The sequence below is a fragment of the Loigolactobacillus backii genome, assembly GCF_003946275.1.
GTDB classification, from domain to species: domain Bacteria; phylum Bacillota; class Bacilli; order Lactobacillales; family Lactobacillaceae; genus Loigolactobacillus; species Loigolactobacillus backii.
Map to the genome: position 1 here is coordinate 1 of NZ_RHNQ01000013.1, position 45,183 is coordinate 45,183.

At 39.7% G+C, this 45,183-nt stretch carries 41 protein-coding genes and 2 pseudogenes; 19 read left to right on the forward strand and 24 right to left on the reverse strand.

The annotated features are described in order from the left end of the window. Positions 1 to 146 precede the first annotated feature (146 nt). Together EKM61_RS03740 and EKM61_RS03745 are read left to right on the forward strand one after the other, a co-directional pair. Positions 147 to 980 carry an alpha/beta hydrolase gene (locus tag EKM61_RS03740; protein WP_068225498.1) on the forward strand — a complete coding sequence of 278 codons (834 nt, stop codon included), beginning with the start codon at positions 147 to 149 and terminating at the stop codon, positions 978 to 980. 260 nt (positions 981 to 1,240) lie between these two features. Further along, positions 1,241 to 1,519: a hypothetical protein gene (locus tag EKM61_RS03745; protein ID WP_068225499.1), complete on the forward strand. Its 279-nt coding sequence runs from the start codon at positions 1,241 to 1,243 to the stop codon at positions 1,517 to 1,519. A gap of 200 nt (positions 1,520 to 1,719) precedes the next feature. Here EKM61_RS03745 and recQ read toward each other — a convergent pair whose 3' ends face one another. Both recQ and EKM61_RS03755 read right to left on the reverse strand, forming a co-directional pair. Then, positions 1,720 to 3,522 (reverse strand): DNA helicase RecQ, encoded by a 1,803-nt coding sequence (gene recQ, locus EKM61_RS03750; protein WP_068225500.1) that lies wholly within the window; start codon positions 3,520 to 3,522, stop codon positions 1,720 to 1,722. Positions 3,523 to 3,758: 236 nt separating this feature from the next. After that, positions 3,759 to 4,079: a MazG nucleotide pyrophosphohydrolase domain-containing protein gene (locus tag EKM61_RS03755; protein ID WP_068225501.1), complete on the reverse strand. Its 321-nt coding sequence runs from the start codon at positions 4,077 to 4,079 to the stop codon at positions 3,759 to 3,761. Positions 4,080 to 5,050: 971 nt separating this feature from the next. Here EKM61_RS03755 and EKM61_RS03760 point away from each other — a divergent pair. From EKM61_RS03760 to EKM61_RS03775, 4 genes are all read left to right on the forward strand, one after another. Then, a complete protein-coding gene (locus tag EKM61_RS03760) occupies positions 5,051 to 5,620 on the forward strand; it encodes an LOG family protein (protein WP_068225502.1) in 570 nt (189 codons plus the stop codon). A gap of 144 nt (positions 5,621 to 5,764) precedes the next feature. Further along, positions 5,765 to 6,142 carry a GntR family transcriptional regulator gene (locus EKM61_RS03765; protein ID WP_068225503.1) on the forward strand — a complete coding sequence of 126 codons (378 nt, stop codon included), beginning with the start codon at positions 5,765 to 5,767 and terminating at the stop codon, positions 6,140 to 6,142. Then, on the forward strand, positions 6,135 to 6,848 hold the full coding sequence (locus tag EKM61_RS03770) for an ABC transporter ATP-binding protein (RefSeq protein WP_068225504.1): 714 nt from the start codon (positions 6,135 to 6,137) through the stop codon (positions 6,846 to 6,848). The genes EKM61_RS03765 and EKM61_RS03770 overlap by 8 nt, the downstream gene beginning before the upstream one ends. Further along, positions 6,838 to 7,593: an ABC transporter permease gene (locus EKM61_RS03775; protein ID WP_225359737.1), complete on the forward strand. Its 756-nt coding sequence runs from the start codon at positions 6,838 to 6,840 to the stop codon at positions 7,591 to 7,593. The genes EKM61_RS03770 and EKM61_RS03775 overlap by 11 nt, the downstream gene beginning before the upstream one ends. Before the next feature lie 258 nt (positions 7,594 to 7,851). Here EKM61_RS03775 and EKM61_RS03780 read toward each other — a convergent pair whose 3' ends face one another. Next, positions 7,852 to 9,435 carry a cation:proton antiporter gene (locus EKM61_RS03780; RefSeq protein ID WP_068225506.1) on the reverse strand — a complete coding sequence of 528 codons (1,584 nt, stop codon included), beginning with the start codon at positions 9,433 to 9,435 and terminating at the stop codon, positions 7,852 to 7,854. A 336-nt stretch (positions 9,436 to 9,771) separates the two neighbouring features. Between EKM61_RS03780 and EKM61_RS03785 the strand changes: the two genes are divergently transcribed. Further along, positions 9,772 to 11,010 (forward strand): MFS transporter, encoded by a 1,239-nt coding sequence (locus tag EKM61_RS03785; protein ID WP_068225507.1) that lies wholly within the window; start codon positions 9,772 to 9,774, stop codon positions 11,008 to 11,010. Between the two features lie 205 nt (positions 11,011 to 11,215). Here the strand turns inward: EKM61_RS03785 and EKM61_RS03790 are convergent. Then, positions 11,216 to 11,628, reverse strand: a pseudogene (locus tag EKM61_RS03790) (MerR family transcriptional regulator). 116 nt (positions 11,629 to 11,744) lie between these two features. Between EKM61_RS03790 and EKM61_RS03795 the strand changes: the two are divergent. Next, positions 11,745 to 12,764, forward strand: coding sequence for an NAD-dependent epimerase/dehydratase family protein (locus EKM61_RS03795; protein ID WP_068225508.1), 1,020 nt, complete (start codon positions 11,745 to 11,747; stop codon positions 12,762 to 12,764). A gap of 171 nt (positions 12,765 to 12,935) precedes the next feature. Here EKM61_RS03795 and EKM61_RS03800 read toward each other — a convergent pair whose 3' ends face one another. The 9 genes from EKM61_RS03800 to EKM61_RS03840 all read right to left on the reverse strand — a co-directional run bounded on the left by EKM61_RS03800 (position 12,936) and on the right by EKM61_RS03840 (position 22,909). Next, positions 12,936 to 13,445: an NUDIX domain-containing protein gene (locus EKM61_RS03800; protein WP_068225509.1), complete on the reverse strand. Its 510-nt coding sequence runs from the start codon at positions 13,443 to 13,445 to the stop codon at positions 12,936 to 12,938. Positions 13,446 to 13,476: 31 nt separating this feature from the next. Further along, on the reverse strand, positions 13,477 to 16,011 hold the full coding sequence (locus EKM61_RS03805) for a M1 family metallopeptidase (RefSeq protein ID WP_068225510.1): 2,535 nt from the start codon (positions 16,009 to 16,011) through the stop codon (positions 13,477 to 13,479). A 109-nt stretch (positions 16,012 to 16,120) separates the two neighbouring features. Next, a complete protein-coding gene (locus EKM61_RS03810; protein ID WP_206602492.1) occupies positions 16,121 to 17,125 on the reverse strand; it encodes an NADP-dependent oxidoreductase in 1,005 nt (334 codons plus the stop codon). A gap of 1 nt (position 17,126) precedes the next feature. Further along, the gene (locus EKM61_RS03815; protein ID WP_068225511.1) at positions 17,127 to 17,465 is read right to left on the reverse strand and encodes an ArsR/SmtB family transcription factor; all 339 of its coding nucleotides are present in this window, start codon (positions 17,463 to 17,465) and stop codon (positions 17,127 to 17,129) included. Between the two features lie 612 nt (positions 17,466 to 18,077). Further along, positions 18,078 to 19,118, reverse strand: a complete 1,041-nt coding sequence (locus EKM61_RS03820; RefSeq protein WP_068225512.1) for a zinc-dependent alcohol dehydrogenase family protein — start codon at positions 19,116 to 19,118, stop codon at positions 18,078 to 18,080. 125 nt (positions 19,119 to 19,243) lie between these two features. Next, positions 19,244 to 20,686 carry an MFS transporter gene (locus tag EKM61_RS03825; protein WP_068226253.1) on the reverse strand — a complete coding sequence of 481 codons (1,443 nt, stop codon included), beginning with the start codon at positions 20,684 to 20,686 and terminating at the stop codon, positions 19,244 to 19,246. A gap of 91 nt (positions 20,687 to 20,777) precedes the next feature. After that, positions 20,778 to 21,062, reverse strand: a complete 285-nt coding sequence (locus EKM61_RS03830; protein WP_068226254.1) for an ArsR/SmtB family transcription factor — start codon at positions 21,060 to 21,062, stop codon at positions 20,778 to 20,780. 373 nt (positions 21,063 to 21,435) lie between these two features. Beyond that, entirely contained in the window at positions 21,436 to 22,410 is a 975-nt protein-coding gene (locus tag EKM61_RS03835; RefSeq protein WP_068225513.1) for an amidohydrolase family protein, read from the reverse strand. Positions 22,411 to 22,456: 46 nt separating this feature from the next. Continuing rightward, positions 22,457 to 22,909 (reverse strand): MarR family winged helix-turn-helix transcriptional regulator, encoded by a 453-nt coding sequence (locus tag EKM61_RS03840; RefSeq protein WP_068478781.1) that lies wholly within the window; start codon positions 22,907 to 22,909, stop codon positions 22,457 to 22,459. A gap of 226 nt (positions 22,910 to 23,135) precedes the next feature. Between EKM61_RS03840 and EKM61_RS03845 the strand changes: the two genes are divergently transcribed. After that, positions 23,136 to 24,119, forward strand: a complete 984-nt coding sequence (locus EKM61_RS03845; protein ID WP_068225515.1) for a choloylglycine hydrolase family protein — start codon at positions 23,136 to 23,138, stop codon at positions 24,117 to 24,119. A gap of 358 nt (positions 24,120 to 24,477) precedes the next feature. Here the strand turns inward: EKM61_RS03845 and EKM61_RS03850 are convergent, their stop codons facing one another. From EKM61_RS03850 to EKM61_RS03865, 4 genes are all read right to left on the reverse strand, one after another. Further along, on the reverse strand, positions 24,478 to 26,058 hold the full coding sequence (locus EKM61_RS03850) for an MFS transporter (protein ID WP_068225516.1): 1,581 nt from the start codon (positions 26,056 to 26,058) through the stop codon (positions 24,478 to 24,480). Continuing rightward, positions 26,045 to 26,611: a PadR family transcriptional regulator gene (locus EKM61_RS03855; RefSeq protein WP_068225517.1), complete on the reverse strand. Its 567-nt coding sequence runs from the start codon at positions 26,609 to 26,611 to the stop codon at positions 26,045 to 26,047. The genes EKM61_RS03850 and EKM61_RS03855 overlap by 14 nt, the downstream gene beginning before the upstream one ends. A gap of 315 nt (positions 26,612 to 26,926) precedes the next feature. Beyond that, entirely contained in the window at positions 26,927 to 27,835 is a 909-nt protein-coding gene (locus EKM61_RS03860; protein ID WP_068225518.1) for a LysR family transcriptional regulator, read from the reverse strand. 131 nt (positions 27,836 to 27,966) lie between these two features. Next, positions 27,967 to 29,736, reverse strand: a complete 1,770-nt coding sequence (locus EKM61_RS03865) for a CocE/NonD family hydrolase (RefSeq protein WP_068377051.1) — start codon at positions 29,734 to 29,736, stop codon at positions 27,967 to 27,969. A gap of 425 nt (positions 29,737 to 30,161) precedes the next feature. On the opposite strand from EKM61_RS03865, the gene EKM61_RS03870 reads away from it, so the two are divergent. Both EKM61_RS03870 and EKM61_RS03875 read left to right on the forward strand, forming a co-directional pair. Then, positions 30,162 to 31,088 (forward strand): ABC transporter ATP-binding protein, encoded by a 927-nt coding sequence (locus EKM61_RS03870; RefSeq protein ID WP_068225520.1) that lies wholly within the window; start codon positions 30,162 to 30,164, stop codon positions 31,086 to 31,088. Then, positions 31,081 to 31,851, forward strand: coding sequence for an ABC transporter permease (locus tag EKM61_RS03875; RefSeq protein ID WP_068225521.1), 771 nt, complete (start codon positions 31,081 to 31,083; stop codon positions 31,849 to 31,851). Before EKM61_RS03870 ends, EKM61_RS03875 begins: the two co-directional genes overlap by 8 nt. Before the next feature lie 5 nt (positions 31,852 to 31,856). Here EKM61_RS03875 and EKM61_RS03880 read toward each other — a convergent pair whose 3' ends face one another. Next, complete coding sequence (locus EKM61_RS03880; RefSeq protein ID WP_068225522.1) at positions 31,857 to 32,753, reverse strand: sensor histidine kinase; 897 nt, start codon at positions 32,751 to 32,753, stop codon at positions 31,857 to 31,859. Continuing rightward, positions 32,750 to 33,418, reverse strand: coding sequence for a response regulator transcription factor (locus EKM61_RS03885; protein ID WP_068225523.1), 669 nt, complete (start codon positions 33,416 to 33,418; stop codon positions 32,750 to 32,752). The genes EKM61_RS03880 and EKM61_RS03885 overlap by 4 nt, the downstream gene beginning before the upstream one ends. 182 nt (positions 33,419 to 33,600) lie before the next feature. Here EKM61_RS03885 and EKM61_RS03890 point away from each other — a divergent pair, with 182 nt between their 5' ends. The 6 genes from EKM61_RS03890 to EKM61_RS03915 all read left to right on the forward strand — a co-directional run bounded on the left by EKM61_RS03890 (position 33,601) and on the right by EKM61_RS03915 (position 37,903). Continuing rightward, positions 33,601 to 34,233: a TetR/AcrR family transcriptional regulator gene (locus EKM61_RS03890; protein ID WP_068225524.1), complete on the forward strand. Its 633-nt coding sequence runs from the start codon at positions 33,601 to 33,603 to the stop codon at positions 34,231 to 34,233. Between the two features lie 99 nt (positions 34,234 to 34,332). Beyond that, positions 34,333 to 35,046 carry an ABC transporter ATP-binding protein gene (locus EKM61_RS03895; protein WP_068225525.1) on the forward strand — a complete coding sequence of 238 codons (714 nt, stop codon included), beginning with the start codon at positions 34,333 to 34,335 and terminating at the stop codon, positions 35,044 to 35,046. Then, the gene (locus EKM61_RS03900) at positions 35,043 to 35,744 is read left to right on the forward strand and encodes a hypothetical protein (protein WP_068225526.1); all 702 of its coding nucleotides are present in this window, start codon (positions 35,043 to 35,045) and stop codon (positions 35,742 to 35,744) included. Before EKM61_RS03895 ends, EKM61_RS03900 begins: the two co-directional genes overlap by 4 nt. A gap of 3 nt (positions 35,745 to 35,747) precedes the next feature. Next, positions 35,748 to 36,995: an MFS transporter gene (locus EKM61_RS03905; protein WP_068225527.1), complete on the forward strand. Its 1,248-nt coding sequence runs from the start codon at positions 35,748 to 35,750 to the stop codon at positions 36,993 to 36,995. 212 nt (positions 36,996 to 37,207) lie between these two features. Next, on the forward strand, positions 37,208 to 37,687 hold the full coding sequence (locus tag EKM61_RS03910) for a DUF2975 domain-containing protein (RefSeq protein WP_068225528.1): 480 nt from the start codon (positions 37,208 to 37,210) through the stop codon (positions 37,685 to 37,687). A 9-nt stretch (positions 37,688 to 37,696) separates the two neighbouring features. After that, a complete protein-coding gene (locus EKM61_RS03915) occupies positions 37,697 to 37,903 on the forward strand; it encodes a helix-turn-helix domain-containing protein (RefSeq protein ID WP_068225529.1) in 207 nt (68 codons plus the stop codon). Positions 37,904 to 38,252: 349 nt separating this feature from the next. Here the strand turns inward: EKM61_RS03915 and EKM61_RS03920 are convergent, their stop codons facing one another. The 3 genes from EKM61_RS03920 to EKM61_RS03930 all read right to left on the reverse strand — a co-directional run bounded on the left by EKM61_RS03920 (position 38,253) and on the right by EKM61_RS03930 (position 41,274). After that, positions 38,253 to 38,906, reverse strand: a complete 654-nt coding sequence (locus tag EKM61_RS03920) for an SDR family oxidoreductase (RefSeq protein ID WP_068225530.1) — start codon at positions 38,904 to 38,906, stop codon at positions 38,253 to 38,255. Between the two features lie 324 nt (positions 38,907 to 39,230). After that, positions 39,231 to 40,166: an alpha/beta fold hydrolase gene (locus EKM61_RS03925; RefSeq protein WP_068225531.1), complete on the reverse strand. Its 936-nt coding sequence runs from the start codon at positions 40,164 to 40,166 to the stop codon at positions 39,231 to 39,233. A gap of 544 nt (positions 40,167 to 40,710) precedes the next feature. Next, on the reverse strand, positions 40,711 to 41,274 hold the full coding sequence (locus EKM61_RS03930; RefSeq protein WP_068281161.1) for a TetR/AcrR family transcriptional regulator: 564 nt from the start codon (positions 41,272 to 41,274) through the stop codon (positions 40,711 to 40,713). A 109-nt stretch (positions 41,275 to 41,383) separates the two neighbouring features. Between EKM61_RS03930 and EKM61_RS03935 the strand changes: the two genes are divergently transcribed. Continuing rightward, positions 41,384 to 42,064, forward strand: coding sequence for an alpha/beta hydrolase (locus tag EKM61_RS03935; protein WP_068225533.1), 681 nt, complete (start codon positions 41,384 to 41,386; stop codon positions 42,062 to 42,064). A 184-nt stretch (positions 42,065 to 42,248) separates the two neighbouring features. Here EKM61_RS03935 and EKM61_RS03940 read toward each other — a convergent pair whose 3' ends face one another. Together EKM61_RS03940 and EKM61_RS03945 are read right to left on the reverse strand one after the other, a co-directional pair. Then, a complete protein-coding gene (locus EKM61_RS03940) occupies positions 42,249 to 42,638 on the reverse strand; it encodes a hypothetical protein (protein WP_068225534.1) in 390 nt (129 codons plus the stop codon). Positions 42,639 to 43,178: 540 nt separating this feature from the next. Further along, a pseudogene (locus tag EKM61_RS03945) lies at positions 43,179 to 43,982 on the reverse strand (fumarylacetoacetate hydrolase family protein). 202 nt (positions 43,983 to 44,184) lie between these two features. Between EKM61_RS03945 and EKM61_RS03950 the strand changes: the two are divergent. Beyond that, positions 44,185 to 44,898: a DUF554 domain-containing protein gene (locus tag EKM61_RS03950; protein ID WP_225359738.1), complete on the forward strand. Its 714-nt coding sequence runs from the start codon at positions 44,185 to 44,187 to the stop codon at positions 44,896 to 44,898. Positions 44,899 to 45,183 lie beyond the last annotated feature (285 nt).

The following is a 45,183-nucleotide window of genomic DNA, read 5'->3' on the forward strand; positions in this document are numbered from 1 at the left end:
AGCTAAATGGTTAAATTAATTAAAATATGCCCTGTGATACCAAGGGATCAGTCTGTCTTCATACTTTCAAGTTTCAGTTTAAATTCATTATTTTGTGCTGTAAAATCAATTTAATCATTATAAACTTATTTGTGGGAGATGATCTTATGAAAACTCTAACTTTACCCTTACCCCAGATAGGTGAACGAGTGGCCAGCGCGTACTTACAAGGGTATGTGCGTGAGCTAGATCCAAAAATAACCCAAACGGCGTACCCAGCTTTGATAATCGTTCCTGGTGGTTCATATACTCATATTCCTGAGGCACAAGCAGAAACCATGGCGCTGGCATTTGCTGCCCATGGCCTACAAGTCTTTTATTTACGATATCACTTTATAAAAGATACCGCACCAAAACCACTATTACCTCAACCAATTATTGATTTAGGAGCTGCAGTTTTGACTTTACGCCAGCACGCTAGCGAGTTTCGGATCAATCCTACACAGATTATTGCGGCTGGTTTCTCAGTAGGTGGCCATATTGTCAGCCTTTACGCTGATTATTGGCAATCAAAGTGGTTAACGCACGCACTCAATGTCCACCCAGAACAACTCAAATTAGCGGCGGCCATTCTTAGTTATCCGGTTATTCGTTTAGATGCTGGTTTCCCGGCCAGTCAGGAACAATTAACCAAAATAACCAATCAACCGGCAAAGTTTGCGGCAGATGAAGCAGTCACTAACGCTAATCCACCGACCTTTATCTGGCATACGATGGATGACCCAATGGTACCCGTTAGCAATAGTCTGCGTTATTTGACTGCACTTTATCAGCAAAAGATTCCTGTAGAGGCCCACTTTTTCCATCACGGTCCCCACGGCCTAGCACTTGCTAATCAACAAACAGCCTGGAAGGCCGACGCTAATCAACCACACGTCGCACACTGGGTTGATTTGGCGATTGAATGGTTAAATGAAACCTTAGCTTTAAATCTTTTCTAAAAAGGCCCACTTAATTGCTTAAAGCTACATTGACTTTAGCCACTAACTGGTCTAGTTAATCATCACCAACCAATCATTATAAATTCTTTATAAAATATACCACTAACTACGGTATAAGCCGTCTTTAAGTGAAGTGGTATAGCCTAATTACGTTATCTAGGATGCTAATTACTTGTTAAATTCTCATTTTACGGTATACTTAATATAGTGTTTAAGGTTACTTTCGTATTTCCGCCACGATTAGAAAGAGGGAAACGACCATGGCAGTACGCAACTATTTTCAACTCAGGCCAGCATTCAATGATGATGCTTCTGACTTTGTTCTCCATTTTATTGATATCCCACGACCAGATCTTAAAGCCTTTCCACGTGTCACTAAATTAGGTGACTGGATGGCTTACGGTGACACTGATTACCGTTTCTGGAGTCACATTAGTAAGGCTGATTTTACAGCAGTTATTGCTAAGGAGACCGGAATTGATCCCAGTCATTTCGAAGTTGTCGATGGTCAAGACTACGAAGATTACGCTTATTTTTAATTAAAATCATTAATTACTTGGGAGTGGGACAAAAGTCCGTTTCGGGTTTACTACATAACGTAAGCTAATCCAGTAACTATAGTACGGTTACTAGACTAGGCAGGAAAACCCAGACTTTTTGGCACACAATTCTAGAGTAATGCTCGGAAATAGCAGGAGGTTGACGCAAAAGCGTCAACCTCTTTTTGTAACTTCCAAGATTACGGTCGCAAAAATTGCCCCCTAATCTTTTTTTGTGTCGTTGCAGTATTAATCGCATCAAGAAACTGTTGCCCGTACTTGTCTAGCTTGCTTTGACCAATCCCCTTGACTTCTAACATTTCGGTTAAATTAGTTGGTAGCTCACCTGCTAGAGCATGAAGTGTCTTATCTGAAAAAATAACGAACGGGGGAACTTGTTGCTTTTCGGCTAACTCGCGCCGTAACTGACGTAATTTCTGAAATAGCTCATCATCCTCGGGTAAGGATTGCTGTGCTTTTACTGCTGTCTTACGTAACACTTGCTGCTTTCCACGTAACACTTGCTCGCCCGCTGCTGTCACCTGAACTAGTGGAAATTTTCCACCACTAACCCTCAGAAAACCCGCCGCCGTTAAAAAATCAATTAACCCAATCACTTTTTTCTGTGACTGCCGTTTTAATAATCCATAAGTAGAGAGTTCTTGAAAATGCTGCTGTCGAACACGCAACGTATTAGCACCAGTTAAAACTTGCGCAATTACTGCTTTACCGAAACGCTCGTGCATTCGAATCACACAGGATAATACCTTTTGTGTATCAACAGTGATATCTTGCTCTTCTCGTTTATCCAGGCAATTGCTGCAACGCCCGCACGGCTCGCCAGGCTCATCCCCAAAATAACGTAAAATAAACTGTTGTAAGCAGGTCTGCGTATTGGCGTACTGCGCCATTTCCTGTAGCTTGCGGTACTCCTTTTGTTTATGTTCATCGTCCATTTCTGACTGATCAATGAAAAAATGCTGGATTTGTGTGTCCTGCGCTCTAAAGATTAGAATTGCCTCACTGGGTAGGCCATCACGCCCGGCCCGGCCAGCCTCTTGATAATAAGCCTCTAAACTTCCTGGTACCTGGGCGTGAATCACAAAGCGGACGTTACTTTTATCTATCCCCATGCCAAAAGCGTTAGTTGCCACCATTACCTGAACGCGATCATACAAAAAGTCCTCTTGGTTCTGGCGCCGTTCTTGCTCTGATAAGCCTCCATGATACTGCGTTGCTTTAATTTTATGCTGTTGTAGTAAGTGGACCAAGCGTTGCACCTCTTTACGGGTACTCGCATAAATAATTCCGGACTGATCATGATTCAACTTCAAATAGTCTAACAAAAAACGATCACGGTCTTGATTCTTAATCACCTGGAAGGCCAGATTATCCCGAGCAAAACCAGTTCGAATAACATTTTCGGTCGGAATTTCTAAACGCCGACAAATATCGTCTGCGACTTGGATGGTGGCGGTGGCCGTCAAGGCTATAATCGGTGGCTGACTTGGTAGTTGCGCCAAACTAGTCGTTAAGTTTAAGTAACTAGGGCGAAAATCGTGGCCCCACTGCGAAATACAGTGGGCCTCATCAACTGCAATTAATGAAATATTAAGTTGACCAAGTTCGGCCAAAAAAGAGCTTGAATCTAACCGTTCTGGTGCTAAGTAGAGCAGCTTGACCTCACCACTAGCAGCCAACCGCAAATGCTCATTAATTTCGGCATAATCCAAAGTACTATTAATAAAAGTCGCTGGAATATCATTTTCGTGTAAGGCATCCACTTGGTCCTTCATTAGCGAAATCAGTGGCGAGATTACTAAAGTGATACCCGGCAGCAATAAGGCCGGTATTTGGTAGCACAGTGATTTACCACCACCAGTCGGCATTAACGCTAAGCTATTTTCACCAGCAAGTACCTTATCAATTGCTGTCTTTTGCCCGCGGCGAAAATGATCATAACCAAATTTTGTTTTCAAAAGGGTCGCTGCTGTTAGTTGCATATTTCGCTCACTTTCCGTTTTTACTGATCCCTCTATTTTAAGCGGCAATCATTTAAGTTTCAACTACCAATGCCACTACTTAGAAACTCCGCCAAATTTCATTTAACATCCGCCGAATTAGTTATAAATGGTAGCTTGTACTAATTAGCCAGGTCGTGTTTGGAAATACCTTTACTAGTTAATGCATTCCTAACTTTAACACCAATTTAAATAACCCCACCAAAAATACCCCACCATTAACTATTTTCGAATCGTTGGCCTAATTTGGTTTCACTAGCAGTTAACAGATTTTCTGGAACAATATCGTATTTCGCACTAATGATCAACACTTGATCTAAAATATCTGCTAATTCTTCTTGGAGATTTGCGCGTTTTTGGGCATCCGATCCCGGTTTTTCCCCAGGATGATCGCGACCAATTTCTAACGCCCGAATCGCCCGGGAAAGTTCCCCCACTTCTTCAGTTAGAAAATTCAACCGAATAAACGGTGAATACTGGTACCAATTGCGCTGCTTATAAAAAGTAACCAACCATTGTTGATGTTCTTGTAAAGTCATATTAAGCCCCTTAGTTTCTATTAGTTTTGTAGGACAAGTATAAACTATCGCTAAAATAATTCGGACGATATTCAAAAAATAGTTCTTAATTTAAATTCTATTCTTCTTTCTGAAATTTATTGCTGTAAAATTAAAGCGTTAGTTTAGATATAACCTAAAAATCAGCCAGATATAACCTGTTATTTCACTATAGGTAGACAATCCTAGTGCATCATAGCTATTAAAAATAATGTTTATGCTGCTTGGCCACTGAATTGCACTTGCTCAGATTTAGTTAGGTTTCATTCCGGAGCTGGCGTATGGAACGCGTGGCGCGTTGACAAGCTAATTTTCTTTCCGATTAAACCCATTCGGAAAAGAAAATGGATCTTGTCAATCACGCAAGGTACTAAATGACCACAATTCAGTCATCAAGTACCTTCGACACGGCTGATACACCAGCGCCTCCATTTCACCTTGGCAGTGGTTGCCATTAGACACAAATAGCGTTTGAACGTTCTATTGCTGCTGATGGAGTGGAGGGGCGCAAGGGCCAGCTGTGTCGATGATTATTAATGGCGGTCTTGGCGAGATCCACTTTTACTCCAGCTTTGCTTTTATCTAGTAAAAGTTAGCTCGCCAACCCGCCACTGTCGCTCATTCTTAACAACTAATTTTAGCAAATATTAATTACTAGAACATATTCACTAAACAGAACTTGTTTCCCGTTGTCGATTGGATTAAGCCGAAGCCCGGCAAGTCCAAGTCGCACGCGTTCCGTCCTCGCGCACCGGAATGGAATCTAATCTGTTCTGGCTTGTTCAAGTTAGGTTTTGGCGTTCTGAAAACTAGCTAATAGTTTTAAATATGGTCGCTACACGCCACTAGGAGAGTGTTTAAAAAATTACTCAACTTCCCATGTTTATTCACAAGCTTAAACCTCTTTTTTTCAACACACCTTAATCAAATTAGAAATGAAAGTTGGTTTTAAAATGAAAAAAATTGCCGTTTACTGTGGCGCCTCCTCTGGTAATAATAAAATTTATCAGGATGCCGCTCGCAAATTAGGTCGCTGGCTAGTACGTGAAAACCTTGAATTAGTTTATGGCGGTGGCGGCGTCGGTTTAATGGGTACACTGGCAAGCGAAGTCCTACATAATGGTGGTAAAGTACACGGCGTTATGCCTCAGGAATTAGTCGATCGGGGTGCCGCCTTCAGTGAACTCTCTGATCTAGAAGTTGTGGCCAATATGTCCATTCGAAAACAGGAAATGTTAACGATGGCGGATGGCTGTATTGCTTTACCAGGTGGCCCTGGAACTTTAGAAGAAATTGTAGAAGCATTCTCGTGGGCAAGAATTGGCAATAACGATAATCCCTGCGTTTTTTACAATATTAATGGCTACTATAATCCGTTGAAGGCTATGTTCGATGAAATGGTGCAGGATGATTTTCTTACCCAAATTGACCGGGAAAAGCTGCTATTCTCTGATTCATTAAAAGAGATTTTGGCCTTCATGACCGCTTATATTCCGCCTAAGGTTCGTCATTATCAAAATTGATTTTCCGGTGCCACTACCAACTCGGTAAACCTGGGATTCATGTACTTATTACTTCGTACAATGGCTATCAAAAAATTTCTTGCCAAATTTTCTAAAGTATCCTATAGTGTAATAGAAAGCTAATACACTATTAAGGAGGGCCACATGAAATTCAACGATAAGGTACCGATTTATTACCAAATCAAACAGTACGTTTATCAAGAAATTATTCTAGGACATCTCAAGGCCGGGCAGAAGCTGCCAGCAATTCGGCAATTGGCGGTAACGTTAACGGTTAACGTCAACACAATCCAACGAGCACTGAGTGAGTTAACGACGGAAGGGATCATTATCACCCAACGTGGTAAGGGTAATTTTGTGACTAGCGATACCCAACTACTGCAAGCGCTAAAAAAACGCATAGTTACGGAACAATTTAGTGAATTATATGATAAAATGCTTGCCCTCAAAATCACTCCTGCAGAAATGGTGCAATATTTAAAAAACTACATTGACCAACGAAAGGAAGTACAACATGACTGAAGTTCTACAAATTAAAAATCTAACTTATAAATTAAATCTAGTTAGCATTCTTGACGATCTCACCTGTACTATACCGGCAGGCAGCATTGTTGGTTTATTGGGCGCAAATGGTGCCGGCAAAACAACGTTAATGCGTTTGATTAGTGGTGTTGCCAAAGGTTTCCATGGCGAAATCAACGTTAATCAACAAACCAGTGTCGTTAATCGGAAGCAACAGATCAGCTTTAGTCATCAATTAGACGGTAGCGATCGGCGAGCTCGTTTGGCACAAATTGTTCATGATTACACGCTACTTTACCCTGATTTCTCGGCGACGCAATTTCAACAATTGGCAGATTTTCTTGAGCTTGATTTGCACCAGCGCCTCAGTAAATTATCTAAGGGTAACCGCAACAAATTTATCGTTGCATTAACTTTGGCACGTCAAGTCCCCCTTTATTTGTTGGATGAACCATTTGATGGGATTGACGTCATGAGCCGCAAAAAGATTATTGCCAGTATTCTAAAATGGAAATCAGAAACGGCCACAATTCTCATCAGCGATCATCACGTTAACGATATCGCTAATTTATTGGACGCAGTGGTTATTGTCAAGGATAAGCACGTCGTTGCTCAAGAACAGGCTGACACAATTCGTGAAAAATACGGCGAAAGTATCGAGGACTATTACGAAAATCTTTATACTGGAGGCGAGAATGATGACTAAAATATTGGCATTAACGACAAACTTATTTCGCAAAAAGAGTAATAGTGTACACGCCATTGTTGGCTTGCAGCTACTGGCATTAGTGATCACCTTGATCAACATGCTATGGAAGCACACTTTTGATCGGATAGACCCAATTGGATTAACGCTTTCTTATGGTTTTCTTGCCGGTCTAATTTTATTTATATTATTGGCACGCCGAACCGAACACGTTTGGACCAGCAGTTCAGCGCGGTTATTACCCATCACCGACACCAAATTATACTTAGCTAATCTGGGTTCAACGTTACTCAGCTTCATTTACTTTCTAGTGCTGGAACTGATAATCGGCGGGATCTGCAGTATCGGTGCTTTATCAGATATCCACGCTTCTTTCCAGCAAATTTTGCCTTATACCGCTACTAGTCTAACGACCATTCTGGCACTGACTTTATACGGTTGGGCGTTCATTAGTTTAGTTCATTTGTTGGGGGTAACCATTAGCACTTGGTTACCAGAAATGCGCTCCAAATTTATTTATTTCGTGTTATACGTTGTAGTTGGGATTCTTCTTTTGAAGATTTTATCTACGATGGGCAATTTGCTAGGGAAATTTGTTACCCCGCTCTTCACGGGCCAATATAATGCAACCATTAATCCTGGCCTACTGAGTTTTAGTGGGATACTTTTCTTAATAACAATCGTCTTCTCACTCCTTAACATCTACCTGTTAAAGAATTGGGTAGAAACCAAACAAAACGCCTAATTATAAAAATAGTCACGATTATAATTGAAAGGTCCACTGCATATCAGACTTAATTGCCTGATACGCAGTGGACCTTTCTTACGTTTAAATCTAGCATATTTGAAAAAGCGTCCAGATTTTACTCCGCAATTGGGGATTATTACTCTAGAACGTGCGCCAAAAGCCTGGGTTCCCGTGCCTAACTACAGCCAATTCAAAATAGACTTTTGTCCCACTCCCAGCTTGCTACCTTTTAAACTCAACTATGCTTGAAAAGAATCAAATCATTTGATTTTTAGGATCAAGTACTAGTGATTCAGACAGCAATATTTCACTGTAAATTTCATAAACGTAATCTGAACTAACCATGTGCCTTTTTGCCAAAGTGTACAAATATTGCCGTTCAGCATCAAAAGCATGCATCAAGGCACGGCGTTCCTCAACGCTTTGTAATCCAGTTAACATTGCCTTATTCGAGGTTACCGCACGCCATTGTCGATAAAAGGATTTAAGCGTGTTTTTCTGCGTTTGATCACGCAAATCGTAAATGACACTGGCACTGACCTCTGCCGTCAACGTCATTGATTTCACTTGATTGATACCAACAATAACCATTTCGTGACGTAACCTTTGCAATTGATCAGCACGATTCTGCTCGTCCGCATCAATTGGTAAAATAAATTTAAAGACAATTGTTGGCACTAACATGCTTAAAATAATAACAACAGTTTCCACAATAATAATGAAATGAAAAGTTGAACGTGCAATGTCGCCACCAATCGAAAAAGTCATCGCCAAGATAACGGTCCCATGAACACCACCAAGCGCAAACAGACTCGCAGTTAGACGCCGTTTATCACCAATAAAGAAACGCGCGTAAACATAACGACAGCCCAGTAACAAAACGTAGACGACAATCCCTACTGCAAGCCACTTTAACGAACTGATCATTATATTATAGCGACTGAAAAAGATTCGCTCCAAACTGATTCCCAGGACCACAAAAACAAAGCTATTTAGTACTTCATTCGCAAAATTAATCATTTGAAGTCCTAAATGCATTTGCCGCGGCGAGGAAAAACGACTACGATTGGCCTCGCTATTATGGACCAATCCGGCCGAAACAACGGCAATGATGCCCGAAACACCTAATTTTTCGGCCAAAAAATAAATACAAAACGGCGTTAAAATATAAATTAAGGTTTGTGACGAAATAACATTATTGGTTGAACGAACAAAATATTGGCGAAAGGCCATAAACGCAAAGGCCAAAATTGAACCAACAACAATTCCCCCAATTGCCGAAACCAAAAAGGCAGTCACGTTACCCCACAAGGATAAATGACCGGTACTTAACCATAAAGTTGCTGCTTGAAGTAGAATAATACCAGTAGCGTCATTAAATAAAGATTCCATTTTCAAATTATTCTTTAATGGTTGCGATATTTTACGACCCTCAACTACCGAATCAAAGGCCGTCGCATCAGTTGGTGTACTAATGGCCACAATAATTAACGCCACCGGAATAATTAGATTAAACGTTTTATGAATGACTATTGCCACTAAAACTGCCGACAGGACAGCCAAAATAACCGCCGTTCCCACAATACTTTTAACTTTTTTACGCACTGTTAACAATGGTGTCGTTTGTCCTTCAAAAAATAATAGCGGTGCTAAAATTAAAATCATGAAGACATTATCATTAAACCCTAAAACCAAGTGATTAGTCATTGGCATTAAGCCCACTAGTACGCCAACAGCAAGGTTAATGTAGGTTCGCGAAATACCAGGAATATATTTAGCAATAATATTACTGGCGGCTACTGCCACCAAAATGACAAACGACGAGATTAAAAGCCCCATAGATCAAGCCTCCCTTAAAAAATGTTTGGAAAAGCGCCCAGGTTCCTGTGCTTGCCACGTTCACACTGAATTAGTCAGATACACACTATTAAAAGTGATTTTTAAACACGAATTTGTTAATAAATCTTCCATAGTTATTATACTAACTATTATTAGCATGTGACGCAATGGACATCTGGGCCGCCAATTAGAAGTATTTTAGAATTGTTTTTTGAAATTTCCAGTTTAAAATAGTAGCAATAATTTCACTGTTTACCTCAATTGACAACCGATAAATAAAGTCTAAAGTAGGTAAAGTTATATTTTTTCGAAAAATTTTTTGAAGGACGTCTGGCTATGAATTTTTTACGCAGTACCTTTTCATCATTAAGTGAGAAAAATTTTCGTTACTTCTGGATTGGTCAGTGTATCTCCGTTATGGGAACTTGGGTACAACGGACCGCGCAGACCTGGCTAGTCTACCAAATGACCAAATCTGCCTTCAAGGTTGGTCTTCTATCAGCCTTTCAGTTCATCCCCATTCTGGCGCTAACGCTAGTAGCGGGAACTTTAATCGACCGTTTCCCCAAACGTACAATTTTGCTCGTCACTCAATTTGGTTTTCTAATTTTAGGTGCCATCATGACTACCTTGGTTTACCTTAAAATTGTTCAATACTGGGAAATTTTATTGATCGCGTTAGGCTACGGAATTCTACAAAGTTTTGATACCCCAACCCGACAGTCATTTGTGGTTGAATTAGTGGGCCAGAAAAACCTAATGAACGGTATTTCGCTAAACTCAACCATCTTTAACCTGGCAAAAATTGCCGGACCATCGTTGGCGGGTCTGCTCATGGTTCAATTCAGTGTTAGTTTTTGCTTCTTAGTTGACACGATCAGTTACGTTGCCGTTTTATTTGGTTTATTTTTAATTCAACAAAAGAATGTCGTTGCTTCACACTCCCACGAACGCATTTGGAGTGATGTCAAAGACGGATTATCTTATGTTTGGCGTCATAGTGCGGTCCGACTAAGTGCGGAGTTGATGTTGGTTGTTTGTACACTGAACTATAATAATAACGTCATCATTCCCATTTTTGCGAAGACGGTACTCCATTCCGGTGCACAAACTTACGCCAATCTACTATCGGCAACCGGAATTGGTTCGTTAATTGCCGCATTTTTAATGAGTTACCTTTCCCGCTTTGGCCTGCAACGTAACATCTACTTGTACGTCGGCGTTGGTACGGCCGCTTTGCAGGCCGCAATGATCTTCGTACACACGTATTGGATGGCAATGCTGATGATGGTATTAATCGGCTTTTGTAATATGATTTTCTTAAATCAATCTAATGCTTCGTTCCAATTCTCAATTCCAAATGAATTACGCGGCCGGATTATGAGCGTTTACGTTCTACTTAATCAAGGGACAACCCCGGTGGGCAGTCTATTTGTTGGTGGCATTATGGATGTTAGCTCAGGTTTCTGGGGCTTTCCTGCCTGTGGCTTTCTAGCGTTGCTGCTACTGGCACCAGTCCTAATCAAAAATAGACCACTTGTGACTAAGTGGTTGCACCCTAAAACTGAAAATTAAGGGGAAATAATCCAAGGGACTATGTTTGGAAAATACCTTAACTAGTTTCTCCTCTGGCCACTTTTGTGTAAACGTGTTTGAAAGGCAGCTTTCTACAGTGACTGAGACGAATTGAAGCGCCAAGGAGCACAGTTATAAAGTCCATAACTGTGCTCCTCGGCGCTTTTCTAAACACTCTCTAGAACGTGCGCCCTTTACTCTACAACTAAAAATGATCACTAAGTTGTTTTTCATTTTTGACGTATGCTCTTGCCTGTTTAATGATTTGTTCGGCCTCCGGAGAATTATAAATATTAAGTTTATAGTCAATTTCCCCCAGGCTTTCAGTTAATTGCTTTTGTTTGACCAAAACTTTATTGCGTTGTTCTGAAAGCAACTTGGCCCTTTTATCAATTGTGGCCGGTCCCGCCATCAATACTGCCGAATATCACTAATCTTCATATCTGTATTTTTTAGGCAGCAAATCGTATGGATAATGCTAAGATCCGAGTCCGTAAAGGTGCGGTAACCAGCCGTATTTCGCATAACAAACGGTAACAAACCTTGCTTATCATAAAACCTCAACGTATAAATCGATAAACCTACCTTCTGTGCGACCTCTTTAATTGTATAAGTCATATGCCAACTCTTTCCTAAACTTTTAATGATTTATTCTTGCCCTAGAGTATTGTCGATAGTTTACTGTGATCATTATGAACAAATAACAACAATTAAGCAATCATGTGGAGGCAATTATGAATAATAACGTCTTAGTAACTGGTGGTAATGGTTTTTTAAGCATGCAACTTATTCTGCAACTTTTAAAACAGGGCTACAATGTACGGGCGACTTTACGTACTTTAGAAAAGAAGGCAACGATTGTCACTACACTCAAAGCCAATAACGGTATTAATCTTGATAAGTTAAGTTTTGTGAAGGCCGACTTAACAAATGATGTTGGTTGGGAAGAGGCAATGCACAACGTGACCTACGTTTTAAGTGTCGCTTCACCCATGTTTTCGGCTAGTTCAAAGAATAAAAATGGTGCGACGGAAGGTATTTTACGAATTCTTAAACAGGCCCAAACTTCTCACGTCAAACGTGTTGTTATGACTGCCAATTTTGGCGCTATTGGTTTCAGCAATAAAAATAAACAGTCATTAACCACCGAGGAAGATTGGACAAATCCAAATGAAAAAGGCCTGTCCGCCTACGAAAAATCAAAATTACTTGCTGAAAAGGCGGCCTGGCAATACCTCAAAGCTGCAAACAGTAAGCTTGAATTTACAACCGTTAATCCCGTGGCTATTTTAGGCTCAGCACTCAACGAGCACGTTTCTGACAGCTTTGGTTTGATCAAAGGCCTAATCGATGGTTCGCTTAAAAGAATCCCTAACATTCCCTTAGATGTTGTTGATGTCCGGGATGTTGTTGATCTGCACATTCGGGCAATGATCACTCCTCAGGCTAACGGACAACGATTCATTGCTAGTGAAGATGGTCAAATTTCACTACCCGAAATTGGTGCCCTAATCAGACAAAAACGGCCGCAACTTGCCAATCAAATTTCCACAAAAGTGCTGCCCAATTGGATAATTCGAACTGGTGCATTAGTCAGTAAGCAAGCACAAGAAGGCAAGTTGCTCCTGGATATCAACCGCAACGTTAGTAATCAAAAAGCTAAACAAATATTGGGCTGGCAACCACTAAGTAATAATAAAACTGCTGTTTTGGCCACAGTTGATACCTTATTAAAATACGACCTTTTGCATTGATTTGAGGATCGTCAACTCTGGATCTAAAAAAATAATCAAACATAAAATTTACACAAAAAGGAGCCAAATGAGTTAGTTTTTGTCTAACTCATTTGGCTCCTTTTTCACGCTTAATTAGATATACTTTTACAACAAAATTTTAAACCATTCCCCATAAGCCTAACGATTAGTCTATTGACCAGCAATTTCGTGAACAAATTTACGGTAAACCGCCGCGGCTGCATTGCCGGGACTATCGGGAAACATATATTTAGGTGCTTCTCGGGCTGAAACCCATTTTGCAGAAGCTAACTCCCTAGATAACTTCAAATCCTGATTAGTCGTCCGACTAATAAAACCATGCATCAAGGCTTCACTTTTTCCAAACCAATAAGTCCCCGCATATTCAATGTTGCTCAAAGTGATGCCCAGTTCCTCATCAACTTCCCGTTTTGCACTTGTTTCGGCGGACTCGCCTGGCTGCATGTAGCCAGAAATCAACGAAGCATATTGATGTGATAAATAAGGCATCTTTGCCAAAACAATCTCGTTAAGTTCATTTGCAACTAGAACAATCACGCAATCCGAAAAGGTCGGAAACCAGTAACGCTCACAGTTTGGACAAAATGGCGTTAACCCATCATCGCCGGCCGTTTTCTTAGTTAATTTTGTACCGCAAGTGGGACAATATTTATATACCATAATCTATGGGCTTCCTTATTAAATGAGTAAATTACCGAATAATTTTAGTAATGGCCGCATTGACGGCATCTTTCTCTGCTTCAATTAAGTCAACGCGACTTTCAATCATTTTGGTATCCATCGTGATTTCTCGGGTCAACCCAGGCGTGTTCAGCTTAGGTTCAAAGAAGGCCTTGAATTCGGCCAAGCGTTCTGGTGTCCGGAAGATACTAGCAATAACGGTGATGTACGTGGTGAATTCCATATCACCGCCGACAGTCTCTTCTAACCACTGCCAGTCACGGCGAATCCAATTCCAAGCGGCCTGTTCACCCTCATTAGTAGCCAAAACACCACGGAACCAAGCGCGCAAATCCTGGGGCTTAATCGTGTCTGCATCTTCAAACTTCTCAATTAACCGTCCAATTAACGTCGCATCTGGTGTACTTGTTAAGGCCGCACACAAATCAGACTTATAGCTCCCATCGGCGGTTTGTCGGTACGCCGCCAACAATTGATCAAACAATTCGGCGCTACCGAAATTCTTAACTTCATTTTTCAAAATGAAAACCCGCGTCGCAGCCGGTAAAGTTGCAAGGTGATCCTTATTAACTGTGAATAAATCATGTGCCGTTTTAACTGCATTTTTATTTTGTGCATATAACGCCGCGTTTAAAACAACTGGCCGCGTTAGCTGATCATCATTTACTTCACTAGCCTTAGGTGTCCACCCCAAACGGGTAACTTGCGCACTACTTAATTGGTTAAAGAAAGCTTGCAGATCCTTTTCTTCAGCAGAATTAGGCGTTACGAATTTCTTCAAATTACTTGCAACTTGGTATAAGGCAGCACTGACGACGTTTGAATGACTGTCTGCAAACCGGGCCAACAGCGGCACGATATCAGCGTATGCTATTTGGCGCCCTTCCGCTAATAAACGAAGGTCCTGCAGTACTTGCAACTGGGAAATAGCGTCCAACGTCGTAATGTTGTTCAAAATATCCGCCAATAATGTACGATCGTATTTAACGATGAAGTGTGAATTATTACCCAAATTTAAGCGGAACGGCTTGCCATTAGCCGCCCGTAATTGTGCGTAGTCCCCAAGCGTTAAAGCCTTTTCAGCCATTATTGCCGGTGCAGCAGCATAATTACTGTTCAACGGGATTTGCCACTTTCGACCAACTTCCTGACCTTTGCCACTGAAAAATTGTTGTTGAGTTAAAGTCAATTTATCAGCAACAATCGCCGCGGTCACCACGGGATAGCCTGGTTGTTCCAACCATGACTTCATAATAGTGCCTAAATCCATCTTAGATGCTGCTCCTAAAGCAGACCATAGATCGGCGCCAGTTGCGTTGTTATACTTATGAGTTCCAAGGTAATCTTTTAATCCGGCACGTAGCGCATCATCACCAATTAAGGCCCGTACCATGACCAACATTCGTGCTCCTTTTGCGTAAACAATTGCACTATCAAATAACGCATCAATTTCTGCTGGATTCTCAACTTGAACGTGCACTGACTGCACACCATCAATAGCATCTCGTTGCAAAGCGGCCGAGGCCTCTGATGTCTGGAACATCTCCCAAATATGCCAATCTGGTTCAAGCGCATCAATGGCAACGTATTCCATCATATTAGCAAAACTTTCGTTTAACCATAGATCATCCCACCATTTCATCGTGACCAAATCACCAAACCATTGGTGAGCCAACTCGTGGGCAATTACCGTTGCAATAAGTTGTTTCATATCTAGTGCCGTGTTTTCAGGATCAAGTAATAGATACGCCTCGCGGTAAGTTACTAAGCCCCAATTTTCCATCGCTCCGGCCGAAAAGTCTGGTAAAGCCAATTGCCAAGAGTGTGGTAACGGATATGGCGTTTGATAGAAATCTTCATAAAATTCAATCGAACGTTTAGCAATATCCAACGCAAAATCTAATTCATTGGCTTGATGTGCCTTGGTCGCAAAAACACCAACTTGCACACCACTTTTAGTAGTTGTTTGTTTACTTTGCAACTCACCAAAGGCAAAAGCAATCAGGTACGTTGACATTCGCACCGTTGTATCAAAATAGTGAATCCCATTTTCATTCCGAACTTCTGGCATATTGCTAATGATTGTTTCACCAGGGTGTTCATCGAATTTGATGGCTAAAGCAAAGGTTGCCTTAGCTTCCGGTTCATCAATACACGGAAAAGCTTGCCGGGCAAAATTAGTTTCAAACTGGGTCCCGATAATTTGTTTCTTTACCCCGTTTAATTCGTAATAGGACGGATAAATGCCCATCATAGAATCCGTTAACGCCGCCTTATAAGTGATTGTTAACGTCACATCACCTGTATTTGCCAGCTCAATTCGAACGGCATCAACCTTGGCATCAATCGTAAAAGGTCTGTTTTGCCCGTCTACTTGCACGGACTCGATCGTTAAATTTTTTTGGTGTACAGCAATTGTTTGCGCTTTGGCGTCACCGGTGATCGTTGTCTTACCAGTATATTGTTTGCTTTCACGGTTAATATCCAAAAAAATATCATAGTGGCTCGGTTGAAACGTATTGTAAAAACGAGTTAATTCTGTCATAAATTTACCTCTCATCATCTTATTAATATGGTCATTATACGACTTTGAAGCATAAAAATGTTTTTCTACTGAAATTTTGGACGTATTTTAAATTGAAGTAATTCAACGCCTAATCAGCCACTTTCACAATAATTTTGCCGTGGGCCCGACCTTTTTCTGAATAATCTAGTGCTGACTGCGTTTTCGCCAGTGGAAATACTTGGTCGACCAGCGGTTTAATCTTACCCTGTTCAATTAAATTTGTCAGTTTGGCCAACTCTGCCCCATTGGCTTTCATAAACAAAAAATCATAGCGAACGTGATATTTTTGCTCCCACCAAGTTAAGTTTAACGTCGCCAGGCCGAAAAGTACTGCTTTCCGCCAACTGCGGTGTGTTTGGCGGGCAAAGCGGGCATTGGGTAATCCACTAACTGAAACAATCCGACCACCTGATTTTAAAATACGAAAGGCCTTCTTTAAATTGGTGTGACCTAAAGTATCGAAAACCAGATCATAGCCATGTAATACTTGGCTGAAATCTTGCTGATGATAATTAATCACCTTATCCGCGCCAAATCGTTTCACTAACACTGTGCTGGTGGGACTGGCCGTGGTAGCAACGTAAGCGCCTAAACTTTTGGCCAATTGGATGGCAATTGAGCCTACACCCCCAGCACCGGCCTGAATCAGAACCTTTTGGCCTGCCTGGATGTGGGCAATATCTACCAATGCCTGATAGCTGGTCAAACCAACCAACGGTAAACCTGCCGCCTCAATGAATGATAAATTCTGTGGTTTTAGCGCAATGTCACCAGTATCCACTGCTAAATATTCGGCAAATGTTCCAATTCGCGAATCCCGTGGCCGACCATAAACCTCATCCCCAACTTTAAACTGTTTGACCTGGCCACCCACTTTAACAATTACACCAGCAAATTCATGGCCTAACGTCAAAGGCATTTGGTGTTTAGCCAGCAACTTAACTTCTCCGTTTCGCGTTTTAAAATCGATTGGATTTATCCCGGCGGCCTTAACTGCCACCAAAACATCGGTTGGTTCAATTGCCGGTACCGGAACTGATACCAACTGCACTGGTACTTGGCCGTATGTTTTAATCTGCATGGCCTGCATCATTTTATTCATTTATTTCCTCCTGGGCTAATTGCTGAATCACGGCAGTGGTACTTTGCAAAACAGCAAAATTAGCACTGGGATTTACTGCGTAATAGTGTTTGGTCCCCACCTTACGTAAGGTCACTAACCCAGCCACTTTTAATATTTTTAAATGGTGCGAAATTGCAGGCCGTGATAAATGAGTTTCTGCTGTTAAAGTGCCAACTCGAGTTCCTGTACACCCCACTTGTAACAACGCCACAATAATTAATTGGCGATTCTCATCCCCTAAAGCCAACAACATAGCCTGTGATTGCAGAAAGCCCTGTTTAATTCTTTCTAACGCCATTTCTTTATTCATCAATAATTCGCCATCCCTAAATCTATTGGTTTAATCGTTTGAATGTTATGTTGTTAGTCTAACTGGTTAATACCAATAAAACCATATCCAGAAAGTAAATCGAGACGGATTAACTGAAGTATCCGTTATTCGGATCCATCTTCTTCAGATAATCATTGTTTCTCCACCTAACATGCAGTAAAGGCCAAAATTTAATCCGGCCCCAAATAATCTTAGATTAGGCCATTGTCGTTTCCGTCTATCAATAAAAAAATGACCTAGTAATATTTTCACTAGATCATTTTTTGGCCTTAGCATTAATTTGAAATTTATCGTTACATTTGTCTAAAAAAGCTTAGAGTTGGTTCTATCACTGCAAATTATTGGCTCAAATCATTAACAATACTGATCTATTCAACCCCTACACCAAATATAGGAAGATCTATTTGCCAGGTTAACAAATAAATCAAAGTGGTAAAAGTCACTGAAAATTTAAGCCAACAAACATTTCAGATTTTCAAGTCTTAATCATATTCAGAAAATAATTCATTCTATGAATCACATATTCAAAATAGTCATAAGCCTAAAAAATTAAGTCGAAAAGATTGCCCTTTCTCAGTCTCGTTTTTAATTTTAAACTTCACTAACCGTAACCAACGACTTGATGGCCGTTCGCTGATCCATTGCCTCATAGGCATCCTGAATATGATCGAGGTCAAACCGTTTAGTAAACACCTTGCCTGGATTAATTTTGCCACTTAACACAGCATCCAGTAACACGTTCTTATCATAAGTAGTTACCGAGGCAATACCCCCGCGTAATCCAATATTTCGCCAGAAAAGATCATTGGTATTCATTTCAGCCTTTTGTGGAACTCCTACCCGGCCAACAATAGCTCCCGGGCGACCAACTTTAACTGCTGTCGCAACTGATTGTTCTGTTCCGACACATTCAAGGACGGCATCAGCACCACCATCCGTCAATTTCATAACCTTTTCAACCGCTTCAGCGCCACGTTCCGGGACAATATCGGTTGCACCAAACTCACGAGCAAGCTTTTGCCGATCTTCATGCCGACTCATTGCAATAATACGCTTAGCACCACGTAACTTGGCGGCAATCACGCCACATAGGCCAACCGCGCCATCGCCCATAACAACGACTGTATCACCTTTTTTAACTTCGGCACTTGCAGCTGCATGATAACCAGTTGCCATAACATCGGCCAAGGTTAACAGTGAGTTTAACATCGCATCGGAATAAGATTTAGGATCACCAGGAACTTTGACTAAGGCCCAATTTGCGTTAACAAAACGTAGGTACTCCCCTTGATAGCCAGAATTTCCACCTGCCTCTTGGTTCATACAGTCGCCATCAAAACCAGCCAAGCACGCAGCACAATGACCACAGCCATGCGTAAATGGTGCGATCACAAAATCACCAACTTTAATGTCAGTCACTTCGGCACCAACTTCTTCAACAACACCAATTGCTTCATGACCGACTAACGAATTCGGATCACGTTTTGCAATTCCACGATACCACCATAAATCAGAGCCACAGACACACGCTCTAACAATACGAATAACGGCGTCAGTTGCCTTTTCAATTTTGGGCTTTTCGACTTCTTGAACTGCCATTTTGCCAGGTTCAATAAATACTGCTGCTTTCAAAGAAACATCTCCTAAACTTATTTTATCTACCAAGGTTATTTTAAACCTTGAAGTACACTTCATAGCAAGTGCTTTATTTTTGTTTTATTAAATAACATATTTGAATAACGCGCTACTGGCTCCCATTAATTAATGGCGTATTTGTTTTTATCTGAGATATTAAGTAATAAAATCAGCACAAATAAAATTAATACGGCCGCAAATATATAATGCATGCCACCCACAATGATATTTTCCATCGTTATAATCGAATTAGAACTGACGTTATTCTTTTGTGTGGAACTAATAAACTTGTTTACCTGCACAAGATTCACATTTTGATGTGTCATTAATGATTGATTAATTGACAAATTAAAAATTAGACCAAACACGCCCGTCATAATTGTTTGACCCAAAGTTCTTCCCAAAGTTAACATTGAAGAGGCCGTCCCAATGTTATTATCAGGTACTACTCTTTGCGAAATTAAGGTATTCATAGTAATTATAATTCCCAGGCCAGCTCCGGTAACGCCAGCAACAATGTAAAATAGCGGCATTGGGAATTTAACACCTGCAATTACTAAAGGCACATAAAACAGTAACTGAATTAAAATAATGGGACCTGTAATTCGTTTTGGCGCAAATCGCCTAACCAATGCACCGACAAAAAATGAACTAATTAACCATAAAACTGGACTAGGTGTTACCGCAAGTCCAGCCACCGAAGCAGACACTTTATAAATTGATTGTAACCATATCGGAAAATAGGTTTGAAAACCTATTTGAATGCCACTTAGTAAAAGTGCAGTTGCTATTTGAATTGTAAATAATTGGTTTTTAAATAAAGTTAACGGAATAATGGGATCTTGGGCATTTTTTTCTGCTCTGCAAAACAAATAAAGAAAGGCCAAAAAGAAGGCCGCCATGGCGCCAATAACTGATAACTTCACCCGTTGATTCCCTAATATCTGAAATAATAATAGCAAAAAAACTAATGATCCTGATAAACTAAAAATCCCTTTAAAATCAATCGGCCTTTTTTCACTTTTACGCGGTTGCTCTTTAAACCCAAATATAACTAAAATCAGGACAACTACACCTAATGGTACATTAATAAAGAAAATCCAGTGCCAGTTTAACTGATCAACAATAAACCCACCGATTAATGGGCCTAGCAACGCAGAAATTCCCCATGCTGTATTATTTAATGCTAACATTGTCGACCGCTTTTCATAAGTAAACAAATCGGCAATTATCGTAAATGTGATTGGCATAATTGCGCCAGAACCAATACCTTGGACTGCTCTAAACAAAATCAATTCATAAATATTGGTCGAAATCCCACATAAAAAAGAGCCAACGGAAAAAACAATTAGTCCGCTAATAAAAATTTGTTTTCTACCACTACGATCTGCTAATTTACCATAAATTGGTGTCCTCACGGCTGTGGTAAGAAGATACATCGCAAACACCCAACTTTGTAGCGATAATCCATTCAATTTGCTAATAATTGTGGGTAATGCTGTAGTAACAATAGTTGTTTCAACCGATGTCATAAATGTTGCTACAAAAATGGCAGTCATGATCATTAATAGTTTTGAATCCTGATTTACTTTCAAATCTTTCTCCTTCTTTTTTGTTCGATAGTCATAGAACTAATAGCTAAAAATAAACTGGCTTTTAAAGCGAACTTAAAAAGCCAGGTAAGTATTCCTTGAATGTATTTAAATTAAGTGACAGAAATTTACTTTGTGCCTCTTGTCTCGTGTTTGTTAAACCAACTGATCTTAAAACCTTGAAGTGGTAAGAAACGGTTGATTTACTCACTTCAAGTTTTTTGCCAACCTCCCCGCATGTCATCTCGCTACCACTTTGATACAAAATTCTAATCATTTGAAGTCGATTTGCATCCGATAATACTTTAAATATTTCAGCCATTTTTAAATCTCTTTGTTCTATTGTCATAAACATATGATATTACTTATTCTTGTTTTATTCAAATACATTTCACGTGTTTAAATAATTATTGGTTAGTGATTTATAGAGAACCAAAAATTGTTGGGGGAGCGTTTGATAAACATCATTCTGAATTACAATGACAAATTTGACCAACGCAGTCATAAAAAATTAAGTTACTTTAAAAAAAGAATGATTTTTATAATTACACATAAAATTTGGCGTTTCTTACCTGCTTTATTGATTCATATTATTTGCAGATAGCGTATTAATCTAAAATGGACACTACGTTATTTACCTCCTTAACTGAAAGTAAACACGCAATGTCCATTTTTAGTGGTAAGCATCGCCTAATTTTCGAAAATATTTTTCTCGAAATACTTTATAGTTTAAACAATTTTTCGGCCGTTCCGTGGGCAAATTGCTCACGTTCCTGGTCACTGAGGTCGGCCTGAGTGATGAATTGGCCAACTTTGTCTTTGCGATTAATGTACGGATAATCCTCCGAATACATTAAATGATCGGCGCCCATCTCAGTAAGTACTAATTTCAGTTGTGGATCAGTAAACATACCCGATGGCGTCACGTAGACGTTACGCTTGTAGTAGTACTCAAATGAGTGTGGTAGATCTAAACCAGAGAAAGGTAAAAACTCACTTAGTCGTTCCATGAACATTGGCACAAACTCGCCCCAATGACCAGAAGCTAATTTAAGATTGGGGTATTTTTCCAGTAAACCGGAAATGATTAAACGCACCATTTGAACACCTTGTTCCATGTGCCAGCCCCAAGCAGCACCGCCCATAAATGTGGCAAGTGCGGGTGAGTATGCTTTACTGTCGTATAAAATTGCCTTTTGTTCGTCCTTAATGACACCGGGATGCAAATACAATGGCACATCTAATTTAGCAGCCATAGCAAAAATTGGTTCAAATTTCGGATCGTCCAAAAACTGACCGTCCACCGTGCCACTAATTATTGCGCCTTTCAGGCCAAGTGTTTTAACGGCCCTTTCAAGTTCTTTAGCCGCGGCATCAGGCACGTTAACTGGTAAGGCGGCTAAACCGGCTAAACGATCCGAATGTGCTGCTACCGCTTCCGCCAACGTATCATTTTGCGCGCGACAGGCATCCACTGTAAGTTCATCAGGTAATACTTGTGGTGAATTACCGGCGTCAGAAATCACTTGCATATCGATACCATACTTATCCATATATTCAATCCGTTTGTCGAAATTAGTTAAAACTGCGCTTAACTTCTCTTGCTGCGGATTATTATTTTTCACTTTTGAATAGGCGTTAAACTGCTTAATATTGGCTGGTGTATCAAAATGCTCTTCGACTGTAATTATTTTCAAAATGTTAGCTCCTCTAATTTATTTACTAAAAACACAAAGGCATAGCTTAACGATCGTCCCGCTTATCTGGTATCCGACTCATACTGCGCAAGGCATTAACAAAATTTTGCCGATCAGAACTATTTTTTTGTGCTGTAACGATCTTAGTTAACGCAACTTCCTCAGCATCAAGAATCTGAAGAATTTGTGGATAGATTGCTTTTCCTTTAGCAGTTAAAGCAAGTTGATAGGCTCGCTTATCCTGTGAATTCTGACGTCGTTCAATCAAACCTTGATCAATAAGTTGTTTAACTGCCCGCGTGACATTGCTAGGATCAATAAACTCTGTTGCCCCCAGAGCCTTCTGCGTTAGTCCCGGATGATCATGGATCTTTAGAATATAAAAATACTGGCTGGTACTAAGTCCAATCCTGGCCAATTGCCGATCAAGCTGCCGACTAACTTGGCGGCCGGCAATTAGCAGCCATTTATGAATTGAATTTTCACGTGATTCTGACAAAGTTTCGCCTCCTTGCAGGTAAAATACATTATGTACCATAATACTTGCGTACGCAACTAATTAGTTGGCTTAAAAATAAACAAACCCAACCATTCAATTTGATCATAAAAACCGACGCTCAGTCGATCTAATTGTCCAACCATCATGGGCCAGCATAAGGTAAGGACTTTTTTATATTGATTTTGCGTGCTAAACTTAAACAAATTATTAGGGAGCGTGATGCAGCGTGTGTACAAGTCTAACTTACAAAAATGCCAATGATGATTGGTTTTTAGCACGAACAATGGATTTCGGATTTGAACTAGGTGGCCGGCCGGTGGCGATCCCCCGCCGGCATCATTTTACAAGCGATGCTTCTGCAGAAGGTTTTACTACTAACTACGGTTTTGTCGGTGCAGGCCGAAATCTAAACGGTTATATCCTCGTGGATGGCGTCAACGAAAAAGGAGTTGGTGCGGCGGCCTTATACTTCAACGAATCAGTTTATGCTGACCAGCCCCAAAATGGTGCAACTAACCTTGCTTCTCACGAAGTCCTTAACTGGATTTTGGGTAATGTAGCCAGCATTCCCGATTTAAAGAAGAAATTTGAAAAAGTTAACATTATGGCTGTGCCCAATAGTCTCTTAAAAATTGTTGTCCCCCTTCACTGGATCGTTGCCGATAACACTGGGGCTAGCGTTGTCATTGAGCAACAAGCGGATGGGGTAAAAATTATCGATAATCCAGTCGGTGTAATGGCCAATTCGCCGGAATTCGATTGGCATTTAAAAAATTTAAACAACTACGTTCAATTAAACCCTGCATTACACAGTGCTAAATCCTACGGTACGCTCGTTGCCAACGGCTTTGGCGCCGGAACAGGTGCACTTGGTCTACCTGGTGATTATACGTCCGTTTCACGTTTTATTCGGACTGCATTTACCCGACAACATACTGAGGTTGCAAAGGATACAGACGCAGCTATCAATACTTTGACCCACATTTTGAATAACGTTGAGATTCCAAAGGGACTTAAGATTCAGGCAGATGGCGACTTTGATTATACACAGTACCGTGGTTATATGAATTTGGCGACACCAACATTTTACATGCAACCTTACGCCGACCAAACAATTACAAAGGTTAAACTGACAGAAGAACTTTTGAACAGTAAGGCGCCTGTAGAATTTAAATTACAAACACACCAACAATTCAATGAAGTGAATTAGTGTTTAAAAACACTTTAGAGTCTATTTCACCATTGAAAATCATTACCGACTTTATTGCCACGATCAATTTTAGGTGAACCAAAGTCCAGATAGTGGCTGAAACAGTTATTTCCCTATTCACGGCCTATTGCTAAATTAATTTTTATTCAAATTAATTTTTATTCAAATTGATTGCTTATATCTCAATCTTAATTAACTCCAGTAACCATTAGTCTTCCAAATAACCTAATAATTAATAAAAGGTTCTCCCAGCCAGAAGTGTAACCACACTTTTGTTTGCGAGAACCTTTATTTTAGCGATTATTTAAAATTCATTTTCAATTGCCATTTGAAGATGGTCTGACTTTCCAGACCATTTTTATTGATTTTTTGGCCGCTCCGAGATTTCTGGCGCGGCAACGTGATTATGCAATAATAGCATAGAACCGATACCGCCAAAAATAACAATTCCTGCTGTAGTTACACACACAGCAACCATTCCTTTATCGTAGGCCCTAACCACCACATGCTGGAACGCTTGGGCAAATGGTGCTTGACTGACACGATGAGAAAAAGCAATTCCATGACCAGAAAATGGTCCGGCCTTGATCAATGCCTGTTTCAAACCATTCATTGCTGCAACAGGCATGTTGATCCGACCAAGATGGCCATTGAGATAAGTTTCATACTGTGAATTTTGAATGAGACCTAAACCGACAACTCCAACTGTTGTGCCCAATTGCCGGAAGACATTTAAAAGCCCTGAGGCCATCCCCATTTCACTAGGAATAACGCCTTCCATACCAGTCGTATTCAGTAACGGATTAACCATCCCGTTGGTAAACCCAATCAGAACCATGCCGGGCCACAGATCAACAAAACTGACTCCAGGACTGATTGCCCGAGCAATCAATAAAAAGCCAACTCCACCAATAAATAAACTGATGACAATCATCCATTTTTTAGAATAACGCGAACTCAGAATACCAACAATTGGGCCCAAAATTAATGACCACGCACTGATGGTTAATTGACGGACACCAGTTTGGATGGCCGAATAGCCAATGTAATTTTGCATCAACGGTGTTAAATAAGCGTTGAAGGCGTAGAGACCTGCACCTAAAACAAAGGCGACAAGGATAATACCAATAAAATGGGGCCGCTTAAACATGCTAACGTCAACCATCGGATCAGCGACGTGCAGCTCAACGATCACAAAAACAATCAATAAAATGACACCACTTACTAACCAGCCACTAACCTGAATGCTTGCCCAACTTAAATGGGGCCGACTTTCTTTAACAATCAAGCCATAAATAATGGCAAACAAACCAGCGGCCGAAAGGAGCATTCCACCTAAATCAATTCGTTGGTTCTTACCGTAACTTGGTGTTTCTTTGACAAAAATAATTATCATGATCACCGCCAAAATACCAAATGGTACATTAACGTAAAAAATGGCCGACCAACCAAAATGATCGACCAAGTAACCACCGATCAGTGGTCCCGAAGCAGTTGAGATTCCCATAATCGAACCTAAAATACCCAGTGCCAAACCACGATTGCGCCCGCTAAAGTTAGAGGCAACTAGCGCCATTGACAGTGACATCATTCCGGCGCCACCAATTGCCTGGATCCCACGGCCAATATCTAGGGCCAACAAACTTGGTGCCATACCGTTTACAGCCGAAGCGATTACAAATAAAATTAATGAACCGAGGAAGATCTTTTTACGGCCGTACATATCGCCTAATTTTGACATAATCAGCAAGGTTACTGCATAGACCAAAGTGTAGGCGTTCAACACCCACTGTAGATTAGTAAAAGTTGTTTTAAAACTGCGCACCATTGTTGGTAGTGCCACATTAACAACAGTCACATCAAGTAGACCCATAAAAACACCTAAACTCATTGCTGCCAGTGCAATCCACTGTCTTACTTTACTCTCATTCTGTTGCATTAAGATTCTCCTTTTGTTCCAGATCAGCCTGATATTGCTTGATCCAATCCTGTTTAGTTTTACAAATAGCAATACTTAAATCTAGCGCCCGCAATCCCGCCTCAAACGAAGCAGCAATTGTGGGTTCTTCATTCGTTAGCTGGGCTTGTAAATGTGCCTGAAAATGCCGGTAAACATCCAAATCAGTCTGCGTTGCTGTAGCGTATTCATTCAGAATTACCCGCTGCGTTGCGATATCCACCCCAGACATTCCCCGAAATTTAAAGCGATAAATCGATTCACGTTTGGCATCCATTGCCACAGGTAGCAACATTAATTCTTGAAAACGCTGTTTGCCTAATTCCGTAATCTGCATCATTTTTTTATTTCGAGACTCATCTTGGCTGGCTATCTCTTCAATATAGCCTTGTTTTGTGAGGCGATTAAGTAACGGGTACATAACCCCATTCGAAATTACACGGCGCGGTACCAAGCTACTCTCCAGCACTTGGCCAAGCTTGTAACCCGACATTTTATGCGTTCTTAAAATACCTAAAATCAATAATTCATACATGTTTGCCTCCTATATGTCGTAGCGACTGATTAAGTATACGTCGGTACGACATATTACGCAAGCCAAATATTTTCAGTAATTTTATTTGAAGTCTTAAAATCTCCGAAAAACGGCTGCTCCTTCTTGGTATTGGTTAGCGCTAAGCAGATAAAAAAGGCCTTTATGGTTAACTGATGAATGATGCTATCTCATCGGCTAACCATAAAGGGACCACTTTTAATCTATTTTCGAATTTAAACAATTAACTGATTACTGCCTAATCTTGCGTAATTGAAATCTAACCCAAAAACAACAATTCTGGTAATACCAGATTATTTACAACTTAGATGAATTTCTTTTTATAAATGCAAACAGTTCTTGAAGAAGTTTATTATCATTACTTTTATTAATGGCACTGATAATATCCTGGTCGCGGCCAACGTTTTCTAAATCACTAATTTTGATGTGATATTTTTCTTCCAACGTACCATCATTCATTCCTGAATATAAAAAGGCCAATCCCTTCCCCATTGAAACCATGGACAGGCCCTCATCGAGATCCTTGACGTAATAATTTGCCTTTAAGTTAAACCCATTTTTAAGACCTTGATTAATAACGTAATCCACAATCACTGGCGACTGTTGTCTTTCAAGTAAAATAAACGTTTCCTGCTTTAAATCAGCAAAAACTATATTTTGCTGCTGACTTAGTGGGTGCTGAATGGGTATTGCAATTTGTAAATGATTTTTCATAAAGAGCGACTTCTTAATATTTTTGTTGGTCTTAAAATAAGAAGTTAGTCCAAAAACCAAGTCATAGCGCCCATCATCGAGACCGTCTGCTAAATTCAGCGGTATATCCTGATTCATTAAAAATTGAACATTTGTATGTTCAGCTTTAAACCGATCCAACAATTTATACATGTGCCCCAAATTAAAATTTGGTAAATAACCAATTTTTAAAATGACTGCTGTCTGTCCCGCGTTTGCTTGCTGGTCAAACATGTGCGCTAAATGATCAACGCGTTCTAAAACATCCGTTGTTTCAATTAAAAATCTTTCACCTTCACGCGATAATTTTAACGAGTGACTCTGGCGAATAAATAATGTGACTCCTAATTCAGTTTCCAATTCCTGAATTCGTCTACTTAGCGTTGGTTGCGAGATGAAAAGCTTTTCTGAAGCCTTAGTAAAGCTTTTCTCAGTCGCAACCGCAACAAAATAGTTTAACGTTGATAGCTTCAATAGATAGCTCCATTCTAAAAAAATATGTTTGTAGCAACTTTAGCTTAAAGTTACTACAAACATACTAGTTCGACAATATCTATTATTTATTTAACAGCAACGTACTTAAAAAAGCAGATTTTTGCGACCCACTAATTTGCTGGAGTTGTCATTAATGGTAATTGAAGGTAGGAAGCGTATTCGCCACCTGTATGGAGAATGTGTACCCCCTTATTATCAACCTGACCACCTGGTGTTCCAGGCATTACGCCGCCGAGCTCATCTTTGGAGCTGATAACAACTCTTAGCGTTTCACCTGCTTTGTATTCCAAGCCAATGGCACTTAGAACAATGTCTAATGAAACAATTTCGCCCTTTTCAAGTTTTTCTACTCGGTCAAATGTGTATGCTGGAATCTCATCGGTTGCGACTTGATCATCCAGGTGCCGCATTGAAGCGCGCAAACGCCCCCACGCACCCTTATAACGAAGTGCAGATGCCCCTTCTTGCGTGAAATCTTGGAGGGCAGCACCGTGATTAGGTACGACAAATTCGCTTAAAACATTCCCAAATTTATCCAATTTTTGAATCCAAACGAAGACATCCATATCATTATAGCCGTCAACTTCCATAAAAAGTTTTGCCTTAGGATAGCCGACAAACTGCGTATCTTTAGCAAAAGTTGTTTGGAATGAAGCCCGTCCTGGAAGACCACCCGCCACATATTTAACCGGGAAATCTTTTACTTCGGGCTGAGCCTGCAATGTTCGTGCTAAACCATTCATGTAATAACGCGTATTTTGGCTGCCGGCCGGTGGAAATGCAGCGGCCGGTATATCAGTTTGATTATGACCTTCAAAATCAATGACCGTATAACGAACCTTAGGTGTATCTGGCCAGTTATTGTCCTTGTCTAAAAGATAATAACCGAAGAAACGGCGTAATTCTTCGGTATTAGCTTCATCGTAGTAATATGGCCATTCTTGCCGATCATGAATTCGAAGCCATTTTTCTTTTGAGCCTAACGTCCGCCACGAACGGAATGTTCCCATTGTGTGCAACGTGTTTGAATAACTGGCAATAACAAAGGCAGGAACAGTGATTTCACTTGGATGAGCAACTTTATCTTGCCAAATATCTGCTGTAGCCAAAGGTTCAGCCTGCAATTCCTTCGTCAAATCTTCACGTTTTGCGCCAGTTGCACTAACATGGTTAACCGCCAAACGTTCAATAAAGTTTTCGTCTGGAATACCGCCAATATAGGCTAAATCGCGGTAGCCATCAGCCAGCCCTTCAGTCGGGTTGATACAAGTTAAATGTGGTGGCTTTGCGGCAGCAATATACCATTGAGAAAAGGCCAGATAGGATGTGCCCGTCAATGCAGTTTTACCATTAGACCATGATTGGGCGGCCAACCATTCAATTAGGTCATAGCCATCTTCTGCTTCTTGTGAACCGAGCATAGTTGTATTACCTTCACTATGAGCGATACCACGCATGTCAGGATTACAAACAGCGTAGCCTTTTGATACCCAATAGGCCGGATCTGGCGCTTCGAACTTAGTTAAACCAGAATTCCATTTTTCACCCATCCCAAGCATATTGAAAAGATTGACGTAACGTGGTGCCGTACCGTCGCTCTTACCATAAGGACTCCAAGCAATCAATGTTGGTACCTTTTCGCCAGTTGTTGGTAGGTAAATATCTGTATAAATTGTGACGCCATCGCGTAATTTAACCGGGACGTCCTTTAACATTTTAATATCACAAGTTAATGGTTTGAATCCTTCAGCAATTTGTTGACCCTTTTTTAAAATCATTTCTTTTGTTTCAAATGGACTAAGAACACCATGTTCAACGCCATTATCAATGTAATCAAAAGATGGGCTAAATTTCATTTTTTCAGTAATTTTTACAGTCATTCGTATTACCTCCAATTAAATATGTCTAAGTGATTAACTACTTTGAAGTATATCGGCCAGCATTGCGGAAGTACAATCGTTTTTCTGGATACTCATTTTATGAATACCGTGTTATTTATAAAGTGAATAGCAGGTGGCTTCAACATTTTCATAAAGACCTTTATAGTAAGTCAACTGGTAATTGGAGTATGTTGAGCAACTTTGCCCGTATTTTTCCGACAAATTTTTGCTAATCAAAAATATGTCAATGTTATTAATTTACACAATAATTTCTAAAAAGGCAGCTATGACTATAATTTTAGGAAAAAAAACATTGTTTATTACGTTCTACCAACACCATTTAATAAATAATTAAGCTTTCAATTAACTTCTTGTTAAGATTCTGACCACATGCTGAAGATAGTCAGAAAAAGGAGGTCGCAATGATGGAAGAGGTTTTAAAAATTGATCAAGTAGCAAAACAATTTGGTCGGCAAACCGTTTTAAATGATGTTAATATCACGCTTCATCGTGGTGATATTTATGGGCTCATCGGGCGAAATGGTGCTGGAAAAACCACCATTCTAAAATCAATCATTAAACTTATTCAACCTACTAAAGGAACAATTACTCTGTTTGGTGTAACTAAGGGCTCAAATTATATTCACCAGCTCAGGCGAACCGGAAGTATTATCGAAAGTCCAGTGGCAGTTGACCAGCTAACGGCCCGTCAAAACTTAATTTATTACAGTAAAATCCATGGCGTGGTTGATTCAAACGCTGTAGATGACACTTTAAAGTTTGTTGGCCTAGATACAACAGGAAAAAAGAAATTTAAAGATTTTTCTCTGGGAATGAAGCAAAAAATGGGATTGGCAATTGCCCTTCTCAATAAACCGGATTTCCTTATTTTGGATGAACCAATTAACGGTCTTGATCCAATCGCTATTGTTGAATTTCGTGAACTACTCTTAAAACTCAATCGTACCCAACAAATGACGATTCTAATTTCAAGTCATATTTTGGATGAACTTTATCAATTGGCCACACGCTTTGGCATTTTAAATAATGGTACTATCGTCAAGGAAATCACTAAGCAGGAATTTGAAGAACAGAGCCGTGAATTTATCAAACTTGAGGTCGATAATCCTGATCTGGCCACGAATGTGCTTCGAAAAATTGGCTGCTCTAATTTTAAAGTGATTAACGACCATCGGATTAATATTTATCAACTGGATATTGCTAATGCAAAGATTGCATCTAGTTTAATTGAAAACCAAGTCCAATTATCAACGATTACGCGTGAAGGTTTAAATCTGGAACAATATTTCAAACAATTAATTGATGGAATGGGAGGTGAACAAGATGTTTAATATGATTCGCGGTGATTTCTATCGTTTAAAACACTCCAAAGGATTTTACATTACCGAATTTATTCTGATTGCTTTAGTTCTAAGTTCGGTTTTAACAGGTACTTTAGGCACTATTGGTGCTCGCTCTGACTCGATAGAGGAATTTCAGCAAGCCGGTGGCGCCTGGAACGCGGTTAAAGCAACAAAATTAATGACCAGCATGTGCAGTTTTTTGATTTATTTAATTCTCCCATTATTTATTATGACAACTGGTTTTGAATTCTCACGGCGTTCCTATAAAAATCCTCTAAGTAGCGGTATGACAAGGCTAAATTATTATTTATCAAAATATTCTGTATTTATCGTAATTGTTTTGCTTCAAGTAATTTTATATTACGGAACAGTCTATGTCGTTACTGGTATTAAAAACGGATTTGGTATTTTTACATTAAATTTTGGAATTAAAATGGCACAAGCAATTTTATTACAGTTGTTATTACTATTAGCAATTTTTTCTGTTTCTATATTAGTCCTCTTTATCACGTTCTCTACGATTTCGGCTGTTGTAACTACTATTATTTTTCCACTACTGGTGAACATTTTACACATGATTTTCATTAAGGTTGCTTGGCTCAAATACTTCGATTTTCAGGGAACGATCGATTCTGCCTATTTCACTCATTTATCAACCCAAAATTTAGAGTTTTACATTTTGGCAGCCTGTGGCACCATTGTTGTCTGTGGATTATTGTCTACTTATATTTTCAATCAAAAAAATCTGTGATTCACTCACAGATTTTTTTTGATAAAGGCTAATTCAATTGTAAAATTTGTCTTCTTGGTTTGAATAGTCATTGTGCCATTCATCAGCTTGGCCAATTTTTCCGTGATGTATAGACCTAGGCCGGCATTTTCCGACTTACGCGCTAAATCCTCGGTGTAAAAACGATTAGTCAACCGATCTGGATTCCTAATTGGTTGGGCTAACGAATTCTCAAACTTTAGCCACAAACGCTGGTCATCACTTTTTAAAGTAATCGTGGCCGTGGCAGTTCCATGTTCTAAAATATTGCCCAAAATGTTTTGTAAAATCCGTTGGAATGCATCATGATCGACCACCCACCAGCAATTGGACTGAAGATTTAGTTTCAGTTCAATTTTTTTACTTGTAAGCGCTTCGTACATCCCCAAAATCATTTCTTGAAGGAAGTTGGTCACGTTAATTTTTTGGAAATTAAGAGCCAATTTATGTTCGTTCAAACGATTATACATCAACAATAAATCTAGATGCTTGGCGACATTATTTAAATTCTGTTCGATCCGTTCCAAACTTTGTCGATCATCATTTTGGATAGTTGTATTCTTCAGCAGAACTTGCGTGTACCCACTGGCCACCGTCAATGGAGTTCTTAAATCATGGGCAATATTGTGAATGGCGACATCTTGTTCCCCTTTCAACTGGTAGAGTTGCTGCTCACTTTTTTGATGTTTATTTAATAAGAGATTCACTTTGTGAGCGAGATCCTTAACTAAAAAATTACGCGAATGGAGATTCAGTTCTTGATTTGTGGAATCCTGGATAATCACATTTAGCTGGGAAATCACCCGTTTTACGTCAAATAAAACAAACAACAGGTAGCCACAAAGCAACAATAAAATAATAACTATAATTGCTAAAATCATCATGCGAGTTTGACCCCGATTCCCCATACCGTTTGGATATAATTATTGTTAGGATCCATTGTTTGCAGAACTTTTCTCAAGTTACTAAGGTGAACATTCATCGTGTTGTCATCGTCGTAATATTCTGCCTGCCAAACTGCACGGTAAAGTTGCTTCTTAGTGAAGATTTGTTTTGGATGTGTGAATAATGTTTTGAGAATATCAAATTCTTTCTTTTTCAGTAATTGTGTTTGTGCGCCATTGGTAATCGAAAAAGTCGCAGGTAATAACGTAATGGCCTTATACTGCACACTTGCCACAGTACTTTTAGTGACATGATCTCGCAATTGAACACTAATGCGCGCCTGTAATTCTTCAATATCAAATGGTTTCGTGATGTAGTCGTTTGCACCCGCCAATAGAAGTTTGGCAATATCTGGACGTGTATCTAAGGCCGTCAAAATAATGACGGGAATTTTTGTCTGCTGGCGGAGTTCGCCTAAAACTTCATCGCCACTTTTTCCCGGCAACATTCGATCGAGCAAAACTAAATCAATTGAATTTGCATTAAACAACAGTAATCCTTCTGTCCCGGAATAAGCGCTGACAAGCTGATAATGTGCTTGCAAAACTTTTTTGAGTAATTCCTGCATTTCATTATTATCTTCGACAATTAAAATTGTTTTCATAGACACATCCCACCTTAAATCTATTATAACCTGCACAAGTCACAAAAAGTGAAAATCAAGAAATTTGCAGTTTCTTCCGAATAAAGCCCCTATCCTGTTCCTAAAATTCTAGTTGACGTAACTACCAAAGGAGTTTATTCTGGCATTAGATACCAATGGTATGTAAAGGCGGTGAATGATTCGTGGCAAGAGGGCGTAATCCCGAAGAGACACGTAGAAAAATTCTGGAGGTCTCACGAAAATTATTTTTGGAAAAAGGCTTCGATAATACAAGTGTTCAAGACATTATTGATCAGCTTGGCGGCATGACCAAGGGTGTTATTTATTATCACTTCAAGTCAAAATTTGATATTTTACAGGCAATCGTTAATGTGACTGAACAGGACGTTGGTGAATTCAAATGGCACGGCAATAATGGTTTGGAAAAATTGCAGAATTCGTTGAAAGAGGCCTTTAGCAATTTGGAACAGCAAAAGCTCGCCTACTCGGCGGCAATCACTTTGCGCAGTCCGCGATTACTTGGTGAACAATATCTCGACATGTTCAAATATGCGGTCCCCGAAATTCAGGCATTAATTCAAGAAGGCCGTGCGGATGGCTCAATTAAAACGAACTATCCAGAAGAATTGGCTGATTTAATCGTCCTCACGTTAAATATTTGGATCGGTTTCCAGTCTTCAGTACTCACAGAAGATGAGTTACGCCGTAAAATCAGTTTTATCAAACTGACTTTTGACGGATTAGGCGTACCAGTGATCAACGATGAGCTCTTGGACCTGATTTACAAATTATTCAATCATTTGAAAAAAGAATAGCAGCGGCTATTTTTTAGGCGAGCTACATACTGCTAGTATGTTAGCTAGCCAATATTTTTTAAAATATTACATACCAATAGTATGTTACGGAGGTAAACTATGAAACCAATCATCAATATTCATAACCTTGAAAAAAGTTATCAGGGAAAGCCTGTTTTACGCGAAATTAATCTCACAATTCAACCTGGTGAAATTTGCGCAATCCTCGGCAAAAACGGTGCGGGTAAATCTACTTTATTCAAATTAATTGCCGGCATGGCAACCTGTACGGGCGGTAGAATCGAGGTTCTCAATTCGGATCCGACTGACCCTAAAATTCGGAAACACATGGGTATCACAATCAATGAACCTGTTTTCTACGAACATCTATCTGGTTGGCAAAATTTACAGATCCACGCCGCCTATTATGGTGTTAAAGCCGTCAATATTAACCAAGCATTGCTCGCCGTCGATCTTGAACCCAGCAATCAAACGCCGGTCAAACAATACTCTTTGGGCATGCGACAACGTTTATCAATTGCACGTTGCTTGTTGCACAAGCCTGAATTGGTAATTATTGACGAGCCGTTGAATGGACTTGATCCCAAAGGAATTCGCGATTTTCGTCGTTTGCTGGAAAGTTTGCAAAAAACTGGTGTCTCCATTGTTATGTCGAGCCATATTTTGGCAGAGGTACAAAGCGTCGCAACACGGATTGTGGTTCTCGCTGAAGGAAGCATCGTTGCCGATGAGACTAAAGAGGTCTGGTTGGCCGCTGACTCAACTGATTTTGAAACAGCGATGATCAATTTAATGGAGGGTTTGGCCAAATGAAATTATTCAAACTGGAACTTGAAAAAGTTGATCTTAAAAACTATTTGCGGATTGCCCTATTCATTCCACTCATCGTGTTAATTTTCGTTTACTTCTTTGCCAGCGTCCCTTATTTTGATGCAACAACAGCAACCACGGATCCGGAGCTTTTATCCTATAACTTTATTTTATTAATGGGCTTCCTCTTGAATACTGCCGCTTTCACTTTTCTTGGCGCCACCATGATGGGAAAAATCGTGATGAACGCCTATTCAGAAAAAAACGTCTACCTGACATTAAGTTATCCGGTCTCTCGCCGCAAATTATTATTTGTAAAATTAAAACTCGTGAATCTGTTTTGTGGTGTTTTATCAATGCTGAGTTTTGCGCTAGTTATTTCAATTTTTCTCGGAATTGAAGCAGTCATACCAATCGTTCAGGATCAATTAACCTTGACTACTTATCTTGGTCAGTTACCTTTTATCCTGTTATCTGCATTGATTGTACCGGCAATCAGTCTTTGCTCACTGTGGATCGGTTGGAAAAAGAATTCATTGGCATTATTAATTTTCTCTGCGATCATTCTTTTTTCATTGATGAGTAACACCGCTAGTCTTGGCAGCGGCATTACTTTCTATGCTTTTACTTTCATTTACCTGTTTCTGGCTGTAATCGTGACTTTATCGCTGATCTCAAAGGTCGACAAAATGGAGGTTTAGCCCATGGTCTACATAAAAACGTGGATTTTGCTAATTTTGAGCCAATTGTTTTCGGTCATCGGAACAGTCATCATTCAATTTGCACTTTCCTTATACATTTTAGATTTAACCGGCTCTGCATTAACTTTTAGTGTGATCACCAGTCTGGCCGTTGTTGGCCGGTTGGTGATGTTACCTTTCTGTGGCATTTTGGCCGATCGAATGAATAAACGGTTGGTCATGATCTTGATGGATAGTGCCTATCTTGGCGTGACTATTCTAATGGCCTTGGCAGTTGGCGCCAATAATCGCATTCTGTTCATTGGCGGGCTAACCTGTATCATGGGAATGGTCTCTGCTTTTGAAACGCCAATCGCACAGTCGACGATTCCTTTGATCAGTAACGCTGATGATCTACCCAAAATAACCAGTATTGTCAATGGTATCGGCATCCTCGGTAATTTGTTTGGACCAATTCTGGCCGGTGCAATTTACCAGCAAAATGCAATGCAATTTATTTTCTTACTTTGCGGTTTGTTTTTCATCCTTGCCATTGGCCTTGAGTATTTCCTGCACTTCAAGGAACTACCGGTCAAAAATAAATTTGTGTCAATTCAGCAAGTTATTAAAGCGGATACTTTGGAAATCACCGCTTACCTAAAACGTCAAATAGCGATTTTCCAGATTTATCTTTTAATTTTTTTATTGAATCTCTTTTTAAGTTCATTTATTCAAGTTGTCATCCCTTACCTGGCCAGAATTAAATTAGCCGTCAGCAATCAACAATTTGGTCTCATGAACGCTTTCTTCGCACTCGGTGGGCTCCTTGGCTCAATTTTATACGGTGTTCTTTCGAAAAAAATTCACCCAGCCTCAATTCCACAACAACTTGTTATTATTGGTTTACTTTTTCTAACCCTGGCCTTGCCACTAGGTTGGTTCACACAACGGGCAATCAGTTTTAACTTTATGACAGGCCTTGTCGCTATTTTACTTGCCTTGGTCACAATGGTTTCGGTTCAATTGATCGTTTTTATTCAAATCACTGCCGAGCCCCAGTTATTAGGTCGTTTAATGTCATTCGTCATGATCGCTGGTACGTTGGCAACACCACTAGGCCAAATATTGTTTGGCTGGTTAAGTAATACGCTAACCAACACGCAAATGATTTATTTAGTAGGCGCAATTAGTACAATCACAATTATGTTAGCAAAATTCAGTTGGCAAATCTTTGACCACCCTACTGATAATAAAAAAACAAAGCCACGATGATCTTCTATTCATATATTAATTTTGGCAACTACTAAAATGTGTGAAACAAGGTGACCTTCTGCATCTCATTTTTTCTTCCTACTCTTCAATCACTAAACCACTAATTCAAACCGTCATCAGCACAATAGTTATATTGAAAAAGAATATATTTTTATTGATAAACGATAAATTTATGGTAAAATAAAATCAACTAAATTATGAGGTGAACGCTGATGAAACGTGAAACACTTTTTCTTAAATCCGTAATTTATTTAATGGCCTTATTCGTTTTAGGTCTATGTATCGTGGCACTGCCCTTAGTTTCTAGTGCGATTACGGCCCCGCACTGGAACCTTAAATTAATGTATGCCGCTACTTCTATTGGTTTATACGCTAGTGCCGCGGCATTTTATGTAGCTTTATGGCAAGGTTTATTGCTGCTTAGCTACATTGACAACGACAGCGCTTTTTCCGAATTGTCGATTCACGCCTTACGCAAAATTAAAGTGAGTGCAGCGGTAATGAGCGGTTTGTATTTTCTCGGTCTACCCATGTCCTACCTCGCCGCGCAAGAACAAGACGCCCCCGGAATCATTGTTATTTGTTGCCTGTTTGTGGTTGCTGCTAGTACGATTGCAGTCTTCGCGGCCGTTTTACAAAAACTATTGACCCACGCCATCGCGTTAAAACGCGAAAACGACTTAACGGTCTGAGGTGCGCCTATGGCAATAATTATTAATCTAGACGTTATGCTGGCCAAACGTAAAATGAGCGTTACCAAGTTATCACAGCACGTCGGCATCACCATGGCCAATCTTTCCATTTTAAAAAACGGCAAGGCCAAAGCAATTCGTTTTTCTACGCTAGAAGCGATCTGTGCCGCCTTGGATTGTCAACCCGGAGACATTCTCGAATATCGTGCACTGTAAGTGAAATAATGTCCAGATTGCTATTTTGCTTGGCGTCATTCAGCAAAAATACTGTTATTGCAGGTAATGCAGTTATTGACAATAATTCTGCTAAGACACTTAAACAACCGAATTTAATGCACGATTGCTAAATTATCGAATTTACTAAAAATAGCCTCAAAAAGTAAGACATTGAAACACCTCATAATTGTTAGACAAAGAATCTAACGATTATGAGGTACTTCATATTTAGTCCAACTTTTTGAGGCTATTATTTTTATACAATGCATCCTCAAAGGGCCGAAAAGCCACCCTAATTATTTAAGTAAAAGTGAGTAAACTTAAACCACAAATCAATCTATCATTTACCTTAATAAACTGGTTGATTTTCTCCTTGCGTTGCCGGATCAGCTATCCCAACACTATCATTTTTCAAAAATTCTGGTTCAGCAATTATCCGTAAAACAACATCGGCAATACTTTTCCGTGAACCCGAAACACCAAGGTACGGCTCATTTTTATGGGTGATTTCATACTTAACTTCACGATCATTTAACCATGGCAAACGCAGTGTTGTGTAATCTAATCCTGATTGTTCCATGATTTGATCGGACTTCAATGCCGATGATAATCCAGCACCAATCGTTTGTTGGTTCCACTTGCCAAAAGCGCCAGGTACTTCGTCATAAATACCCAGAACATTAGTGTAGACCAATCGTTTAACACCAGCTGCCTGCATTGCGGCAACAACGTTTTGCGTCTGATGGTTGTCACTAGTGTGATCCACCACCCCAACAAAGACAATGTCTTGACCCTTAACCGCCTGCTTGAGATCCTCTAGACTATCCAAACTACCTTCAATCAACGTGACCCGCGAATTGTTGGCCAAAGCGGCTAACCGGGACTTATTACGTAAGAAAAGCGTCAAGCGAACATCTGCAAACTTATCTTCATTCAAAATTTGTTCTTCAACTAACCGAGCAATTTGTCCATTAGCTGCAATAATTAAAACATTTTTGGTCATTTTAAATTCCTCCAATTTCAAGAATAATAAAAATAATGATGATAACCATTATTTTTTCGTCTGGCTACTGATCGCCTTCAAAAGATCTATGCTCTTCAAGATCAGTAGTTTTCGTCATTTCGACTATGCCCGTAGTATAAACCATCGTGTACACTCCATAGCAAGCACAAGATTCAATTAGTTCGCGTTTCTGCAATTTAAATTCAGCAAAATTGAAAGCTCTTGTCGTAACAAGAAACCCAGTATGGTATTTATAAAGAAAAAGTAGCTAATCCCCTTAAAAGAGAACTAACTACTTGATTAAAGACGACGTTCTTAAAATAATCATTTAGCCGCCAATTGTTTCAAAATTATGTTGGCAACCTCTTCCGGCTGATCCAACCACGGCATGTGACCTGCTCCTTTGATTTCTTCCAACCTGCCCTGTGGCGTTGCCTGCGCAATTTTTTCTCCAAGTTCAGGCTTCTCAAAGGTATCATTACTGCCCCACAACAAGGTCATGGGGACCTGTAGCGTTGCAAGCTGTTCAGCGGTAATTCCGTTATGTTTCTTCGGGTCATTCATTGCCTGCAGCAAACTGATGGTGGACAACCCAAAACTTGGCAACTGATCAAAAGCAAAAGTTGCTTCAGCGAATGAATGCGGCAGTTTAGCCACAGCATCTGGATCAGTCCCCATCAACTTCTGGTTGCGCAGCGCGTGATCAGCATCTTTCGGCACTACAAGTTTATCCGCCAATTTTGATACACCAGGTAGTGCCATCGCCTTCAAGAATCCTGGCGTTTTGTCCATTAGTATGCGGCCTGGATTACCGGTTGTGATCACTTGCGTAACCCGTTCCGGGTGGGCCAACGCATACCAAGTGCTCCAATGGGCCCCCATCGAGTGAGCAAGCAGTGGTACCCGATCCAATTTTAGTTGATCCAATACACTAGTAAATAGATTGATGGCAAAATCGTGGACTTCCACTTGATTGTGATCCATACCATCACTTAGGCCGCCACCTGGACGTGCCATTACGTAAAACTTATAACCAGGTAGTTTAGAAAACAGTGGAATCCACGGGTATGGGTCGCCAGTATTTCCTGGAACCACTAAAACCGGAGTGCCCTCCCCAATAATTAGGATTCGTACTTGAAGGCCTTGATACGTCAGCCAGCGATTTTCACCCTTCAGCCCGTAATCGCTGAGTAGCTTTGTTTCCGCCGCCTCGGCCTGCTTAAAAACATTGCTTTCGTGATCCAATATTGGTTGCGTCATATTAATGACCTCCATTCATTTATTTTTAAAACTTTTCCGTGTACGCTGGTTATTATACCGTAAAATGAGGTCTTAAAAATAGTGAACAACCACCAATCCTTTGCCTTCAATCAATCAGATTGGCTCTACTTCAGAAGCCTAACACTGATAAAATAATTTATAAATTATTTTTTGTGTCTATCTACATCATTATGAATCCACTTCAGTATCAAAACACCACACAAAATGCTACCAACCATTAGGCCAGATGTAAAACTAGTTAACCCTTGCCGCCAAATGGCAACAATCAACAATGATATTATGCCAATAGTCAATTCATTCCATTCAATCGGCATAATCTAAAGTTAAGGAAATCGGCCTGTTATTTTGTAATTTGAATAACTTAATATTACTGTTTTGTCCCCCAAAAAAGGCAATGTAAAATGGAGTACCCATAATTATTAGCAGATTAGCTAGCAATTATGGGGCATTTTATCTTGAAATAAAATAGTCGTTAAAATTAACATATACCATTTATATACTTTATTTTAAGCATTTGTAGATTCTATTCTTGGTAAAACAGTTGACCACAATCATTCGTCAATTTATTTAATAAGCGCACCGCTTGATCAATTGATGCGTCAGAAAAGTCGTGAATATCAATGAAGGTGTGAATAAAAGATACCGTCGTTGCCGCATAAAAATTGGCAATGTAAGTCTTAGTCTGTTTTGATAAAGACCGTTTATCCAATATTGTGACGATCCATCGCGCAAAGATGTGATTTAAATCATTAGTGAGGTCAGCCCACATAAGTAACTCAAATAAATCAAGATTTTGCTGCCAGTAAAATAAAATTGATTTAAAAAATGATGTGCTGTTGATCGGTTCATTTTGTAATGAATCAGTGAATGCAGTCATTTTAATCCGCAGTTCCAACAACAGTGGCTCTTTAAGTGTAAGATAATTACGATAAATCGTCGGTCGCGAAATATGCGCTTGTTTCGCAAGATCTGCCACGGTGAGTGTAGCAAATGGATGCCCCTCCACCGCAAACTGAGCTAGTGCTTGAAGAATAGCCTGATGTGATGTTGCTCGCCGTTTATCCATAATATGTGCCAACTTTCTCATTTTGTTACATAACTCTAACTGTGTGATTGTGCTTCTACTAGAGCTAAAATATAATTTGGTTGTGAAATTAATTATATAACAGTATGTAACATAGAAGGAGCAATTAACAATGAAATCCGTGCAAACACCATTTGGTAAATTAACTTACACCGGAACTTTAACCGGAAAAACAGTCATAATCGCTATTCATGGCCTTGGTGGTTCGGCAGCTTATTTTAAAATGATGACACCATATTTGCAGCAATATGATGTCCTGGCCTTTAATTTATTAGGAACACCCCCATCAGATAATATTAACACCAGTAATTATACGGTTAAAAAAGCGGCCCAATCGTTATGGGCCGCAATCGATAAATTACAAATAATTACTCCTGTTATACTGATTGGTCATTCACTGGGAGGCAGTATTGCTACTGAAATGTTAACGCAACGTTCTATCCAAGTTAAAGCATTAATTTTAATTAGCACATCAGTAACAGCAAAATACATCCATTTAAATCCAAGTGTAAAATTATTAGGATTTCCAGTTATTAGTTCAATGATCAAATTCGTATTAAGACACTTGCAACGATGGCTTAGTTACAGATCATTATTGAATTCAGACAACATTAGCGATCCAAGATTTATAATTGAACCATTAATTCAAAAGTCACGTATTGCAATCAAACAAGAATTAACTTTATTTGCTCGCTATACGGCCAACGTACCGATGGACCAGCGTTTAATGCCCTATAGTTCGATCCCAACATTAATTATTTTTGGTGATCAAGATCAGTTAGCAACCAATTAGGGACGGTTAAGTGACCAACAACATTATGGCAGGCTACCACAAACCTTATTTAAAACAGTACACAATGCCAGCCACCTCGTTTTAATTGAAAAGGCTGAAGAAACAAGTAAATTAGTGACCAACTTTTTATTTTCCAACACAGTTAAAAAATAAAATTAACCAAAAAAATAGTCATTTTTTTAACTCACTTCAGTATCAAAACACCACATAAAGTGCTACCAACCATTAGGCCGGATGTAAAGCTAGTTAATCCCTGCCGCCAAATAGCAAAACCGTTAACAATAACCACCACTATTATCACACCAACGGTCAGCCGATTCCATTCTCGTTTAGTTGTCGCTAAAGGTTTTCCTTGTAACTTTCGGTACCTATTAGTGGACGAAATTAGCACGAAACCATTAAAAATAATAATGGCCAACAACAATCCAAGCACAGTGGTTGAGACGGCTAACTCTTTGAGATATAAACCCAACACTAGAATTGCAACGAGCAATAAATCAACTATTAGTGAGGCCCAGTAGACATACCTGGCCTGCTTCAATTCTCTTTCCTTGGCTTTAATATTATTCATCATTTTGACATCCTCCTTGAGTAGCTGGTCCAAAGAGAGTTCATAGATGTCACTGAGCGCAATAAGACTAGAAATGTTTGGAAAAGCGTTTAGATTTTGAGGATTAGCCTAAACAGACGAATTACCTTTGAAAAAGGTGATTTGGCTGTTGTAGCTAACCGCAGGAATCTGCTTTTCCTAACATGACCTGGCAATGTCGGGATAACTACGGCCGGTTTCCCAACTAGAAATAGTTTGCCGTGACACATAAATCTGATTTGCTACTGTTTGTTAAGATAATTGTTTGGCCCGCCGTGCAGACTTTAATCGTTCACCAATTTCCATCATGAACACCTCTTTACTCAAAGAATAGATCATTTGTTTAATTATACTAGCAACCAATTGTGGCAGGTGAATTTGACGTTAAATTTCAATGCTAAGTTTCATAGCATTCCCGTTAAATCAGCAATTAGCACTATAATTTATTTGCAGTTACTTGTTTAAGTTTTAAAGTAAAAAGTGGTTTTAGACTCACGTTTATACAAGTCTAAAACCACTTTTCTGTTAATCAACAATCTTCATGGTCAATTGCCCTAATTCACTGATTTGACCAGTCAGCAGGTCGCCCTTCTTAAGGTACACTTCTGGATCGTGACCAACGCCTGTTCCACTGGGAGTTCCCGTGAATATTAAATCACCTGGGTGTAATTCAATAATCGATGAATAATAACTAATCAAAGCAGATGGACTAAATACCATCTGTTCAAGTAATGACTGTTGCATAATTTGCTGATTGACTTTAGTGATAATCTCTAGCTTCCCTAAATCAGCAATTTCATCTGGTGTGGTCAGCCACGGGCCAATTGGTGAATAGTGTTCAAATGATTTCCCCAATGAAAATTGCGCCGGGTGGTTGGCAAATTGAACGTCACGATCAGAGATATCTTCTCCAATCATATAACCTGCTAGGTGCGCTGAAGCATCCTGCTCGTCGATATCTCTGCCGGCCTTACCGATTACTAACACTAATTCGGTTTCCCAATCTGTTCGCGGACCATGGCGTTTAACTTCAGCACTTGGATCGGCTAGTGAACTAACAAACTTTGTAAACGTACTCGGTGTTTTTGGTAGATTCAAATGAATTTCTTTGGAGTGATCCGCATAATTCATGCCCACCGCAAGAATTTGCGATGGCGCCTTCACTGGTGCCTGTAATTGATTAACGTCGAACGCAACTAAATCGCCAAGGATTAAGGCACTTTTTGCTTGTAGCGCTGCTTCTTCCACCTTTTCAAAATTTTAGATTGGCCTACCATGATGACTATCCACAATTAAGAATGGTCGGTTAGACAATCTTGCAATTTTCATAAAAATAGCCTCTTCACATTTTACTAACGAGTACGGTAATTAACTTACGAATGCTAAACTGACTATATTTTAATTGGTAAATAATCAATTAGCAACTGAACTTAAAACCATTTTCTTCAAAACTAGTGTACTTTTAAACCATATTCCAGACGGTATAGTATAATAACGCTATTAGTTAAAGGGAGTGAGTGTTATTTACATAGTGGGAACTGGAACGTTCGTCAACACAGGAGCAATTGTTGGCGGTGGTATTATCGGGTACATTTTTCAACGGTTACTCAATGAAAAACTGAAAACAGCAATTATGCAGGCGATTGGCGTTGCCGTAATCTTTATTGGCTTGGCCGGTGCGCTAGCCCAAATTTTGGTGATTCACGGAACTAAAATTAGTACAACCGGAACGATTATGGCCACCATCTCACTAGTACTAGGAACTTTGATTGGCGAGCTAATCGACATTGACAATCAATTCGTCAAATTTGGCAAATGGTTACGGCGGCACGTTGGTTCTGCTGATGATTCTAAATTTGTGGACGGCTTTGTCAGTGCCTCATTAACCGTTTGCGTGGGCGCAATGGCCGTCATCGGTCCACTGCAAGATGCACTGCAGCATGATCCAACCATGCTTTTCACAAAAGCAATTTTAGATGCCGTGATTGTGGCCATCTATGCGTCAGCTTTTGGCCTTGGTGCTGTTTTCAGTGCGCTACCGGTTTTTATTTTTCAGATGGTAATCACATTACTAGCAGTTTTAATCAATCAATTTCTATCAACCGCCATGACTAACGGGATTTCGTTAGTTGGTTCAATGATGATTTTTTGTATTGGGATGAACTTGCTTTTTGATATGAAAATTCGGGTGGCCAATATGTTGCCGGCGCTGATTGTGGTTGTACTGTATGTGGCATACGTTTAAGAATCTTATTCAATATTATTGTTGACCCAGGTCACAGAATTAGGCCATTGCAAAGGATTTGAAATTAAAGAGTATTTACAAAGGAAGTTGAGTCATATTAGTTCTCTAAATAGTTTAAAACATGAAATCACCAATTCAGTCTGCTATACTCCACTCGTTTATAACAGAATAAATAAGAAGTTAAAAGAGGCTTTTACTAATCATCAAACTGAAACTTGAAAGTATGAAGACAGACTGATCCCTTGGTATCACAGGGCATATTTTAATTAATTTAACCATTTAGCT

Coding starts and splice junctions, on each gene's coding strand:
- EKM61_RS03740 (WP_068225498.1), top strand. CDS start 147: ATGAAAACTCTAACTTTACCCTTACCCCAGATAGGTGAACGAGTGGCC.
- EKM61_RS03745 (WP_068225499.1), top strand. CDS start 1,241: ATGGCAGTACGCAACTATTTTCAACTCAGGCCAGCATTCAATGATGAT.
- recQ (WP_068225500.1), bottom strand. CDS start 3,522: ATGCAACTAACAGCAGCGACCCTTTTGAAAACAAAATTTGGTTATGAT.
- EKM61_RS03755 (WP_068225501.1), bottom strand. CDS start 4,079: ATGACTTTACAAGAACATCAACAATGGTTGGTTACTTTTTATAAGCAG.
- EKM61_RS03760 (WP_068225502.1), top strand. CDS start 5,051: ATGAAAAAAATTGCCGTTTACTGTGGCGCCTCCTCTGGTAATAATAAA.
- EKM61_RS03765 (WP_068225503.1), top strand. CDS start 5,765: ATGAAATTCAACGATAAGGTACCGATTTATTACCAAATCAAACAGTAC.
- EKM61_RS03770 (WP_068225504.1), top strand. CDS start 6,135: ATGACTGAAGTTCTACAAATTAAAAATCTAACTTATAAATTAAATCTA.
- EKM61_RS03775 (WP_225359737.1), top strand. CDS start 6,838: ATGATGACTAAAATATTGGCATTAACGACAAACTTATTTCGCAAAAAG.
- EKM61_RS03780 (WP_068225506.1), bottom strand. CDS start 9,435: ATGGGGCTTTTAATCTCGTCGTTTGTCATTTTGGTGGCAGTAGCCGCC.
- EKM61_RS03785 (WP_068225507.1), top strand. CDS start 9,772: ATGAATTTTTTACGCAGTACCTTTTCATCATTAAGTGAGAAAAATTTT.
- EKM61_RS03795 (WP_068225508.1), top strand. CDS start 11,745: ATGAATAATAACGTCTTAGTAACTGGTGGTAATGGTTTTTTAAGCATG.
- EKM61_RS03800 (WP_068225509.1), bottom strand. CDS start 13,445: ATGGTATATAAATATTGTCCCACTTGCGGTACAAAATTAACTAAGAAA.
- EKM61_RS03805 (WP_068225510.1), bottom strand. CDS start 16,011: ATGACAGAATTAACTCGTTTTTACAATACGTTTCAACCGAGCCACTAT.
- EKM61_RS03810 (WP_206602492.1), bottom strand. CDS start 17,125: ATGATGCAGGCCATGCAGATTAAAACATACGGCCAAGTACCAGTGCAG.
- EKM61_RS03815 (WP_068225511.1), bottom strand. CDS start 17,465: ATGAATAAAGAAATGGCGTTAGAAAGAATTAAACAGGGCTTTCTGCAA.
- EKM61_RS03825 (WP_068226253.1), bottom strand. CDS start 20,686: ATGATCATGACTGCCATTTTTGTAGCAACATTTATGACATCGGTTGAA.
- EKM61_RS03830 (WP_068226254.1), bottom strand. CDS start 21,062: ATGACAATAGAACAAAGAGATTTAAAAATGGCTGAAATATTTAAAGTA.
- EKM61_RS03850 (WP_068225516.1), bottom strand. CDS start 26,058: ATGCAACAGAATGAGAGTAAAGTAAGACAGTGGATTGCACTGGCAGCA.
- EKM61_RS03855 (WP_068225517.1), bottom strand. CDS start 26,611: ATGTATGAATTATTGATTTTAGGTATTTTAAGAACGCATAAAATGTCG.
- EKM61_RS03865 (WP_068377051.1), bottom strand. CDS start 29,736: ATGACTGTAAAAATTACTGAAAAAATGAAATTTAGCCCATCTTTTGAT.
- EKM61_RS03870 (WP_068225520.1), top strand. CDS start 30,162: ATGGAAGAGGTTTTAAAAATTGATCAAGTAGCAAAACAATTTGGTCGG.
- EKM61_RS03875 (WP_068225521.1), top strand. CDS start 31,081: ATGTTTAATATGATTCGCGGTGATTTCTATCGTTTAAAACACTCCAAA.
- EKM61_RS03880 (WP_068225522.1), bottom strand. CDS start 32,753: ATGATGATTTTAGCAATTATAGTTATTATTTTATTGTTGCTTTGTGGC.
- EKM61_RS03885 (WP_068225523.1), bottom strand. CDS start 33,418: ATGAAAACAATTTTAATTGTCGAAGATAATAATGAAATGCAGGAATTA.
- EKM61_RS03895 (WP_068225525.1), top strand. CDS start 34,333: ATGAAACCAATCATCAATATTCATAACCTTGAAAAAAGTTATCAGGGA.
- EKM61_RS03900 (WP_068225526.1), top strand. CDS start 35,043: ATGAAATTATTCAAACTGGAACTTGAAAAAGTTGATCTTAAAAACTAT.
- EKM61_RS03905 (WP_068225527.1), top strand. CDS start 35,748: ATGGTCTACATAAAAACGTGGATTTTGCTAATTTTGAGCCAATTGTTT.
- EKM61_RS03910 (WP_068225528.1), top strand. CDS start 37,208: ATGAAACGTGAAACACTTTTTCTTAAATCCGTAATTTATTTAATGGCC.
- EKM61_RS03915 (WP_068225529.1), top strand. CDS start 37,697: ATGGCAATAATTATTAATCTAGACGTTATGCTGGCCAAACGTAAAATG.
- EKM61_RS03920 (WP_068225530.1), bottom strand. CDS start 38,906: ATGACCAAAAATGTTTTAATTATTGCAGCTAATGGACAAATTGCTCGG.
- EKM61_RS03925 (WP_068225531.1), bottom strand. CDS start 40,166: ATGACGCAACCAATATTGGATCACGAAAGCAATGTTTTTAAGCAGGCC.
- EKM61_RS03930 (WP_068281161.1), bottom strand. CDS start 41,274: ATGAGAAAGTTGGCACATATTATGGATAAACGGCGAGCAACATCACAT.
- EKM61_RS03935 (WP_068225533.1), top strand. CDS start 41,384: ATGAAATCCGTGCAAACACCATTTGGTAAATTAACTTACACCGGAACT.
- EKM61_RS03940 (WP_068225534.1), bottom strand. CDS start 42,638: ATGATGAATAATATTAAAGCCAAGGAAAGAGAATTGAAGCAGGCCAGG.